Consider the following 55098-nt stretch of genomic DNA (forward strand, 5'->3'; position numbering starts at 1 on the left):
AAAATCGTTAACTGCACTGGCCTTTTTATTTGCCATTCAAAAATTAAATCCTTCTCCGTTCTATGTTTTGGATGAAGTTGATGCCGCTTTAGATGTTAAAAACGTGTCATTAATTGCAGATATGATTAAAAATGCTTCAAAATATAGCCAATTTATTGTTATAAGCCATAGAGAGCAAATGGTTAGCAAAGCAGATGTTGTTTATGGAGTTTACATGGAAAATGGATTAAGTAAAGTTGTTGGAATTAAATTATAAATAAACTATTGAAGATAAGATTAAATAATATTTCTTGTATTTTTATTTAATATTTTTATTTTAATAATTTGTCAACGATCTCTTTTATTTCTGGAACATCAATGTCCATTTCCTCTCCAAGCAATCCACACTTCATTATCTCCTCTCTTTGTGGAATTACTGCAATAACCTTATCTCTGCTAACATTTTTTAATATAAGATCTTTTGTGTTATCATCTGCCTTATTAATTATAAAATAAACTTTTTTTCCTAATTTTTCTCCTATTTCTTCTATTTTTTTAGAGAGGTTAATTGACTCATACGTTGGATCGATAATACCAACAATTACATCACAACCACTCTCAACCCCTCTTCCAAAATGCTCTATTCCTGCTTCGGTATCAACCACAACAACCTCTCCATCATTAAGTTTTAATGCATTTAAAAATTCCCTCAAAAGAGCACCCATTGGGCAGGCACAACCCTCTCCAAAGTCGTGTATCTTTCCAACAGCGAGAAACTTAATGTTTCCCTTCTCAGAGACGTACTCCTTTGGAAGTGAGTTTATACTTATATCCTCATCAAACAATTTAACCTTCCTTCCAAGAGCTTTTTTTCTCACTTTTTCCATAAATTTCTTCCTACCTCCAAGATACTCGATAAAATCCTTTGGTAAATCAACTCCAAGCAATCTGTGTAAACTTAAATTCGATTCATCCCCATCAATTACTAAAACTTTATAACCCCTATTTGCAAGTTCTTTTGATATTAAAGCAGTTATTGAACTTTTACCACATCCTCCTTTACCACATATTGATATTTTCATGCTTTCCCTCTTATGCCATTTTTGAATATTTTTCTATGCTTTTTTCGATTATTTTTTATTTTCATTTTTATTATTTTATCTATTTTTATCGGTTAATTATTAATCTTAGTTTGATAAGATATGCTTTTATTGTGTTCTACTTTATTTTATTTACCATTATTTAAAATTTTGATTATGTGAATATAAGATAATCAAATAAACAAGATAAACATCAGGATTAATGAATATGTGAAAATTTAGATTATATCGACAATAAACTTATCAATTTTCTACAAAATCAAAAACTTTATATAATATGGAATTTTTATCTTTATTTTGTGATTACTATGGAGAAAGTTGCGATGCATATAATAGGAGATATAGTATTGTCTGAAAATACGGGAAAGGCATTAAAAAAATGGCGAAATTTGTTTAATATACAGCAAATCGAACTTGCAAAATATTTAAATGTATCTCCATCCGTTATAAGCGATTATGAAGTTGGAAGACGAAAAAATCCAGGAGTGAACATTGTAAAAAAATATGTTTTAGCATTGATCGAGATAGATAAAGAAAAAGGCGGACAGACAATAAAAGCATTAAAGAGAATTTTAGATAAAAGTCCCTCAATGAAGGCAATTTTATCAATAAAAGAATATGAAAATCCCATATCTTTAGAAAAATTTTTAGACATTATAGATGGAGAAATGGTCGTTGGAGATGTTTCAGAAATGCAAATTTATGGACACACAGTAGTTGATAGCATAAAGGCAATATTGGAAATGACCGGAGATGATTTCTACCATCTATATGGTTGGACAACTGAAAGAGCATTAATATTTACAAACGTTTCCACGGGAAGAAGCCCAATGGTTGCTGTTAGAGTTAGCATAATGAAACCGAGAGTCGTTGTTCTACAAGGAATAACCCCTGGGAAAATAGATAATTTAGCAATAAAATTGGCAAAAATAGACAATATTCCATTAATAACAACAAGATTAGATACAAAAGAGTTAATAAAGCGTTTGAATGGTTAATTAAGTATTAATATTTAATATTTGGTCTTGTTTTTCTTAATTTAATTTTTAATTTAATTTTTTCTGTTGGAAATTAAATCAAATCATAAGTTAAAAAATTATTGCTTACGGTGAAAAAATGGTAGGAATAGTCGGATACGGAGCATATATACCAAAATATAGAATAAAAGTTGAAGAAATAGCAAGGGTTTGGAATAAAGACCCAAATGCAATAAAAAAAGGACTCTTAGTTTATGAAAAAGCAGTTCCAAGTTTAGATGAAGATACTGCAACCATAGCCGTTGAAGCATCAAGAAATGCTTTAAAAAGGGCTGAAATAGATCCGAAAGATATTGGAGCAGTTTATGTAGGTAGTGAAAGTCATCCCTATGCGGTTAAACCAACATCAACCATAGTGGCAGAGGCAATAGATGCAACTCCAGAACTGACTGCGGCAGATTTAGAATTTGCTTGTAAGGCAGGAACTGCTGGGATTCAGATGTGTATGGGATTGGTTGAGAGTGGTTTAATAAAATACGGATTAGCTATTGGAGCAGATACTGCCCAAGGAGCTCCGGGAGATGCATTGGAATATACGGCAGCAGCAGGAGGAGCTGCTTACATAATAGGAAAATCAAACGTTATAGCTGAATTCAACGGCACTTATTCATACACAACAGACACTCCCGACTTTTGGAGAAGAGAGGGAAAGCCATATCCAAGACATGGAGGGAGATTTACAGGAGAGCCAGCATACTTTAAGCATGTAATCAATGCCGCTAAGGGATTAATGGAAAAGATGGGAACAAAGCCAGAGGATTATGATTACTGCGTCTTTCATCAACCAAACGGAAAGTTTTATATTAGAGTAGCCAAGACGCTGGGTTTTAAAGAAGAGCAATACAAATATGGATTACTAACTCCCCAAATAGGAAATACATATTCAGGAGCGGTTCCTTTAGGTTTATCAAATATTTTAGATAATTGTAAAGGAGGAGAGAGAATTTTAGCTGTCTCCTATGGTAGCGGAGCTGGGAGTGATGCTTTTGATATAACAATAACTGAAAGAATAAATAAAATCAAAGATAAAGCACCAAAAACTGCTTATTATTTAGAAAGAAAAGAATATATCGACTATGCGATATATGCTAAATTCAGAAGAAAAATTAAGATGTAAATCTACAAAAATCTAAAAACTACAAATTTAAATTAATTTACTAAATTCTGAATCCTACAAGAAGGTGGAAAAATGAGAGATGTTGCCATTATCGGCTATGGACAAACAAAATTTGGAGAATTATGGGAAAGAAGTTTTAGAAGCTTAATTGTTGAAGCAGGAGTTAAAGCAGTTGAAGCAGCAGGCATAGATGGGAAAGATATAGATGAGATGTATGTAGGAAATATGAGTGCAGGTTTATTTGTTGGACAAGAACATATTGCCTCATTAATAGCTGAGCATGCCGGTTTAAATCCAATCCCATCAACAAGAGTAGAGGCAGCATGTGCATCTGGTAGTTTAGCTCTAAGGCAAGCAGTTTTAAATGTGGCAAGTGGAGCGAGTGATGTTGTCTTAGTTGGTGGAGTTGAAAAGATGACAGATGTTGTTGATGCCACATCTGCAATCTCATCTGCCTCAGATCAAGAATGGGAAGCACTATTTGGGGCTACATTTCCCTCTCTATACGCGATGATGGCTCAAAGATATATGTATGAATATGGTTTAACTTTGGAAGAACTATCAATGTGGAGCGTTATTATGCATGAAAATGCCTCAAAGAATAGATATGCTCAATTTCCATTTAAAATAACGTTAGACCAAGTCCTTAACTCCTCTCCTGTCGCTGAGCCATTGAGATTACTTCACTGCTCACCCGTCTCGGATGGTGCTGCCGCCCTTATAGTGTGTGATGCAGAGAAAGCTAAGGAATTTGTTAATGAGGATGAAATTATATATATAAGAGCAAGTGTCCAAGCATCAGATACTATCGCATTACATAGCAGGGAGAGCATAACCCAACTAAAAGGAGCAAGAGTAGCAAGTGAAAAGGCCTATAAAATGGCAAATATAAGCCCTGATAAGATAGATGTTGCAGAAGTTCACGACTGCTTTGCCATAAATGGATTAATATTAATGGAAGAACTTGGATTTTGCAAAAAGGGAGAGGCAGGAAAGATTGTTTACAATAAAGAGATTGCAATTGATTGTGATAAATATCCTGCAATAAATCCAAGTGGAGGGTTAAAAGCTGCTGGACATGCGTTAGGAGCGACAGGAATTAGGCAAGTTGGAGAGGTTTATTGGCAGTTAAAGCAGGATAAAGAAGTTAAAGATAGACAGGTAGAGATTAAAAACGGGTATGGGATAACTGTGAATGTTGGAGGAACTGGGGGAACTGTATGTGTTCATATCTTATCTAATAAAAAATAATTGGGTTGATATTATGGACAAGATTAAAAAGCAAGTTCTTACTATAGCGATTGGATGCATTGGATTTATGATATTTGACTTTATTGTATGGTATTATTTATTTGACGGATTAACTATATTTCTATGGATTTCTGCAGTAATATTTGCATGTCTGTTTGCAGTTTGGTTTATACTATACAAAAAAGTCAAATTAAATATCCCATATTTACCATTTAATAAAAATAAAAACATGGGAGATTGACAGAGAAATTCTACCCCTTTATAAAAGATATTTGTAAAAAAGATAGGATGTATAATGTGGGTTGGAGGAGAGTGTAGATTGATTATGCTTATTGACATCTATATATCCTCAAAAATCTACGAACTCTATGGATATGAAGATGGAGCATTGGAAGTTGAAGATATAGAAGAGGATAAGGCAAGCTAATTTATGGTGAAAATATGTGCAGTTGCAACCTCTACTTTAATGGAGAGTTAGTTATGGAAGATGTTATGATTGTTGAGAAAAAAGAAGATAAAGTCATAGCCATTGATCTATTTGGCGATAAAAAAGAATTCGTTGGAGATATTAAAAAAATTGATTTAAATGAGAATAAGATATTTATTGAGGGATAAATCGATAATAACCGACTATTTAATTAAATTTTAATTAAATTTAAAGTGAATAGAAATAATAAGAAAGAAATAAATAAAGGGAATAAATAAAAGCAAGATCGAGGGAGATTATGGTAGTAAGAAGTTGGAGACATATAAAAGAGAGATACAACCTAATAGGAGTTAGATGTAAAAATTGTGGAACTGTCTATTTCCCTTCAAGAGAGATATGCCCAAAATGTAGAAGAAAAACGGACTTTGAGGATATTAAATTGAGTGGTAGGGGAAAAGTTTATACTTATTCAGTAGTTCATGTGGCTCCGAAGGATTTTGAGAAGCAAGCCCCTTACGTGATAGCGATTATTGAGTTAGAAGAAGGAGTTAAAATAACTGGTCAAGTGGTTGATTGTAAGCCAGAAGAAGTGTATATCGGCATGCCGGTTGAAGCTGTGTTTAGAAGGATCAAAGAAGATGGAGATGATGGAGTTATAACCTATGGATATAAATTCAAACCTGTTGAAAATTAATTATTAACCAAGAAAAATTAAGAAAACAAATAAATAAAATAAATATAAAATAATAGACCAATTAAAAAATGTTAATAGATTATAAATTATAAAAAGAGATATTTTAATTTTATTCTGCAACAGTTTCTTCAGCTTCTTTTACAAATCCTTCGTTTTCTTCTTTTTTAGCTAAAGATAAAACTTCTGATTTATAAACAATAACGTTTCTGACTGGGAATATCTTTTTACATTCATTCTTTATTCTCTCAGCCATCTCCCCGAATAACATCGCTTGAACATACTGTGGAAATGTTTTCTCCTTAGCCATTGCTTTTATAATTTCAACCATCTTCTTTCTAAGATCGGATTTCTGCTTTGCGTCAGCTCTGTAAGCAGTTAAAACAACGGCCTTAGTTCTTACTTTGTATCCGTCTTGGGTTGTAACATCTAAGATAGCGTCAATTCTACTTCTTCTTCTCCTTATTTGGGATCTCATAAATTCTCTTGTTGTATCATGCCCATAATATTGAGCTATTGCTTTATTTCCAGTAATTCCAAATATTTTGAAATAAACCCTATGCATGTGCTTTGTTGGATCTCCTGTTAAGTCCCTTAAACTTGTTTCTGCAACTCTACCTAAAACCAAACTTGGATCGTTTGCAGGAGTGTAGCCAATAAAGACGCCTCCGAACTCTGGTGTAGCGTAGATCTCATACCATACTTTCTCTTTCCACTTATCTTTTACCTTTCTAACTTTTCTTCTTGACCTTGCAGTTCTTGCAGTAGCCATTCTTTCACCTTAAAAATTTGTTTTAGTGTGATTATTTTATTAATTTTTTATCAAAAATTTTTACATTAATTTTTAATTTTCATCAGTTTTTGGTTTAGTTATTCCTCCTCTCTATAAAACTCAGTCAGATCAATATGATTTCGTAATGGCCTAACAACATCCCCATACAAACGTTTTATGTCTTTGGCTTTTGCTTTTTTTGCAGTTGTTTTATCTGTTTTTATCTTTTTCAATCTAAAAAATCCATCATTTATCCTATATACCTTTCCAATTTCAAATTCGAAATCATTTGGCACATATAAGTATATTCCATAGGTTTTATTTTTATCGTTTATAGATATTCCTATCTTTTTAGGAATAGATAAAGATTTTCCCCATATGACTTTAATATCCTTCCCAATAGATTCTTTTACTGATTTTGGCGTTTCTATTTTGGTTATCTCTATCTCTTCTCCATCAACGTTTATTACATCTCCGACTTTGTATTTCTCATCTTCAGGAATATTTATTATTTTTGATTCAGAGAGATCATATCTACTTGTTATCAACTTTACCTGACTTAACTTTACCTTATCAACAATCTCCCTTACTCTACCACAATTTGGGCATTTAATTAAATAATATGCAGATTTTTCATGAATTTTTTTCTTTAGAACTTCTTGCTCTTCACAACCACAGTTCTCGCATACCATATTTATTTTTTCAGACATTTTCAATAACCTCTTAGATGTTATAATCTACATAACGTTAAAAAATTATTTTTAGGAGTTATCTTCTTCTCCTCCTTCTTCTTCTATTATCTTTTGGTTGGATTATAATTCTATATTTTGGATTTGCTGCTTTTTCTAAAAACTCTTCATATGTGAATGGCAAGTTTGTATCATCAGATATAACTCCTCTATTTTTCAAATACTCTCTTGTTAATAAGTAGTAGATTAAAGCAACTGCTTTTTTACCTTTGTTGTTTGTCGGTATTACTAAGTCAATAAATGATGTCAAGTGCTCTGTATCACATAATCCAACGATAGGAACTCCTATTTCTGTTGCCTCTTTTAATGCCTGCCTGTCAACTCTTGGATCGCTTATAAATACTACTTCCGGCTCTATAAAGCCCTTATAGGATGGGTTTGTTAAGGTTCCAGGCACGAATCTTCCAACTACGGTTCTTATTCCTGTGTATTTTCCAAACTCTTCTAATGGGCCCATTGTATAGATTCTTCTTGAAACAGCCAATATATCTTCTGGTTCATATCTTGCTAAAAATTTAGCAGCTATTCTTAATCTTTCATCTGTCTTTCTAACGTCTAAGACATATAATCCATCACTTCTTACTCTATATATAAATCTCTCCATATCTTTTGTTTTTTGCTGGGTTCCAATATGAATACCTGAAGCTAAGTATGTATCCAACGGAACTAACAGTTCTTTTTCATTACTCATTCTTTCACCTTCTTTGTTGGATTAACGTTAAAAAAGAACTTTTTGTTTTTGTTATAGAATTTTAGGGGAGTTAAAAATTAGTAGTTTTTTCCCCAAATTATCTTTTTTTGGAGTTTAATTAAACTTTGATTTAAGATTTAAAAGATTATATAAATTTTGCTTATATAAATTTTTTGCTTATAACCATAACCAATATTAACTGTTTAATTTACTTACCTCTTCTTCCATGAGCTCTTATACTTGGTCTAACCTTCTCAGCTCCTATTCCCTTGTTTCTTAATCCCCTACCTTTCTTACCAGCGGATGTTAAACCTCTGAACGCTCTGCCTCTATGTTTTCCAGTGCATAACCAGTTAAGTTGAGGATCTGCTTTAATGGCTGGGTGGTATGGATCTACCAATATAACCTCATACCACTTGTGTTTTCCATCCTCGCCTACCCAATAACTGTTCAAGACCTCCATATTTGGATATTTTCTTGCTGCTCTCTCTTCAGCAATTCTTTGGATGGATTTACCCATTGTTATCTTATTAACTCCCAATGTTGCTGGCTTCTTTGAGTTCTTTGGTCTTGGTTTTCTTAAACCTCCTCTTCTAACCCTTACTCTAACAACAATAATTCCCTGTTTTGGTTTATAACCCAAAGATCTTGCTCTATCCAATCTTGTTGGTCTCTCAACTCTTACAACTGCCGGTTCTCTTCTCCATTGCTGTAATCTTTCCCATAATAACTGCCTAACATATGTTTCTTTTGGTCTCTTCCATGCTTCTCTTATATATTTATAAATTCCCATCTTATCCCTCTTTTTTAGGGTTCAGCATTATGCCACATCCCCTTTAATCTATTTTTGCAATATGACATATAGGGTAAATAACTACTCAATACTATTATATTAATTTAACGGTCTTTTTACAAAAACAACAAAAACGAAAAGTATATATACTGCTTACATATAACTTAGTTTTGCTTTTAGAGCGGGGGTGGCCCAGCCTGGTACGGCGCGGGACTGCTAATCCCGTTGGGCATAGCCCAACTCGGGTTCAAATCCCGACCCCCGCGCCATTAAAATAAAAACCAAATAGAGCTTTTTTAATATAGTCCGATAGGAATTTGAAGCTATTTTATATCAAAGCTCAATGGAGAAGTTAAAGGACTATTTTAAGTTTGGTGCTACACTATCGGACTAAAATTTGATACGGTAATATATTAATTAATTTGAAGATAAAAATATAAGTGTAGATAAAAAATAATTAATCAATCTCAGCCAGCCTTTTAATGTCCAAAGGATCCTCAACAACTACTAAATGATACACGTAAAAGCTTAAAACTTGAACTAAAAAAGTATATTCCGCCCCGTTAATTTCATTCTCCTCAAAGCAACTATCATACAACTCATCCAATACACTTTGATAATCTAAAACACCATTTTCATCGGTGTGTTCCCCTATTTTTTTATCTAATGCTTTTAACAGTGCTTTTTTTCTATGTTTTGGAATAACGTTTTCTGGATAATCAACATAGGGTTTTAGTAGTTCAATCATCTCTTTTTTTGGGTTTTCTGTTGCTTTATTTTTACCGAATATTGGCATTTTAACCACCAAGTAATATTTCTATTAGTAGTTTTAAGATTGGGATTAAGCCTTCTGAGATTCCGAGGTAACTACAACCAATGGCAATGGCATATTTAAGAGCTTCCAAAATCAAGATTTTCATCAATAGTTTCTTTTTGTCTTGTCTGGATGTTTTTTGATATTCTTTGACTAATCGGAAGAACTGTTTTAACTCTCTTATGATTATCGAAAGTATCTTTTTTGAATAGTTTAATATTGCCCAAACTAATGCCATGAAAAAGTTGTTCATGGAAGAGTAGTAGTATCAGTAAGAACACTGGGATGCAGATGACTGCTGCTCTATATTCATGGACCAGGAGTAAGATGATTTCTACCATTAGGACTGTTGCGAGGTATTGTTTTTGAGAATCATTCATACTTTCACCTCCACATAGGGCTGGGACATTAGAATTTTTAAATTCTAATGCTGAGGTTGATGGTGGTTGATGAATGGTTGATGAGGTGTTGAGATGAGTAACAATCAAAAAATTACCCCAGAGATGCATGATGACATAATCCTATGGAGGTCTCAAGGGTATTCGTGGAATCAAATTGCGAAAAAAATACATGAGGAATATGAAGTTGAAATTACAGCCCAGGCCGTTCATAAGTATTACAAAAAGCATCTTGAAAAAACTGCTCAGTTAAGATTACAAGAGATTTATGAGAAACATAAAGGCAAGGGGAGCGTTGAGCAAGAGTTGCTTGAAGACATTGGCACATTAAATTTTGCAATAAAAAAGGCGAAATCAGCATTAAATAGTGATGAAGTTAGCAAAAATCCTTACAAACTAAAAGCAGCTATCGAAGCGTTATGTTGTGCAATGAAGACAAAATACAATATTTTAGGAGACTTCAGAAAAGAGGAGGATGAGGACCCATTACTTAAAGCCCTTACTGGTGAAGAGTAATGGCTATGTCTAAAATGAAACTTAAAGAACTTCGCAAAAAATTAAGAACTGATTTTGAATTTTTTGTTAAAACTGTATTAGGTGCTGAATTACACAAAGCTCAGAAAGAAATAGTAAAAGCATTCTTTTCAGGCAAATATAAAACGATAATTGTAGCGGCAGGTAGGAGGTTCGGTAAATCAAAACTTATGTGCTTTCTTTTGATATTTCTGAGTTGCACTCAAAAGGATAAGAAATTTGCCGTTATTGCCCCATACTATGCAAATGCGAGGATAATCTTTAAAGAACTTAGAACATACATTGAGAAAAATAAAACACTGCAAAAACTCGTTAAGAGAATTACAGAATCTCCTTACATGGTTATTGAATTCAAAACTGGATGTATAATAGATTTTAGAAGTGCTGATAACCCTACGTCTATTAGAGGAGAGAGTTATCATCTTGTTATCCTTGATGAGGCTGCATTCATCAAAGATGATGTTGTGAAATATGTAATTAAACCATTGTTGATAGATTATGACGCACCTTTAATTGAAATCTCTACTCCAAATGGGCATAATCATTTTTATGAGTCATTTTTGATGGGAGAAAATAGACAAAATAGACACATTTCATTTAGATTCCCAACGTGGTCAAATCCATTCTTACCTAAAAGTGTAATTGAAGAGATAAAGCGAGAATTTGGAGAAGATTCCTTAGTTTGGAAACAGGAGTTTTGTGCAGAGTTTATTGATGACCAGGATGCTGTGTTCAAGTGGGAGTATATCCAGCAATGCATTGATTCCAATATCGAATTGCTAACTGTCGGGGAGAAGGGGCATAGATATGTTATGGGAGTTGATTTGGCTAAATATCAGGATTATACGGTTATTATAATATTGGATGTTTCTGAAAATCCGTATAAACTCGTGTATTTTGAAAGATTTAAGGATAAACCATATTCCTATGTTGTTGAGAGAATAAAAGAACTTTATATAAAATTTAAGCCCGTAGTTTGCGTTGATAGCACTGGGGTAGGAGACCCTGTTGTAGAGCAACTTGAAGACTGCAATCCAATTCCGTTTAAATTTACGAATCAGTCTAAAATGCAACTAATAACTAAACTTCAAACAGCGTTGGAGAGAAAAGAGGTAATATTCCCATATATTGACACTCTTATTACGGAATTGAAGTATTTTAGGTATGTAAAAAAGAAAACTACGATTTCTTTTGAAGCTAAACCTGGAATGCACGATGATTGTGTATGTTCTCTTGCATTAGCTGTATATGCTGCTGATAAGGCAACGAATAACATAATCGTTGATTACTTCAGCTATTGAGGTGGTTTAAATGTCAGAATCCGAAGGAAAGATTGTTGTTGATTATTTCGGTGAATCTCCAGCTACTAAAACCACAGAGGTGGGAGTTAGTGATAGGACTCCAGCCGATATAGAACTTGGAGAGTTTTCAACAATCCAGATGATTGATATAACAGATGAAGCAAACTTAGAAGGGGCTTTCCTCATTGATGAGAAAGTTAATTTGGCATTGCATTCATTGATTTATGACATAATTTCAAATTGGACATTAAAAGGCGATGAAAAGCAAATTGAAGAAGTTAAAAAGTGGCTATATGAGACGGGTATAATCTTTTCAAAAAATGCCACTGCTACGATTATCGAAATGCTTAGGGATTACTTTATTTATGGAAAGGCGATTTACCAGATTGTTTGGGAAAATGGAAAAATTGTAAGATTGCATAGGTTAGACCCAAAGGCTACTAAAATAATTAGGAATCCCTTCGGAGATGATAGGATTATTATTCATGATGCTACAATTGATGGACAGATAAGAAAAATCGGATTTATTGATTTGGAAAGGAAAGAAGAGGTTTTAAATTTATTTACGGTTAAAAGTGAAATGGTTCAGGTTTGGTTAGACATCAATGACATAATTCTGCTTGAAGGAACTTCATTAATGGCAAGGTGTGTTAATGCGGTTTATCAAAAGCAGAAGTTGTTAAATGAGATTTGTGCGTATGTGAACGAGCATCAAGCCATCCCTCCGGTCCAAATTAAAATTGGGCAGATACTAAGCGATGGCAGAGGCATTGGACTTCCAGATGGAACTAACATTACAGTTGAGAAGTTTAAAGAAATGCTGAAGAATTATGCCAATGACATCACAAAACTAAAATACAAAGGAGCTGTAGCGACACCTTGTTATGTCGATTATAATCAGATTGACATGAAAATCAATTGGGAATACATTAAATTCATTTTAGACAAGTATGATGAGATTATTTTCAATGCATTTTATAGCTCAGAAGGATTATGGAAATCTGGAGTGGCAGATTATAGAAGGAAGGATATGAGAAGGGAAAGGCTGAAGCTAATAAGGTCTATGCAGGCGAAGATTAAGGAATTGATTAATGAGTTAATTAGAATGAACTTTGGAGACATTGATGTTGAATTTACTTTTATAACAGATGACACTGAAGAGCTTTTAGAGAAATCAGAGTATTACAAAAATGTAGCAGATACAATTAAATCCTTAGCAGATATTGGAGCTTCAGAAGATACACTAAAAAGAATTGCTCAGGAGTTTGGCATTGAGTTGGATTTGGCATTGCAGAAGGGACAGGCTGAAATGTTTGCAGAAATGTTTGCAGAGATTGATAAAGAAACAATTGAAGCGATAGCACAAACATTAGTTGATAAAATTATGGAAAAGATAGAAAATGCTACACTTGAAGTTAAAGATAAGGCCATGGAAATCATTCAGGAAAATAAAGGAAAGATAACAGCAACAGCTTATAGAAAAATTAGAGCTTTAATAAATAAAGAATTTCAGGGATTGGATTTTTCAGGAGAAATCCAGCAGGCTTTAAGTGATATTGTTAGAGTAACAGGATTAGAAATTGATATTGATAAAGGAGTCATACAGTTTGTTAAAAATTATACCTTCGACCTGTGCAAAAAATTAACAGAGAATCAGAAGGCGAGATTAAGACATATTTTGTTAGAAGAACTTAGCACAACTGAAGATACAAACATAACGCAAAAAATCATGGACACATTAAAAACAACAAGACATGAGGCAGAAAGAATAGCAAGGACTGAGCTTAGTAGGGCCTATGAATGGTCAAGATATGAATATTATAAAAAGTATGCTGAGAAAAATAAGGTTAAAGTCATGGTAAGATGGTATACGAGAAAGGATGGCAAGGTATGTCCAAAATGTAGAGTTTTGGAGGGGAAAGAATGGGAGATTGATAAAGTTCCAGTTAAACCACCGTTGCATCCAAACTGCAGATGTAGCTTAGGATATAAAATTGTGGATGTGAAAAAATGAAGTTTATGGACATAACAGTTAAAGTGGATAAATCTCTGCTGACAATAGCTGAAGAATTAGAAGACAACCTTAAGGATGCCATTAAGCAGGCGACATTGGAAGTTAAAGAGGAAGTTTTGGACAATATCAGAAGAGGATATGTGAAATTGAATTATCCCCCAATATCTGAAAGTTATAGAAAACAGTTAGAAAGAAAAGGGCTTCTACCTCATGAGGGGCTAATTTCACCGAGAGAAGATAAAAAGAAATTGGAAAAGTCAATAAGCCATTCATTTAGAAGGGGAGGGTTAGAAGGTGTTATAAAAACTTCAAGACCTTACGCAATCTTTGTAGAACAGGGGACAAAGAAAATGCCTGCTCGTCCATTTTTCCAGCCAGCACTAAAGGCAAAAAAAGAGCGTGTTGAAGAGTTAATAAAAAAAGCAATTGAAGATGCGTTAGATTAGCCTTTAATACTTTCTAAAATATCAATTAACAGCTCTTTTTCATATTCTAAACCTAACTTAACCCTTTTATCATTTGGTTTTATGCTAAACTCAACATAATTAACTCTTTTTTGAATAATGTTCCAAAACTTATCATTAGTAAATACTATATCGCCTATTTTTGGTGGGATTAAATCTAAATAAGTTTCAATCTCCCAAACAGGCCTTGGATTTGCATATTGGGCGAGATAATCTCTACCTATTTGTTCAGCTTCTTCAACCGTTTGGAGGGAAGGGATGTAAAGTGTTTCCATCAGTCTTTTTCCATATTTGGCGATAGATTGTTCATCAACGACGATAACAGTTATCGGCTCTAAGGATTCTGCAATATCGAAGTAAGTACTGTCAGTATAGTAATTATACGTTATTTCTACGATATCTGATGCATTCATCGAATCTAAAATGTTTAAATAGCAATCCCCATAAGCGTCGTTAGTTATTGTGTAGTTTGTCGTCTCTGTTCCGTTAATTTTCACACTAATTGGTTCAATCAGTTTATATTTTAACTTAAAAGATGAATTTACACCATCATAAACGAATTGTTCTGTTTGTGGCGTTCTATCGTTAATATTGCTCTTATAGTTGTCTTTTGTTGCTTTTACAACTAAATCATATCTCCCAACAGGTAGGTTACTTATATCCATATATGCCGTGTATTCCCCATTTCCATTGTCAGTGTAGGAATTTCCAAAGTTGTCTGTTATCGTGCATCCTGAAACTCTATTTCCAGCTTTATCTTCAACGATTACTGTAATTTTAGCTGGCTCTGTTGATGCATATAGATATTTGTCTTTATCTGTAAGAACTGAAGCTTTTAAAACATAATTTCCCCATTCTGAAACTCTTAAACTAACGGTTGTTGATGCTGGCTCATATCCACTTTTTTGTGCAGTTATTTCAACTTCTACGGTATCATCTACTTGAGGGAGGGGATAAGTTATTTGATATTGCCCGTTTCCTAAACTTGTAGCTACAGGGCTAATAAGACAGCCATCAACTGGTATTTGATTGTTATCTATGACTTTGATATTTATTATGGCATTTCCATCAACTCGCCAGCTGTATTCTTCTTTATCTGTTTCCACTTCAGCAATTTGAAGAGATGGAGTTGTTGTAAAGTCGAAATTATTCAAATCATTATTATCATCTGGAATATCTGGTAAGTTAGGGTCCAATGGTGGGCTTGAATCTGGAGCATCATCATTCAAGTCAGGGTAATCACGTGCAGAAGGGACATCTGAAGGTATTTCAACATCTACAAAGCGAATGAAAGTTAATTGTCCGAGAGAATATTTAATCATGACTTTATAACTTCCTGGTTCGTCATAAGTGTGTGAGTGTGCAACAAAAATTCCAGCTGTTGTATTGTCAATTACCGCATAACACCATCTTTTATCACTGATTAGATTTCCATTTGAATCTCTATATAGATTAGCTGTTTCTATCGTTCCATCTCCCCAATCAACTGTAACGGTTCCCGAACTAAAGACATCAGGGCTTGGAACAGTATAAGTGTGTGATAATTCTGCCTCTGCAACATTATCTCCAATGTGCACTGTTGGAAAAGTTATTTCAGTTGAATTAGCGATATCTACTGCTGAAACATCAACATGTTTGTCTTCATAGTCAATATCCCAATAAATTGCATAAACTTCACAAAGATATCCATTGTCACCTACAAGACACTCAAATGTCAAACTCCCGTTATTTGGAACTCTAACATCTACTTTATTTCCATTAACGTCTATGTATCTTAGACCTACACCGTTTCCTCCATCCGCACCAGTGTCATCTGCTTCGTAGTTTGTAACTGTAACAGTCCAAATAGAGCCTTTTGAGAATACTGCCAACCCTACGAAATCATTTAAAAAAACTGTTTTTCCGAGTTTTGAAATATCCATACTAACACCTTATCTTTGATTTGTAACTTTAACAACATTTACAATTTTATCATTAATTGTCTGTATCATTCTGCATCTTCTATTCCAGCTGAAAATTAAATGCGTCATAACATCATCGTAGCTCGTTGCTAAATCCCTTAATTCGTTAGTTTGGGAATCGTAGTAAAAACTCGTTTTAGCAAAGTGAAAGGCATCTTTTAAAAGCTGGTATTTGTTAGTTTCATTCTCATATCTGAGATTTACCTTTGCATCAACTGAAACTGCGTTTATTATGTTAATTTCATCACACAATTGATTTAGTAAATCCTGTAAATAACCAGAATAGCCCCCAATAAAAGCTATGTTTTTTAACTTAATCAGAGGGTCATAAGCGGTAAATTTTGAAACTCTACTGTTTGCTGTGCTTTCATGTTCCAACTGCACAATGTAGCCTCTAAAAAGTGTAAATTGTCCTTCTACAATTTCTACAAAATCAAAATATCCAACTGCATCGTTAAAAGGTGTGGTTATGGAAGCAGATGAGATTTTATTCATATATTGCTTAATGCTAATGTCAGTAAATTCCGTTTTCTTGCCGTTAATGTAAAGCTCAGTCATTATTTCACCATAACTATCGTCAAATCAGCAACATAGATGTTATCAAATCCAATAACTTTTCTAATACTGCATTTTTCAAGGGTTCCATAAAATATTTGATTATCATACTGAACCAACAAAGTTCTTGTTTTTCTAAACTCTTCTAACTTCAAATAATCATCAATCGTATTTAGAAGCACACTAACGCTGAAGGATTTTGTAGTGTTCAAATAAGGAACCGCTTTTGTTTCACCATCTTCAATAGCATATTTTCCAACAGCTCTGCCGAAGTCCATACTTCTATCAATAACTTTGAATGCATATCTGTTGATAGCGAAATCAGAAGCTACTTTTTCCTCATAAGAAACCTTTACACTTGTTGCAGGGAAGATATAAGCATCTAAAGAAACTAATGAATCGTTAGCCGTGTCTCTTGCATAGATGTAGAATCTTCTTTTGGAGAGTATGTAAGGAGCTTTAACTTGGAGATGTATGGCTATGATATTCCCATTAGCATCCGTATATGTTTCTAAAACTCTATAAGGCAATACTTGGTTAGTATAATCATCAACAACTGTGATTTGGGAAATATCTTTGATTAGATTATTCACATTAGTAATTATCGCATCGTAAATTGCGTAATATTTGTTAATTGACAAATTCAGTAAGAATTGCTTTGATAAATTAGGTCTTTGCAATGTGGCATCTAAATTGCTGGTATATCTTGGTTGTTGGTCATCGAAGTAAAGATAAAACACATCATTAGCTGAACCCGTTACATTATGCACTACAATGCTCATTTCGTTAGCAGTTTCGGAATAAATATCGAAAGGCAAGACATTACCAGCAGAATCTGTAATTCTTAGTTCCTGCCCTCTATAATCCCAAAATGCTGTAAATTCTGGTGGAATATACAATTCTACATCTTCATTGTTGGCATCTTCACTAAGTAATAATTGAACTCTTTTGTAAAGCTTAATTGTAGCTAATGTTTGAATATTTGTTGTAAAAGTATTTGGAAAATTCGGAATTAATGAAAATGTTGTCATACTATCACTCTATTTTGAACTCTGTTTTTGCATCAAAGTCAGCAGTATCTGCAACTGCATATAATGTAACACCTGTTGGAACTTCAACTGAATAATCTCCTTTTGCATCAATCGTGGCTGTAGCTATTGTATTTCCTGCAGAATCGGTTATATTGACCGTTGCATTTGGAACTATATCGATATAGCCGTAGAAGTAAAGAATTTCGATAGTTGAACCTGATGCTGGAGCTGTTGTGAATGTTATTGTTCCATTGGTATAATCAACTGTGAAATCTGTCCCTTCAACTAATTTCGTTCCATCAACCCAAACACGCACTTTTGGGATTATGGGTTTATTTTGCACTGTAAATGTTGTCGTAGCTCCATCTCCTGTAAAGGTTTCTACAGCTTTTGAAACATTGATTGTTGTTAATGTCGCAATGATTATCGTTGTGTTTGCATATTGTAGTGTTCCTACAGTGGACGATGGTTCTTTCTCAGCGTATTTTCTTACATAAATCCAATCAAACCTAACGTCTATGTCCCAACCTCCTCTTGTAGCATATAAACCAATGTAGTCATTTATCGTAACATTTCCAGTTTCATAATAGTATATTTGCGTTCCAATTATATCATCAGAAACGTAGTTTGTTTTAGGTAATTCAATTAAACTACTGTCAATGTCGATATATGGTATCTCGCCACCATTACCAGCCACGTAATTATATTTCACACCAATAACAACATTTTGTGCAGATATACTCTTTTTGATTCCAATATTGCTATTAGCATCGTCAGGATGTAGTCTTATCCAGCTTGTTTCAGGTATATCTACTGTTGTTGATGATGTTCCATATAATTCCCAGCTGTTTAAATCAAAATCGTCAAATACCTCAAAAACACTGCTCCCATCACTTGCATCAACTGCATCTGGATTTCCACACCATAATAAGATAGTTGTAGAGCCACCTGCTGGAATACTCGGCACTTTTACCCAGATTTTAGCTATTTGATTGGCAGAATCCCACTCTTCTATCCAATGTGATATTAACGTCTCACCATCTGAAAGTGTGAATCTAATATCACTTCCATCATCTTTAGCTTTTGAAAAATCAAAGTTATTAGCATCTAACTGAATAAGCACTTGAAAATCTAATAAATCATAAGAATTTGGATTAGAAATATTTACAGTGGCATAATATGTCCATCCATCCAATGCCATGCCCTCACCATGTTATTGTTAGTTTCCCATTGAGAACTAAGATTGTTTTTACCTTTGTTTCATCTAACCCGGTCATTTTAGCAATGTCTTCAATCGAATAACCATTATTCCAATAATTTAGCACATCAACAGCCTTAGATATTAAATCGGAAATCGCAATCCCATAATCTTTTGAAAATTCTAAGCTAATTGCTCCCATAAGGGCTAAAGCATCAACTGAACCAGTTTGCTCATAAGTTGTTTTATAATTTTGATAATCGTTAATTCTACTTATCTGGTCTTTAATCACGTCAGTATCATCTTTATATTGTACAATCAGCTTTTGTGTTGTCCTATAATACTCAATTTTCTCAACTGAACAAATATTGCCATTATCTAAAGTTACCTTTTTTTGGTATTCAACTGAACCCAATCCGTTAATATCTGACTCTGAAACGTTTTCTATTGTCATGATTTTAGTTTGTGGCTGGACGGCTGCCATTTATATCACCTTTTAAGCTGTGAATGTCCAAACGCCAGATTCAACTGTTGTTGTTGGGATTTGGTAATTTGAAACGTCTATAACAACTTCAACGACTAATCTTTCAGTTTCATCAGCATAGTGCCACATTTACATCACCACATTGTTAATTGCTGTTTCAGAACCTTCTGGACAGCCAGGGCGATGTCTTCAGGGCTCGCATCGGTTTTAGAAACGTGTATATTGACGTTGATATTTGGGCTTGAGTTAGTAATATTCTGTATTGTTGTAACTTGCTGGCTTATGGGAATGCTTTTTGGATTTATCGCCATTGTTGTCGTTATTTTTCCAACTGCAGCTTGAATTCTTGATTTATGCTTTTCAATTCCTTCCGCAATTGTTTCGATGAATCCTGGACCTACTTTATCTAATCTTGATAGAGGTCCCTCTTTTGCTGGTGAGTGAGGTAAATGGTCATCAATCCAGCTGAGTAAATCTAAGATTTTTTGCTTAATTTCATTAATTTTACTGGTGAATCCTCTGATAAATTCAGTAATGAGCCCAACTCCAGCTTGATAAAATCTACTTGGCAGTGATTTTAAGAAATTAATTATCTCATTCATTATATTCTTGAGTTTGTCTCTAATTCCAAATAGATTCTTATCCCATGCTAATTTTATAAGCCCCCACGGTCCAAGCAGGGAGTATTTCAGAGCTTCAAGAATCTGTGTTTTATGAGTCTTAATTTGGTTAATTAACCACTTAATTCCATTAATAAATAGTGTCAGCTTCTGCTTTACTGCACTAATAGCTGAATTTACAATATCTCTTATACCAAACCAATTGTTTTTCCAAGCTAAGTATAGAACTGCCAGCACTGCAACTATTGCCAATATTGGTGCTGTTATAGGTGCGATTGCCGCTATAAATGCACCTATTGCTCCTATGGCTGCTGACACTGCCCCAGCAATTGCTCCAAATGAAATCCCCAAAGCCCCAATGACTGAAACTATTTCCAATGTTGAAGATATCGCCATTGCAAATGCTCCAGCCAGTAATATTATAGGCCCCACAATTGCAGCAACTGCAGCAGCTAATCCTACAAATGCTCCGATTGCATGTTTTATTGGTGTTGGAAGCTTGTTAAAAATATCTAATATAGGTTTTAGAGCCATTAGAATGATTTTACCGACAGTAGCCATTCCTTGTGCAACTGAAACTGCAAATTCTTTTATTGCCGGCATTGCTTTAATCAGCATGTCTAAGAATTCTTTGATATTGCCTTTAGAGTCCTTAAAAATCTCTAATTTTATATTTTCAATTGCTGATTTCAACTGCTGTATCTTATACTCAACAGTGTTCGTCATTTCTCTGTATTTTTGTTCAGCCACTCCTGCAGAATTTTCCAATATCCTAACGTATTCCTTATAAGCATCTCCTCCTTGTTGCATTAATTGTAGTAATGCTGAACCTGCCTCAGTTCCGAATATTTTAAATATCTCAGTTGCTGACAACCCTTTTTTCTTAATATCATCTAAAATATCTCCTAAATTCCTAAGTTTTCCTGATGCATCCATTACTTTAATTCCATACTGCTCTAATGCTTTCTGAACCTTAGTATCTGCCAACTCAGTTAATACTTCTCTCAATCCTGTCCCTGCATCTTCTCCTCTTCTACCTGCCTTATAAAACATCATCAAAGCAGCTACTGTATCTTCCAAACTTAACCCCAATGCCCTTGCTGCTGGTGCCGCATATTTCAAGGAGTATTGTAATTTTTCAACAGTCGCTGGAGAGTTGGCACACGCTTGAACAAAAACATCAACGGCTCTACCGGATTCTTGTGCTGACATTCCAAATGAGTTCAATGTTGAAACTACTAAATCTGTAGCTGTTGATAAGTCGGTTTGTGCTACCGTAGCCAGATGTAGAACATTGGGAATTGCTGCAATTATTTCATTTGTTTTCATCCCAGCACTTGCCATGAGATACATTGCTTCAGCAGCTTCTGAAGCAGTGTATGCCGTCTGTGCCCCCATTTGCATAGCTGTTTGTGTCAATTTCTCAAATTCTTCAGCCGTAGCTCCAGTTATTGCTTTAATCTTATACATCTGCTGTTCAAATTCTATACCTGTTTGAATTGCTGAATACATTCCTGCAACAAATGGAGCTGAAAATGCTGTAACTCCAGCTCCAACCATTGCCATACTCTTTCCTACCCTATCAAAAACATCAGCCATGTTTTTAACTCTATTTTCCAATCTATCAATGTTTTGTTGTATTTTTTGAAATACTGCCGTTGCTTTATCCACCGCTGTAATTATGATTTGCAGATTAGTGTCAGCCATGTTACCAGCCCAACAAACACCCTATTATGGACAATATAAACAATAATCCGATAACTATGAATATCACCAAACAAATAGCTCCAAAAATTAATATTGTTCGTCTTTTCCACCTTTCAGTATCTACTGGCATGTGTATCGCCTTAGGATTTCTTTATACTGTAGTGACAATTCAGATTCTTTAACCACTTCAACCTTACAACCTTTCTTACTTTGCTCTTTTCCAGCCACGTTTAAAGCAACTGCCTGATTGATATTAAAATCAACTATTGAGAGCTTTAGTAAATCAGAAGGTAAGCAATTATATCTTTGAGCTAAGGCATCTAACAATTCACTATTCTCCCTCACGAAAGGATGCCACATTTTCATTTACATTTAGCTGGGATAGAACATAGTTCATAAGGAAATCCTTATCTCTACCGTCTAATTGTTCCCATTTAATACCTTTTGGCTCTACAATGCACTTTTCAACTAACTTAGGTAGAATTTCAACAAAATTTTTTATGAACTCTGGATTTTTAGATATATTCTCTTTAATATTGTCTTTTGACGTTGGATTTTTAAGTAAATCTTGCATTATAGGTATATCTCCCATAACTTCTAAAATATCATAAGCTGATAACGTCTTAACTTTAAATACAAATCCACTTGGCAATTTTACTTCGGGATATGCTTTTTTCAAGTATTCCTCAACGGTTACCATGTAATCACCACTTATTCAGGTAGGTTTTCATAGAATATTATATCTTCATTGGCATTTGAAACGACAAAGCTAATTTCTTCCTTAATGTGTTCTTCTTTACCCCTGATGTAGTCAAACTTAGGTTTGTCTAAAATTGTTACGTTTCTCATTTGCACACCTTGAAGATGTCCATCAGCTCCCTTAACGAATCCAACTAACGTGAATTTTGGAACATTAACGGGTTTTCCACTTTTAACCCCTGCCACTGTGGATATTGTAACGGTTTCAGTAGTCTGCAGGGTTGCAGGTAATATGATGCTATCAATCTGCGAAAATAACAAATTTCCAACGATAGTTTCTGCAGTTGTGTAATTGAACTTCTCTGTTATTGGATTTCCAAAAGCGTCTTTTCCTTGGACTATAATTATATCTGGAGTTACTGTTGCAGTTGTAGATATTGAGACTTTAATGATTGCTGGGATTGTAGGCTGTGCTGTAGGAGTAATTGTTTGTTCCGCCCCTGTTCCAGTAGCAGTGGCTAAAGTTTCTTCCACAGACTCCATCGCATCAATACCCATAAACAAACTCCAGAACTTATGTGTTCCCGCCAATGTTACGAACTTTCCTTTGAAATCTATAAACTGCGATACATCTTTGTAAATACCTTTAGTAGTTTCAGTAGAGAATTCTTTATGTTTCAACTCGCACTCAAATTCCACAACAGCTACTTCCTCGCCGTTAATAAGAAGCGTTCCTCCACCTTTAAACCTCTCGTATTCTGTAGTTGGGTAATATACACTTCCCATTCAAATCACCTATTCGGTTATTGCATAATCCAAAACAGGAATGAATTTTTGGTCTTCAATATCTTTATCATCAATAACATCTTGAATTTTTTTAAGTCTGTAAATAATCGCCTGAACTAACTCTTTAGCCCTTTTTTCATATTGCTCTATCTTGTCTCTCTCATAATTGTCAATTTGCAGTTTTTCCCAATATTGGATTAAGATTCTTGAACCTGCGTAGAACAAACATGCCTCTTTTGCTAATGTCTGAAGTTCAGTATCTGTTGCTGGGAGTTCTGTATTAACTTGGGCATCAATCCACGCAGATGCCACTGTAATAGCAGTAGTTAAACTGTCCTTGATATCCTGAAAAGGGAGTTTTAGATTTAAGAAACTATATAACTCTGTTTCAGTGCAATAAGCCATAATCTCAACCTTATGCAATGTTTAGTTTGATAACCCCTCCCTCATGTAAAATACCGCCTCCAAACTTCTCTTTAACATACCATGCAAATTTTTCGGGCGGGTCAGTGTCAGTATCAACTCTAACAACTGTCGCTGGAAGAGCCACAGGGAATTCAACAACCAATGGATTAGCTTCAAATAAAATACCTGTTCCAGCGTCGATTTCGGTGCATGGGATAATCTTAACGTTTAAATCAGTTTGAAGGACTTTTAATCCACTATTTAAGTAATCGTTGAATCCTAATTGCCCGACATCTTCTGGATTCAATATCAATTTTGGTTTTTGGACAGGAACTTTGTTTTTTCTCATTTGGTTTATAGCTTGGAATATTGAATTTACCTTATCCGTTATGGTTGCAGAGCTCCAAGTAACATTTTTTTCGTTTGGTGTTTGGGACAACACATCAATGACTTTTTTATTCTCTTGCTCTACTAAATCATACAATACTGCTGTATTAATTGCTTTTTCAACAGGGAATCCTGTTTTTTTAGCTGCTAAAATGGTATCTGCATCAATCTCAATAAGTGGTGATTTATAAACTTCAAGCTTAATGTCAATCTCTGTTTTTTCCAATTCAGCCAGCTCAGGTGTTGCAGTTTTAGCTGATTTCTTTGTAGAGTTTTTTAAAGTGTATTTTATCCTTGTAACTAAATCCTTAAACTGCGGAACTGGTGTAACTGGAACTTCTTTTAATAAGGTTGAAATTGGCTCTAAGTCAGTGAGGATTTTATTTTCGATCAATTGAAATTCAGCTTTTGTTAGCAACTGAACCATTCATACCACCTTATAATCCTACTTTGATTTCATAGATTCCATCAGAATCTGATGATTGAGGAACTATGACTTTCAAGACCTTTCCAATGACTGTTTCAAGTGTTGCATTCCCATCATCGATTCTAACTTGTCCAGTTGCAGCATCATAGAATAAAATGTCCCCTTCAGCTGCTGGAGTTGCTACCCATGATGATGTTGTAGCATCATAAGCATAAGTTGTTGCTTTCAATTTTGTGACTCCATCCACAACCACTGGAACCTCATCTCCAACATCATAAGAATCTACATTATCCACATCATCAACAACTCCCAAAACTTTCCCATTTGCAGTAAAAACTGTTTTTGGATAGGTTGTAGCTGTAGCAGTATATGATTTAATGTATTTGTATGCCATTTAGACCACCTCATTCAATGCCATATCTTCTCCATGGGTTGATGTCTTTCCCTGGCTCTGCAAAAGAAGCCCCAACAATTTCAGTTGTCTTTTTTGTGTTAATATCCACCTTAGCAAAGACGTCTAAAACATCTTCAACTATTTTACAGTTAGCAAATACTTCTTTATCAATGCCGAACTTTGAGCATATTTGTTCAATCTTCTTTTCCTTTTCCATTTGTGCAAAAATTTCAGCTTTTGTTTTTTCAACCGCTTCCCTAATTGCTTTATCTTTTTCCTCTGCAAACTGCTCTTTCAACATTTTAGCCTGCTCCTCTAACTTTTCTTTAATCATCTGCTCTACTTCATCTTGCGTATAGACCTTAATACCAAAATCTTCCGCAAATTGTTCTAATGCTTTCTTAACATCGTCTGGATTTTGATTAGTTTGGTTTTGAGCTGTCATAACCATCACACTTTTTCTTTAATGATTCTGGCATGCCTCTGTCAAGTGGATTATTAGGACTATACTTATGCCCTATTCCAAGTTCTAAAGCCCTTTTAACTGCGAAATTCCAGAGATACTGCCATTCTTCACGACTATACATTTTGTTATAAGTTGGATGATTGAATAACTTTGAAATATACACCAAGGCAGCTTTAACTCTCGCAGGAGTATCGCAAGGGAATTTCCAGTTAGCCCTATCAGCAAAGAGCTCATCAGGAACGTCTTTATACTTTGATGGCTTTGTTTTATGCCCATGCTCTTTTGATGAAGGAGGTTTTGCATTTGCCATTGCTATTGGTGCAAAATTTAGAATTTTGGCATCTGTCATTTTGGGAGTGCTGTTAATACAAATTGCCAATCCATAAGGAAACACATCAACAACCTTTCCATTTTGAACTGCTTTTAACCACTCCGCACTAACTCCAACTTGGTTATTTTTCAGATATTCTGCAACTTGAGGGTCAAAAACTGCAAACTTACAATAAGCTTTGCCTTCATCATCGGTCCAGACATCAATAATGTAGCCCTTAAAGGATTGCGGGTCTTGGAATGGTAGAATGTGGTCGATATCAACATGCTTTCCAATTAGGAATTTTGCTCTTTCTTTAACCAAATCTGGCGTAATCCCAGCTTTTCTATACTGCTGGTCGTTTGGGTCGTAAAATAAACACTCAACAATTGCTACTGGGTCGTATGGTTTTCTATCACCCTTTGCAAATTCTATTTTTCCAATTCTGCAAGTGAAAGTGTCCATGTTTCCACCAAGATAAAAAGAAAAAAAAGAAATTAAAGCTTCTGCAACACAATCTTCTCAAGTAGGTCTAACTTACCTCTGAGCTGGGCTACCTCCGATTCCAACGCCCCCAGCTTTGCCTCTTAATGCTCTGATTTCTTCTTTTAATTCATCGATCTCTTTATCTTTCTTAGCCAGTTCTGCTTTTAGTTCTGCAATTTTCTCACTTTGTGATTTTTCATGATAGAATTGTTCCATTTCACTTCTTCTTACCAAAGTATCAACTTTGTCTTTTCTTATTGTTTCTTGTGCTATTTTTTCAACATAATCGCTCTTTTTAGGAACTAAATCATCTATTGCATCAGTATCTTTCTTCCCAAACAATGCCATAACGAACACCTTTTTGTTGTATTGTATTAGAATGTGGGGCCCCACAGCCCCTATGCAAAACCGCACCGTTAGAATTTTTAAATTCTGATTTTATCTGTAAATTTAAATTTATAAATACTCAATTCGAAAAAATAAAAAAGTTCTTCCCTAAGTTCTTCCCTTCAACGGTCTCCCGTCTTTCTTTAATAATACTTGGCCATAAATTCTATACCTCCGATATAATTCCTTACACCACCTGTAACTAATCCCAACTTTTTCGGCTATATCTTTTAGAGTCATTCCCTCTTCAAACATTTTTTCGATTAACTTTAATTCTTTATTTGATAATGAGTATTTCCTTTTATTTCTTTTATTTTCTTTCTCCAGATAACGTAAATCAATTAAAAAATAGATAACCTCCCCATTCAACCCCTTTACCTTTGAGATTATTTTCTTTTTCATCAGCTGTCTTAATCTTTGAGAAATATGTCCCAAACCATTGCCCGCATCTATATTATAAACTTCTCTAATCTCTCTCGTCGATACTGCCCCACCATTATTGATTATTAAGTTTAGAAGCTCTTCCTGAGAAACCATCTTTATCACTTTTTATTTGTATTATTAGTTTATCCCCATAATCTCTAACATCTAAAACATCTAAAAAATATTTTGCAACAGCCCTAACAACATCCAACGCTAACCTTCCTTGCCTAACTCCCATAGAACCACCTAAAAATAAAAAAGATATTTGGAATTATTTTAATAATCAACTCTATTCTCTCAGTTCTACATTTATGCTTTATTGGCATAAAACCACCAAAAAGTTTATTCTAAAATCTCAACTTTAATCTTCTTAATCTTACATTTCTCATAATACTCCTTACTTTTAACTAAAATATCGTAATCCTCATAATCTTCAACTTTATTTCCTTCCAATTTTGCAATTTCTTTTATTTCCTCCAACTCATCGTTTATCCCATCTAAAACAACATCTAAAAACTCTTTAGCATCTTCCTCAGTAGGAAAACTCAAAGTGAAGGTTCTACAACATTCATTACACGTTACCTTAGCTATTTTACCATTTTCATCCACAATAACCCACATCTCCATTTTATCACCAAAAAAGTTTAAAAAAGAATTATTGCCCGTAAGTGATAATCACATACGACTTTCTCTTTTTTGCCTCAGCTATTACCATCTGCAAATACTTTGGCTCAATAATATGTTTTAGTGCGTTCCTTATCGCCTTTGAAGCTAAAACAGTATATTTAAACTCCTCTCCCATTCTACCAGGACTTATCCTTTCAGCAGTCCCCACCATAACAATATTCCTTCTCAAATCCCTAACCCTACATGTTGCTATAATTTTTCCATTAACTTCTTGGAAAGTTGGTGGCTCTACCTCAATATTTCCCTGCATCCTCATTGCTTTAACAATCCCAGCCCATGAGAGGATTATCTTCTCCTTTCCTGTTTTTTTATCTGGATAAGTATATGCCAAAGGTAGATGCTCATTAGCTTCATCCAATAACATCAAATCCTCATCTAACGTGTCCATCTTTTCAATAACATTATCTAATGTCTCTACATTTTCAACAGTTTTCTCTAAGACAACCATTGCATTGTTTGATGCTTTAACTTCAACATTATTTCCATTTGTCTTCATCTTCTCCTCCTCCCTAAGTTTTTTAAATTCATCTTTTAGATTTAAGTTCTCTAACCATTTAACAAACGCAGCTGATTCAGCAATCCAATTATTGTGCTCCTTCATAATCTCCTCTACTTGCTTTCTAATCCCATCTGGTGTTATTTCCGTTCCATACACATTTTTATGTGCCTTTGAAGCTAATTCATACTTGCACATACTTCCAACCTCCTCTTGTGTAAATCCTCATTTTCCTTCCTTTTAATTGCCTTCTTAGCCCTTTTCCACGCTCTAAGACCAACTCGTCTAACACAACAACCGAAACCTTCCAACATTTCTTTCGTTTCTCTAAACTCCTCCTCCGACCCGCAAACCCCATAACTATCAACCTTTCCATCAAATTCAACAACAAAATAGATTTTATTTGATGAACACCGCATCATAACCCTCCCTCCTAATATCAGAGCATAACCTAACTCTTAGTTCCCTAATCAAATCCTCAGCTTCCTCCAACTTCAAAATCGCTCCAACAGTGTCTCCATTATTATAATCACTCTTAGCCCTCTCCAAAACCTCAATAGCTTTATTTATTTGCATATTCCCACCTATACGTTGATTATATATAACCAAAACATTTATGAATAGAAAATTAGAAAAACAAAAAGTGCTTAGGCAGTTATCTCTGCAACTGATACTCCATAAATATCTTCAATCAACGCAGCTAAATAGCCATTATCTTCTATAGCTTCGATTATATCCTCCTTCTTTATGGTCTTCCTTCCTGATTTTTGTGCGTTCATTCTTGCTTTAACTAAAATCTCAATCAAAATCTTTCGCAAATAGTTGTTAAGTTCCTCAACTGCCTCATTAGAAATCCTGAAATCATAACCGCTTTTAGGATAGTTATCCACAATCTCCTTCATCGTCCTTTTTAACGTAGCCTTAGGGATCATACTCTCACCTCAGCTTTTTAATGTCAGAATCCAAATCTTTTAATTTTTTTATCAAATTTTTGACGTTGTTAATCTCTTTAACAACATCAGAAGTATCCTCTCCAAACTTGTATAATTGATACTCCTTTTCTTCCAAAAAACCAAGATATTCCTCTAAATATTCAATTGTTCTTCTCAAAGAAAATTTATCAATTTTTACAAAAATTCGCTCTCCAATCTCTTTAGCCAACTTTTCATCCCAAATAATGTATCTGAAATATTCCTTGTTCTTACCCTTAAATACCCAATACTCTCCTTTATTTTTTAAATCCACCATTATAAACTCATCATTAAACTCCTCTAAAGGATTACACCCACGACCCCACATTCTTAACCATCCCTCTCCCTTTACAAACTCGGATATTCTATATGGAACATCAAACCAGTACTCACATCTTGTTATTGGGATCGCTTTCCCATTTTCTAAAACATATATTCCCCAAAGTAATTCCACTATACCCCGTTCCTTACGGATTATATAACCATCTTCCGTCTCAAACGACTCACCAATCTTCATATTTTCCAAAAACTCTTTCAACTCCTCATCTTTTAACTCAACCCCATTAATCCTCAATCTCCTCATAATTATCGCCTCTAAGTTTTTTATAAACAAAGAAATAATGAGCTTCATCCCGCCCGTCTTTTAAAAAATTTATTTTGCAGTGTGGGGGAGGGTCTCTCAAGGCTTACATCCCACCCAATCAGCAGGCCCATTTCAGGACCTGCCTCATATACTTGGGTGGTCATTATGATATGTCATTATGTTATGACATGTCATATTTCTATGACTTGTTTTATAATTGTGGAGATATAAAAACCTTTCTCTATAAATTTGTTAATAGTAGATATTAAAAAAGTTAATACTAATAATTAAAAATATAAATAAAAAGCACAATATAAAAAATTACATACTTTCTGAGGTAGGACAAAATGAGGCACAAAAATAAAGGATTTAAAATTAAAAGATATAAAAAAATTGGGAAATATAGAAGAAAATACTATATAAGCAGGGAGGAATTTGAAAAAATAGAAGAGATTTTAGATATTTGTTTAGTTAAGGCAATGGAAGAAACAAAAGACGATGAATTATTAACTTACGATGAAATAAAAGGATTATTGGGAGATAAATGAAAGTGTTGTTTGCCAAAACATTTGCTAAGGATTTAAAGAATGTTCCAAGGCATGTAAGAAAAAGGATAAAGTTGATAATTGAAAACTTTCAAAATGCTAAATCGTTAAATGATTTAAACTTAGACATTAAGAAAATAAAGGGTTATCAAAATTATTACAGAATTAGAGTTGGAAATTATAGAGTAGGTATTGAAATTAATGGAGATACAATTATTTTTAGAAGGGTTTTGCATAGGAAAAACATATACGATTATTTTCCATAATTAATTAATCAGAGCCAAATATTTTCTCCCTACCTCCTAATTTAAAATACCAAATCCAAATGCCTATGCCAATAACTGCTATAATTGCAAAAGAAATGAATGAAATAATTAAAAATAACGTCTGCCCTTCTATAACTATCAACTCCTTTTTTATTATCTTTATACTAAATTATATTAATTTACTATTTATTTTATAGGTTTGCCATAGGACCAGATGAATTATTCTACTAAAACACTTATCTCATCTTCCCTTCTACTCCATAAAAACGGCTCAATATCATACTTATATAAAGCGTTAATCATGTCTTCAGAAGGCTTTCTCTCAGTGTCATTAATTATTGCTATTCTCTTAACCTCTTCATCCCTAATTGTATTTTTCACATCCTCAAAGGCAAATATTGTTGAATTGATAATTCTTTTTTCAGGTCTGCTAATTATACCAACTATTTTTTTAGTTTTAATTTCTCCATAATTCAATATTTCCAAAAATCTATGTTTTAAACCACTTCTACCACCGACATCTCTTTTCCTATATGGAATTTTCTTTTTCTCAAAATACATCTCAACATCTTCCCAGAATATTGACCTAACCTTATGTTGAGCCAATAAATGAAACCCATCAACTGCAAGAATTGCTTGAATCATATTATTGAAATATAATGGAAACTCATCCTTATTGGCAATTATAACTATTTCCCTACCTTCAAGATGAGCCCCAAAACCATTTAATACTGTTTTCAATTCATATAATCTTTTTTCAGTATTAATATCAACTCCTGCCACCTCAAGATTATCTAAAGTATTGCCATCATCAGTAAGTATAATCGAATCTCCCACAACCTTCATATAAAATTGAATTAAATCATTAGATTTATCAATAAACGGTGTTGTTATTTCAACCCACTCCCCCCCATTTTCCAATATGATGTTTTCCCTTAGCCAATTAAAGTATTCATCAATAAATTTTTCAATAAGTTTAATAGAATTTGACATAAATCCACACCTCATTTACTGGAAACTTAATATTAGGGGCTTTTACAACTTTACAATAATCAAGGAACTCCTGCGTAATTTGAATAATGTTTTTATCTGAGATATTTAACTTTTCAATCTCCTCAATAGGAACTGCCCATTTATCATCATAGCCCTCTACATAAATATGTAAATGAGGGCCTTTAATAGTCTTTCCAACATAACGACTCAATAAATTTATAAGGGAGTTGTGAGAATCATATAACGGGGGAAGTTTAGGAGGATTTCTATGTGGAGGACCATAATGTAAGTCCAACCTCCTTAAGATATATCGCTTCCTTGCAATGTTTGTATAGGATATTTTAATCTTATTTGATTTACTATACTTTCTATAAATATCTATATAGTAACTTTCAGTCCCATCCTTAGATTTAAGATTTATCCTGGATTTCCCACCGTTATTAGGGAATGGCACATCATTGTCCAATGAAATCTTTGGTATATTAAATAGTTGCTCTGCCATAGTTTGGGTTAGTGAAATTGTCCCACCTCCACGGCTTAATTACTTCTATGAAACAGTGAAAGCAATATAAAGAATAATATAAAGCATAACTGCAACAAGAAAATACTCAAAAACTTTTTTATGCCTTATAATTAGTTTTTTAGCATTTTTATTAATCTTTTTAAGGTTGAATTGTTTGGATTTTGACTTATTAGATTTCTTTTTATCCTTATCTTTTGGTGAGCCAAATTTCTTACAAACATAAATTTCATACTCTTTAATATTTTTATTCCATAATATTGAAACACCTATACCGATACGGTTATATTTGTTGCTGAGTATATGTTTTCTATGGTTAGGATTTCTTAACCACTCCTTAACAATCCTCTTAGCGACAGTTGTATGAGTCTCTCCCTTTACGGCATAATGAACTGTGCAGTTCTTCCTCTTTAATGCTTCCCTATTGGCTGACTTCGTTAGTGACTTACTCAGCTTTAATGGCTTTAACTTCCTACGCTTTCTTTCTTTATTTATCACCTCATGTAATCTTTTTCTTAACCGTTGCGGTTCCATGACCCCCACCAATTTTTGAAATAAAAAACTCAATAGATAAGCTTTATTTTTGTTACTTAACTACAATTTTTATACAACACCCCATAACTGGTTACAAGTTAAGTATGTTAAAATACGGCATTTTTATTTTATTCAAAAATTCATCTTTTTTCCCTATAGAGAGGTATTCAATAAATTTTTCTACTAAATATTCAATATCTTCTTTATCAATATCTATTAATATGATAGGATTTTCTAAAACTACTAATATCATGTCTTCTATATCTTCAATTGTGATAGTACAATACTCTTCTAATTCTATAATTAAAAAATATAAGTTTGTTAAAAACTTATTTCGCTCATTTTTATCATATATCATAGCACCAGTCAAACAACCTTCCACATATCTTGACTCGATATATTCATCAATTTTCTCTTTAATATCATTCATATCCATATTAACCACTTTTCATCTATTCATTCCAAACTCCATTAAATAACTCCGAACAACATCTCTTACTGCTTGATGTATGACATCTTCCCCCCTATACCTTAACATTTCTTCAAACTCACCTCTAATGACTTCACAGATGATTTTTTCTCCAAGCTCAATATCTCTTCCACAGTTATCTTTAACTTTTGTTTTTAAATATTCCAAAACTGCTTCTTTAACACCATCTTTTACTGCCTTATAGTTTTTCCAATTATTCATAGATTATCACCAAAATTATCCAACAATTACCGAAACCTTATCATTTTCGTTTATTGAAAATTTAATGGTTTTATTCCCAATTTTTTCAATGAAATCATCTAATTTATATAAAATCAGTGCATTTTTACCTTTTTGTGTTATTTTATAGCATGATTTTGGCAACATATATTCTGTCTCTTCTGTCCATTTTTCTACAAGACCTTCTTCAATGAGCTCAGATAATAATCTACTTAATGTACCTTGATGTAGTTTAGTCTCTTTTTGAAGCTGACTAAATGTTAATACCCCCTTATTATTAAGTATTTCTAATATTTCTCTAACATATTTTTTTGATAAAGTTTTAATTATCATTCTACTCCCTCCATCTTTAACGTTTTTACGAATTTTTACAACTACTCCTATTTTTATGAGTAGTTATATTAATTCGATGCGAGTAAAAATGTGAGAACTACTATTTTTATGACATCGAAAATTTTATATACTACCACAATTATAAAACAAGTCATAGAAATATGACTCCTCATAAGGGTGATACTATGACTTACGAACACATGGTTAAATCAATTTTAACCTTACTGGCTACATTTGAACGAAAAAATAGAAGAGTTTTGCTACTATATGAGTATGTATTACAGCATAAAAATCTACCTACTGAAGCAATTCCAGTTATTTATTTTATTAAATATAATGATTGGTTTGAAGCATATAAAAATTACTTAAAAAATAATTTAGACCACATTAACGACTTAGAATATAATGCTTTTTTGATATTAATAGGGGATACTCCTCACATAATGAATTTAGAATTATACGAGTTCTTTTTAGAAATTTCCAATTTTTCAGAGGAGCAAAAAATGAGGATAATATATAAAATTACCAAAAAAATTAAAGAGGAGGAAAAGTATGTCAGAAGAAATTCGCAATATCAAAGAACTCCTGAAAAATCCTGTATTTAAAAAATTTTTTGATGAATTAAGAAATAAACATGCAAAGTCAATAAAAGATTTAGTTGAAATTATCCCATCTATAGAAACCCTGAAACTCCATCACGAAATAGTATTATCATCTGAAGAAAATATCGATAAATATTTTAGTGCTTTAAAGTTTTACTTTCCAGAGAGGATAAAGCGATATTTTTTTAACAAATATCAGATATTTATTGATTTTGACAACAGATCTAAATGGCATGATTTCGTAGACATAAACACACTATTAAAAGTATATGAATTGAATTATATACAAAGTATAACAAAAGAAGGAAAAACAATTAAAGATAGTTTTGAGGAATTTTTTACAGAGTCAATAGTATTATTATTAAAAAATACACATACACATGGAATAAGAGAATTAGAAGATACTCCAATAGTTATCAAATTTAAAAATAAATTATATGGAGATGTAAATACCTGGAAAATTATGAAAGTTGAAAGTGAGGATGACTCTTTAACTTACTATGTAAAACTTGATGATAATAATTTAATATATATGAATATTACTGGAACTCAAAAGAAAAAAAACATTGTTACTCCTGTCAACATGGACATTCCAATATTCCAACTACATAAATGTGAAAAAATCTATGACCCTATAGATAATAAAACAGTATTCTATATTTCAGGATGGAAACTACAGGGTAATGAAGAAAAATATGTTGAAATAATAGATATTAATGATATAGGACAATTACTAAGTTCCCCAATCATAAACCTCTGTAAAAAATACAAAGAATTATACATGGAACTAAAAAATGTCCTAAAACAGATAATATCTCAAAAAGCTGAGGACTGTATAAAAACTGAAGGTTTCGCAGTAATTACCCATAATGGACATCTAACTATTCCAAAAAGATACAAAATGCCAGATACAATATTTTGTGAAGATTTAGAGCATTTGGATAGAATATTAACAAAAGATACAGATGAGTTAATTAAAGAGGATTTGATAAAATATCTTGCATTATTTAATAAGGTCCACAACTTGACTACAATAGGTGCATTTATAGCCAGCCATTTAATACATGTAATTAAACCAAAAATTGTTTCTCCTGTATTTATATGGGGAGATAGTGGCGTTGGAAAAACAAGTATTGCAATGTTACTTAGCTATGTAAACCCCGCAAGTTCCCAAACTACAAGCCACCAGTTAATGCAGAAAATTTCTGGGTTCAGATGCGGTATAGTTTATTTTGATGAAAAAATAGAGTATTCATCACAATTAACGCAGGATTTAAAGTATTCTGCCACAAACTGTGGATACATACATAGAATTAGCCATAACAAAAAATATGTTGCCAATGTCATGTTTTTGGCAACATCAAACCCCCAACCAAAATTTAAGACAAGGGGTCTTGAAGATTTAAAAGGGCTTTTGAGAAGAGCAGTATTTTTAAAAGTCATAAAAGAGCTTGATGAAATAAAAGATGAAAAAATTGATGAAGCTTATGAGATATTGGACATATATAGAAATGATTTAATTAAAATACTGCTTGATGAGCTAACATCATTCTCAGAAAAGGAAATTAAAGACATATACAGACAATTTACAGTTAGGGAGAAGTATAAACTACTTCTAACTGGAATTGAACTCTGGAAGGCAATATGTGAAAAATACAATATTAAATTAAATATAAATTATGATGAACTTATTAGGAGATTTGAGGATAGTGAAAAAGAGATATTAGGATTTGGAGATATAAGCTTATTAGAATTAATAAAAGGAAGAATTATAGAAGATGCAATACACACTGCAAGAGTTTTAGATGTAGAAGGTAAAGATATTGTAGTTAGAGTTGCAGATAAAAACGTTGTGAAATCTCTACTTACATCAAAAGGATATGCAATATACTTAAAAGATAAGAAACTTTATGCTATACTTTCTGTTAGAGGGTTTAAAAATCTAAAAGATAAAATTAAGGAACTACCCGATTTAGAAACTAAGAGAGACATTGAAAGTTACCTCGGACAGAATGGCATTGAGTTTGAGTATAAAAATACGAGGGCATATGGAATATCCATAAAAGGATTCTTTATAGAAATTAAAGACATTGAAATTGACATTGAGGATGATGAAGAAAATAACATTTCAAACTCAATACTTAAGAGCAGACAAAAGCAGAAAAACCTTGAGGAGAAAATTATAAAGACAATAGAAGAAGCTGGAGAAATTAGTTTCGATGAATTAAAAGAAAAAATAGGGCTTGATGAAGAAACATTAGAGAAATTAATCAAAAGGTTAATAAAACTTGGAGATATATTGGAGGTAAGACCTAATACTTATAAAATATTAGTATAAAGTTATTTTATTATTTTTTTGAAATCTCAAATTTTCACCATCTTCAAACCCCAAACTCTTTTCATTATCCCTAATGTTGTAGGTATAATTATAGGACTAGAACCTACTCCACGTCAGCGACCATAGCGACCATATCAGCGACCATGAATATTACGGTTTTTTCAGTTAGATTTTTGATAAATTTTCTTATTTTTTTAAAAATAACAATAAAATATTATAGTCGCTGATAGATATAACAATCTGACTTTATCTTATTACAATAAGAACTACAGCGACTTTTTGAAAACCAGCGACCACAGCGACCACTTGGATATAACTATTATGCGGTCAGGGTGTGGAAAAAATTTGAAGTCATTGAGTGGTCGCTCGGTCGCTAAAAATTAAAAAGGATGTTAAGTTGAGTATATTGTATATAATCAATAATATGTTTAGATTGTTAGCGACTCAGTTTTTATGTCATTATTATTCCAAATTTGACAGATGATTTGATTCATTTCTTGAAGATAAGAATATATTCATAGTAGCCGATACGGTTGCTGATAGAAATTTCACAGTTGCTCTTTAGTATAGAAAGCTTTATATATTTCCGCAATTATATTATATGTCATAAAAATATGAGATGTCATTTTGGTGATACAATGGTGAGAGTAAAAAAGAAGGCATGGAGAAAACCAAGAGATGTGGTTATAGGCTTTGTTGCGGTTTGTAAGGCAAACGGTAATACTGTAATTCCTAAACCAACTTTACCTCCTGATTATGTCGGCAAAAAAGTTATAATCATTCCGATTGAAGATGAAGATGAAGAGTTTGATGTGGTTGATGATAATTGAAACTAAGAAAGTTGAAAAATCTAAATATCCAGCTCGAAATGTCGAAAGTTCTTATGGGGTTGTTAGTGTCCCTATTTATGGGGATAGGTACGTTATCCCCGCTTCTAACTTGGAGTTTGGGTGATTCTCATGAGGTATAAGTCAGAGGTTGATGCTTTGGCAGAGCATGTTGAAGAGGTTATTGAGATTTTAATATCTCATATGGATGAAGAGGATTTGATTAATTTGCATGCTATAGGCGTAGGGATATGTCAAAGAGTTGCTGAAGAGTTTAAAGAAAGATTAAAGTTGAGGGAGATTTTATGAGGAGGGCAACATTCTATTTATGTAGGAATATTGATGGTAGGAAACTTAGGTATCTTTTGCATAGGTTGGAAAACGTGGAAAATATAGATATTGAGACATTAAGAAGAGCAATTGAGGCGGAGAAGAAATACAAAAGAGCAATAACGCTCACAGAGGAAGAGGAGGCAATTATACAGAAGTTAGGTAAGAGTGCAAATTTACTTTTGAATTGTGAGTTGGTGAAGTTGGATGAGGGAGAAAGAGCTTAAAAATCTCTTACTTTTAAAACCTAAGAGGGAAGAGATTAAAGAGACGGATGATATTAAAAAATGGCTTGATAAGTTTAAAGAAGAGCGTTTATTTGATGGTAGGAAGGAAAGCACTATAAAAAATGATTTAACACGGTTGAAAGTTTTCTTGGACTTTTGTTATAATAGGTTAGGAAAAAGCCCTGATGAAATGGAGACATCTGATTTCGTTAAGTTCTTTAACTACTTAGAGAAAGAGAGGAAGTTATCTAAAAATACTCAGAAGAGGTATTATGACTTATTGAAAGTGTTTTATAAGTTGATGAGGTTAAAGAACTTTAATGAGTTTGCTGAGGAGAGTAAGGAAAGAAAACGGTTTGCTTGCATAGAAATAAGACATTATGATGCTGTTGATGCTGAGATTTTGAATGAGATTTTGAGGAAGATTGTTGAGAGTAATAGCAGAACAAGGATGAGAGATGCATTGATTGTAAGATTGCTATGGGATACTGGAGCGAGAGTATCTGAAATATTAAATCTAAGATACAAGGATGTTGATTTCAATGAAGGAATAATTAGAATCACTAATACAAAAAATAGGGAAGAGAGAAAGGTGGTCTGTGCATCTGAAACCTTAGAGCTGTTAAGGCATTATTGCCAGTTCAACATAAGGCAAGGACCGGAGGATTACCTATTCCAAAATAATAGGGGAGGGAGGGTTAGAAAGGATTGGATTAGTGAGGTTTTTAGAAAAGCAGTTGATGAGCTTAAAAAGGAGGGTAAGATTCCGCCAAATAAGAGGATTGTTATTCATTCTTTGAGGCATGGTAGGGCTGTTGATTTACTTGAAAAAGGATTACCTCTTGATGTTGTTAAAGAATATCTTGGCCATAGGAGTTTGGAGGTTACTTTGTTTTATTCTCATTCTAAGGAGAGAACTGAGAAGTTATTAAAAATTATTAGGAAGTTGTAGTCCTGTTTGGTGGTAATCTGTAAGGTCTTTGGTGTTGTGTCGGATTATTACGGTAGGGTAGTGAGGTGTTGATGGAACATTTTTGAGGTGTTGATGGTAAAATTTATATATGTGTTGTCGCATAGTATATTAAAAAAGTTTGGTGGGGTGGTGTGGAACTGCTAATCCCGTTGGGCATAGCCCAACTCGGGTTCAAATCCCGACCCCCGCGTCATCTATTTTAGGTTTTTATTTATTTTTATTATTTTTTAATTTTTATTATTTTAGGTATTAAGTTTTGAAGGGATTTATTTTGCTATTTTTATAGATGAGCTAAAATCTTTGCACTTCTATCTTCATTGCAAACCAAAAACTTTTTTTATTAAAAAGGGATATTAATTATCTACAATAAAATTAACATTATGGTGAGTTCATCATGGAGATGCCAAAGGACTATAATATAGAAGTCGAAAAACAGATACAGAAAAAATGGGAAGAAAGTAAAATCTATAAGTTTGATGAAGAGAGTAATAAACCACCTTATATTATAGATACCCCACCACCATATCCAACTGGGAGATTACACTTAGGACATGCGTTAAATTGGACTTATATAGATATAATAGCAAGATACAAGAGAATGAAGGGTTTTAACGTTTTATTTCCACAGGGCTGGGATTGTCATGGATTGCCAACAGAGGTTAAAGTTGAAGAGATACACGGCATAACAAAATCAGATGTTGATAGGCATAAATTTAGAGAGTTGTGTATTGAATTAACAAAGGAAAACATCGAAAAAATGAGAAGACAGATGAAATCCTTGGGAATTTCTATTGATTGGGATAGAGAGTATATAACAATGACTCCTGACTATATTAAAAAATCCCAAACTGCCTTTGTTAGAATGTATAAAGATGGATTAATTTATAGAGGTAAGTTTCCAGTAAATTGGTGTCCAAGATGTCAGACAGCAATTGCCTTTGCAGAAGTTGAGTATAAAGAAAGAGAAAGCAAATTAAACTATATAAAATTTCCAGCAGTTGATGGAAACGGATATTTATTGATAGCTACAACAAGACCTGAACTTATGGCGGCATGTGTTGCTATATTAGTTCATCCAGAGGATGAGAGATATAAGCATTTAATCGAAAAAGAGTTTATAGTTCCATTGTTTGGGCATAAGGTTAAGTTGTTAGCTGATGAGGATGTAGAGAAGGAGTTTGGAACTGGAGCGGTTATGGTTTGTACATTTGGGGATAAGACAGACGTTTTATGGGTTAATAGGCATAAATTGGAGATTAAGAAGGCAATTGATGAGAAAGGAAAATTAACAGAAATAGCTGGAAAATATAAAGGGCTAAAAACAGAGGAAGCAAGAAAGAAGATTATTGATGACTTAAAGAAAGAGGGTTATTTAGTTAAGCAAGAACCAATAAAACAGAATGTTGGTGTTTGTTGGAGATGTAAAACACCAATTGAAATTATTGTTACTGAGCAGTGGTTCGTTAATGTTAGAAAGCTAATTCCAAAGGTTAGAGAGGTAGCTGATGAAATTAAATGGGTTCCAGAGCACATGAAAATTAGATTGCTGAATTGGATTAAAGATATGGATTGGGATTGGGTTATAAGTAGGCAGAGAATCTTTGCTACACCAATTCCAGTTTGGTACTGTAAAAAATGTGGAAATGTAGTTGTTGCTAAGGAAGAGGATCTACCAGTGGATCCAACAAAAACAAGTTATGTTTGTGATAAGTGTGGCAGTAAGGACTTAATCCCAGAAACAGATGTTTTGGATACATGGATGGACTCTTCAATAACACCGATGGTTATAACAAAGTGGTTGGATGATGATAAATTCTTTGAAAAGCATTATCCAGTCCAATTAAGACCACAAGGGCATGACATAATTAGAACTTGGGCATTCTATACAATAATTAAATCAGTAGCTTTAACCAATAAAAAGCCATGGGAAGAGATCGTTATAAACGGAATGGTGTTTGGAGAAGATGGGCATAAGATGAGTAAGAGTAGGGGAAATGTTGTAGAGCCAGATGAAATTATATCTAAGTATGGAGCAGATGCTTTACGACTGTGGGCAAGCAACAGCGTTGTTGGGGATGACGTCCAATTCTTATGGAAGGAAATTGATTATGCTTACAGATTTTTGAGAAAGTTCTGGAATGCTTGTAGATTTGCTAAGATGCACATAAGTGATGACATTATTGATGAATTAAAAAAACCAGTTGAAATTAAAAATCCAGTTGATTTATGGATTTTGAGTAAATTGCAGAGATTAATTGAGAGAGTTGATAAGGACTTAGAGAATTATAGGTTTAATACAATAGTTGAGATTTATAAGTTTGTTTGGCATGAGTTCTGTGATAACTACATAGAAATGGTTAAATATCGATTGTATGGAGATGATGAAGAGGCAAAGAAAGAAGCAAGATGGACATTATACTATGTAATTGATAAGATCGTTAGATTGCTGTCTCCATTTGCCCCACACTTCTCTGACTATATGGCTGATATTTATAAAATAGACAATCTCCACTTCTCATTCCCAGAGGTTGATGAGAGATTTATAAATGAAGAAGCAGAGAAATTTGGGGAAATAGCTAAAAATACAGTTATTTCAATTAGAAGATTTAAGGCAAATTCAGGAATGGCTTTAAACGCCCCATTAAAATACGTTGAGATTTATACAGAGGATGAAGAGACATATTTGGCTTTAAATAAAACAGCTGAAGATATTAAAGGAACATTGAAGATTGAAGAGCTTAAAATAATTAAAGGAAAACCAGCCCTTGAATCTAAGATTGTTGAAATAATCCCAGACAAATCAAAGATAGGGCCAGAGTTTAAGAAGAATGCAAAGGCAGTTATGGATTTAATTAAAGAGGCAGATGAAGAGACACTTGAAAAGATAATTAATGAGGGCTTAGAAACGGAATATGGGGTTATTAGGAAAGAGCATATTAAAGATGTCAAAAGAGCTTTATTCTGTGAAGGAGAGGAAGTTGATTCAGTAGATATTGAAGGAGTTTTAGCAATAGCAATAATTAGGAAATAAAAAATATAATATAAATAAATATAACGAAAAAAAATGGGAAAATATATCAAAGACAAAAAACATTAAAATAAAATAATTTTTTACTTTCTTTTTTATTTTTTATTCATCATAGACCTTTATTCCCCATTTTGTTCTTATCTCTTTAAATTTCTCTTTTAATTTTTTGGTTATTTCTCCAACTTGTTTATTATTTATCACTCTACCATCTATTTCAAAGACAGGCACTATCTCAGCAGCTGTTCCTGTTATAAAGAGCTCATCAGCAGTGTATAAGTCATGTAAAGTTAATGGCTCTTCAACAACCTCTATTCCTTCTTCTTTAGCTAATTTTATAACAACATCCCTTGTAATTCCTTTTAAAATACTTTGATAGACAGGAGGGGTTTTTAAAACTCCATTTTTAACTATAAATATGTTATCTCCAGTTCCTTCAACAACAAAGCCCTTATCATCCAATAAAAATGCCTCATTAACTCCTGCATAATTTGCTTGGATCTTTGCTAAAACACTGTTTAAGTAGTTGAGGGACTTAACTGCTGGATTTAAAACATCTACTGGCAATCTTCTAACTGAAACGGTTATGACTCTAATTCCCTCCTCTCCCAACAAAGGAGGCATAGGAATTGCTATACAGAAAATCGTTGGCTTTCCACACTTTCTTGGGTCTAATCCTAAATCACCGACTCCTCTTGTTATAACCAATCTTATATAAGCATCTTTTAGATTATTAACTCTCAATGTCTCTAAGACAACATCAATCATCTCCTCTTTTGTTAATGGAATATCTATGCAGAGGGACTTTGCTGAATCATACAGACGATCTATATGCTCTTTCAACATAAAAACAACGCCATCATAAGACCTAATTCCTTCAAAAATTCCATCTCCATACAACAGACCATGATCAAATACGGAAATTTTTGCATCTTCTTCTTCAACAAATTTTCCGTTTAAATAGATCTTCATAACCTCACCTTTGTTAAATTGTCAAAATAAAAATAAAAGAGGGACGTGGTATATAAATTTAAGTATAGGGTGAGTAATATGTTTATAGAGAGTAAATGGGTTTTTCCTAAATTTGATATAATTTAAGGTAATTTTTTAGCATATCCCCAAGAGCTTTTTTAATAACTACGAAAAAAATAAAACTGTGTGGATTTTTTAATATTGATATAAATGCTTTCTTAAATAAGTCATTTTCATCCTCAAAATTCATGTTATCATCCTCTCAGCAATATTTCCAATTATTGGGAGTTTAAATTTTTCTCCACCAGATGCTTTGTAAGCTCCGACAATGCACAATATAACATATACAATAAGCCAAACTATTAAAAAGCAATAAAATGCATTATCAAGCAGTGGTGGCGTGGAATACATGAGATATAATCCAAAGTAAAGATATATTGTGGCAATTCCGGTTCCAACCAGTAAATAGATTACAACCAATAATAAGGCCTGTAAAGAATGAAATTTAATGAATCCATTTTTATTAAATATAATTAAAAACAACAACGGCACTACAAACAATAAAATAAACGTTGAGAGGTAAGATAATGAAGCAACAATATTTTCTGTTTTAATATTCATAATTTCACCTTATTTATTTAATGAAATCATTATTTTTTCAATAATTTTTCTTATTAATGGGATTTTGAACTCATAACCTACAATCACTGCATTAAATCCTACAATAAATGGAATTATCACAACGAACAATGAAAATAATCCAATACTTCCTATGATACTTTCAATTAACTTTGAAGAACTATGGGAATTTAAAAAATAATCAATGTAATAATAAAACAATAACCAATAAACTACTGTCCCAAATATAAAAACTACTAAAATTATTAAAAATAAAAATAATGCCTGTAATGAGTGAAATACAATAAATCTATTTTTTCTAAACGATATAAGGAAGATTATCGGAACTATTAAAGGAAATATTGGAACAAGAATATGAGAAACAATTATCTGAATTATCAAAGACAACAAAATTAGGAGATAAATCGATGAAGCGATAATATTTTCTTTTATTTCCATAATTCCACCTCAAAAATAAAAAATTAAATATTATCCAGTAACATCTTCTTGATTTATGAATAGTATTTTCTTTTCGTGATATAGTTCATTAATATATTGTTTTGATAGTTTTGCATCGATTATTGCAATGGCTTTTCCTGTTGAGTAAAAGGTTATTTCTCCAGATGTATTTTTGGAGATAATTTCATAATATGCGTTATTTGTATAATATCCATAATATTTTGGATAGTATCCTAAAAAGTCCTTTGAATATATTAAATGCCCTTTTGCCTTTTGCTCTATACTGTAATTTTTTGGAGTTTCAACACCTGTATATTTTGTTAAAGATTTAAGTAATTCATCGACTTCATCTTCAAAAATAAACAGTTCATATTTCTTTCTAATTTTATCAAACTCTTCAGAAATGTTCTTTTTATAATTTATGACCTTTCTTTTATATTCTTCACTGTATCCTATTTTTTGTGGGATCAAAATTCTAACATAGTCCAAAGTTCCGTTAAACTCTATCTTATACTTCAATTTGTATATGTTGTTTCCAGTTTTTGTAATATTTGCTTCTATAAACTTTCCATAAGGATATACAGGAGGATTCTTAAATATACAATACATTGGAAGAATTGTGTAGGTTTTTGAACTTAAAGAGATATTTTTAACCTCAATTATATTGTTATTAAAATTAATCATATCCCTACTCCAATTAACTTTTACAAATTTATACCCTTTCGGAGCATAGTCCTTAACATTCGGAGATAAAAATCTATAATCAACGATTATGATTTCAGTGTTGTTTATAATCTCTTTAGGAATTTCCTCTACTATTGGAGCAGTTCTATTAACCTCATAAGGATTGTATATGATGTATGCGATTAAACACCCATAGTTATCTAAATACTGATACACTACATCAAAGTGAGTTGCTGAAATTGTAGGAACTCCTCTATCAACTGGAACCGTTAGATAATAACCAATAAACACTGCTATTGAAAAAATAAAAAGAAAAAGAAATAGGTTTTTATTCTTCATGATTCCACCAATAATAGTTTGACGATCCTCTCAGCAATATTTCCAATTATTGGAAATTTGAACCATTTTCCTCCAGATGCTTTATAAGCTCCAAATAAGAGAGATATAAAAAATCCATAAACATAAATAGCACATAAAATCATTAATAAATCGAAATTTCCATTGTTTATTAAATAATTTAGAATGTATTCTTTATTCGTTAAAAGTTCCATTGCAATAATATAAAATATCAGTTGAATAAAAAATGCTTGGATTGAATGGAATAAGATAAATTTGCTCTTTCTAAAAACAATTATAAAGATTAATGGGGCAAAGACAGGAAACACAAAGAATGAGAGATAAGATAAAGCTGATAAAATATGTTCTGTATTTAGGTTTTTCATTTTTTATCACCATTTTAAATCTAAAATCATTTTTTAAAATTTATACACAATACTGTTGTATATGATAATAATATCAAAAATATGGCAGTTATTTTTATGAAAAACACAAGTAGTGGATTACTTTTTCCAATTAGATAATCACCAATTACTAAAAGAGCGGTAGATAATGACATGACAACAATTGGGATCATTACAAACAACCACGCCATTATTAAAAAATTTACAACCTCTTTTTTTCTTTCTTTATTTTTAAAATAAGTTCCAATACTTATAAGCAAAAATAGTATAAACCATCCAATTAATATACCAACAGCTTCATACAGTATGGAATAAACTCCCTTAGAAAAATAAGAAGAACCATAACCACAGGCGTAATATATAACTCCAATAAATGAAATGGTGCTTCCAATAAATTTTAAAGTTGATTTTATGCATTTTAAGTGTTGTTTTATTTCATTTAACATTAATTCCACCATTAGATAATTTAGAAATTAATAAAAATTATCATTTTCAATGTTCGGCAGATTTTTGCTCATTTTTACCACTCTTGCTAAGATGGCATTATTATTACGAAATTTAATTGAATGCTTAGTTTTTAAAGTATTTCTTACTAAGTTTGATTATTATAAGTGCTAAACTAACAATTATCATTGAAATAATGAGGATTTGTAAAATTATTATTAACATAAGTTGAATGACAGGCAGGACATCGTTGAGCATACATTATCACTATATCTAATTATTTTGGTTCATGAAAACCCCCTGCCTCAAACATAGTTGGCATTTGATTTAACAAACTCCACTGCCATAAGTCCATATACGCCTAATAACCGAAACAAAAATAATGAAGAAAGATACTTGTAATATGTAACTCCTGAATGCAAATCTAATCCATTATGAATCTCAAATAACAATATTAATATTGACCCAATCACAAATGCTATGTCGGCTCTAAAAAGGGTTTTAAGTTGTTTATTATTAGACACTATCAAAAATCCAGCTAAGATAGTGGTTGGAAGTATAATCTGGGTAATTTGCTCAATGAAAAAATGCAATAAACCATTGGAAATTACAAAGGAACTTAATATTGATAATATCATTGTAGATACACATAAAAATATTGCCAACAATACTCCAATAAACAATTTTTTTGACATGTTTTCACCTTGTCACCAAAAATAAAAAATTAAGTATGAAATATATTAAGGATGGGGTTCTCCGATTCCTCCTATGTCTTTAATTACATAAGGTCCGATTCTTTCATAAGAATACCAAAAACCAAGTCCCCATACATACCAAATACATCCGTTTTCGTCTTCAATAGCGGACATTCCATGGTTCATTATAATATCAGTCACTGCACTTGAAATTCCACCATACACCACAGCGGCAGACCCCTCCGTAGCTAGACCGACTAAAATCCCCACTATTGCCCCAATAACAGCTGGAGCATCATTTGAATATACTTGTGCAAGATGTATATGGTAAAGTCTGTTTCCGTGAATAACCTTAGTATTCCATGGTTCTATACCATAATAATCGTAGTCAGGGTGTGCATATTTAATACCTCTACCCTCTACATAATAAACTCCATCCCACCAGTAGTGTGTTGTAGTGTATGACATTGGTAATATATTTCCTATTTTTGCATTTACTTTCATATCCTTGAGTTTCTTTTTATTTATCTCCATTGCCTTTTTTAGTGTCATTCCTTTTTCAATAGGGTTGTAGAAGGTTTTTATTGTTTTGAATTTTTTACCATTCATATACATTTCAGTTAAATAAGTATCCTTTACTTTTTTAGTTATGAATTTGTAGTTTATTGTTTTTCCTGTTTTCTTATCTTTTATTTGAAGAGTAGCAACTTTCCCATCTGTATGGTATTTTATTATTACTCCATTAACTTCAACTATCTGCTCTGTTGGCGTCTTTTTTAGTATTTTAATATCTACCTTCTCCACACCAACTGGCTTTTTACTTACCTCTGACAAGCTCGTTGATGTAGCAAAAACGCTCCCTACAACGCATAGCATAGCCACTAAGGCAAAAATTTTAAATATTCCTTTGCTCCATAGTTTCATAATACCCCTCTTTATTTGGTAGTTGGGCTTTATTTGGCTCCGCCTCTATACAGAGGCATCATCGCCAGCTATTTTTTACTTTACCTTTGTAAAGTTATATTTATCAATCCTTTGATAGTTTTATCTTAACTTTTTAATATTTAAACCTTACTAAGTAGTGTTGTTTTAATCTGAAACAACTAAAAACAACTTAGTAAAGTACAAAAAGAGAGATATTAAAGTTCTCAATAAGATAAAAAACCTAAAAAATTAATTTTTAAAAAAATCAAAACTAAAATAGATAGTTTATTTATTTACAAATTTCTTTAAGTTTATTTTCTAAAAGTAGGGATATGTTTTTATCTACATCGTCTCCTTCCGCTTTATATATTACTCCTTTTTTACTAAATTTTTTGTAATTCTTTTCATTTATTTTTTTACAGATTATTGCATCGATTTTTTGTTTTATTTTTTCTCCGCAGTTATCATTAAATACTGTTTTAACGGAATCTATCTCTCCGTCTTTTATTTCAAGAATTAGAAAGTATTCGCAATTTTCAAACTCATCACTTATTTTATCTAAACGCATAGGAATTATTATTTTCATTACAATCCTCTCCATTTTTCAGATAAATTTTTAGAATCTTTATTTAATATCTTTATTTAGTATACATTATAACATTCTATTTCTATTATTATCGTATTTAAGATTTTTTAATTGTAATTAAAGTATATAAAAAATTATAAAAAATTTTATAAAATAACCGTCTAAAAATAAAAAATTAAAAAATTAACTTGAAAGGTAAACGAATCTTAGTGCAAATAAAACTGCTAATAAATAAACAAGCCAGTGAACTTCTCTCCATCTTCCAGTGAAGACCTTTAATATTGGATAGGTTATGAAACCAAGTGCAAGACCTGTGGCTATACTGTAAGTTAATGGGATAGTTAGCAGAGTTATAAACGCAGGAATTGCCTCAGTATAGTCATCAAAATCAATAAATTTAACGGATCTCATCATCAACGCCCCTACTATAACAAGTGCTGATGCGGTAGCGTAGGCAGGAATTGCTTTAACAACAGGATAGAAGAATAGTGCAAGTAAAAACAGAACTGCGACAACTACTGAAACAAAACCTGTTCTTCCTCCGATCGCAATTCCACTTGCGGATTCAATGTAGGTTGTTACTGTTGATGTTCCGAGTAGCGATCCAACTACTGTTCCGGTAGCATCTGCCATCAATGCTTTTTCTACTCTTGGTAGTTTTCCTTCTTCATCCAAATAACCTGCCTGAGATGCTAATGCACTTAGAGTTCCTAAGGTATCGAACATATCAACAAAGAAGAAGGCCAATACAATTGTTAGCAATCCTAAGTTTAAAGCTCCCATTACATCAAGTTGTAAGAAGGTTGGGGCTATTGATGGAGGCATTGAAAATATGCCATCTGGAAATGGAGAAATGCCTAAGATCATTCCTAAAAGTGATGTTATTATAATTCCTAACAGTATAGCACCAATAACGTTTCTACTTACCAATATTGAGGTTAGAAATATCCCAAACATTGCTAAGAGTGCTGATGGATTCATTATATTTCCTAAGGTAACGAGGGTTGCTTTACTTTCAACAATTATCCCTGCATTTTTTAACCCAATAAACGCAATAAACAATCCAATACCGACAGCAGTTCCGTATTTTATAGCATTAGGGATGACATTAAATATCCACGTCCTTATTTTAGTTAATGTTAAGATTACAAACAAAACACCTGAGATGAACACTGCCCCCAATGCAACTCTCCAGTCAATTCCCATTCCCAAACAAACTCCATATGTGAAATAGGCGTTTAATCCCATTCCTGGAGCTAATGCAAACGGATACCTTGCATATAGGCCCATTATTAGTGTAGCTATTGCTGAGGAGATACATGTTGCAACCATAACTGCCCCAAAATCCATTCCCGTTGTGCTCAAAATTTGAGGATTTACGAATATTATATAAGCCATGGTCATGAATGTGGTTATTCCTGCAAGAACTTCAATTTTTAAGTTGGTGTTGTATTTATCAAATTCGAAATACTCTTCTATAAACCCCATTCCATCACCTCAAAAAGTTTTTAACAGCACACAAAATAGAAAATTTGTGTTGATTAAATAATTTATGGAAATATTGAATATAAAATACTTTACACATAAATTTTGTTATATGGGGTATATCGATATTTTATTACGCTTTAAAAATTATTTTTAATACTTTTTTTAGGTTCATATTTTCTTCATATAAAAGAACTCCTATTTTAAACAATTTTATTGATAGGAGGAAGGATATAATTATGCTAATGATCATTATTGTAGTTGATAATGCAATATCTGTGGTTGGAATATTCGTAGAACTTGCTCTTAGAACAACAGTGTAGGGAGCGGTAAAAGGAATATAGGATAATATTTTCGCAAGGTAGTGATTTGGGTTAACCATGATGGTGTTCATGAACATTATTGGGAGTAGTTGTATGAGGATTATTGGAGACATCAATTGGGAAGCGTCTTTTGGATGAGAGAAGAGGGATGATAATCCACAAAGTAGGGAGGAGTAGAATAAATACCCCATTATAAAATATGCCATTGCGAGGGTTATTGTGTATAAAGAGATTTTCACAGCATAGGTTAAAAGCAGAGGAATTCCTACCATTACCCAAATTCCAATTTGAACCAATCCTACAATTGATATTCCCAATATCTTTCCAAACATTAAATTTTCAGCAGAGGAGTAGCATAGTAAAAGTTCCATTATTCTATTTTGCTTTTCCTCTATCACCGAAGATACGATAATTCCAGATAGGGACGATATAGCCATATACAATAAAAATACAAATCCAACAGGTAGTAGTTGAGATAGAAAGTTCTCTTTTTCGAATCCTTTTTTTGATAGGGAATAGATGGTTAAATTCATAGGATTTATAACTCTTTCATATGTTTTGTTATCTACCTTTCCTTTTAAGAGTTTCTTTATTAATAGTTTATTTAGTGTTTCAGTAATAAGGGGATTTGGGGACTTAGTTGTGGAGTAGATTATGATCTTTCCTGTATCTAAATAATTCTTTGGAATTATAATTAGAGCGTTTATTTTTTCATTTATCACATCCTCTTTTCCTTTTTCTATATTTTCATATTTTAGGAAATATATTGTAGTATTCTTCCCAAGATTGTTTTCAATTACTTTATTTGGAATTTCTACTCCAAATTCATCAACATAACCGACTTTTATCTCCTTAATATCAAACATCATCATACTTCCTATTACAGAAAAGGCAATAATTACTATTGGAACAATAATTGTGGCTATTAAAAACTGTTTTCGTTTTATATTGCTCATCACTTCTCTTTTTCCAATAGTAAGAATTTTTTTTATGCTGAGTTTCATTCTTCCACCAAAAATAACTCTTCCAACGAATATCTGACTTCAAATTTTACTACATGTTCCAAATTCTCCTTCAAAATGTTTAATGCATCTTTATATGGGAGCTCTTTTTTTACAATTTTTCCATTCTCTAAATATTCAATATAAGCCATTTTTCTACAAATATTTTCAATTGTTCCGTAATGGATTGCCTTTCCTTTTTTTAGAATCAATATTCTATCACACAGTTTTTCTATCTTTTCCAATTGATGGGTTGAGAGGATTATTGTTTTTCCTTTTTCTTTTAGTTCCAGTATTATATTTTTTAAAAGGTTCACATTAGCAACATCTAAGCCAGAAAACGGCTCGTCCAATATCAGAATGTCGGGATCGTGTATAACTGCTACAATAAATTGAACTTTTTGCTGATTTCCTTTAGAGAGTTCTTTCACTTTAAAATTTTTATACTGTTGGATTTTTAACTTATTTAGCCAATAATTAATACTATCAACAAGTTTATCGCCCTCAACACCAGCCAATTTTCCAAAAAACTTTAACACATCAAAAACCTTTTCATCCCTATAAAGTCCTCTTTCCTCAGGTAGATAACCAATTTTTCCATCTGTTTCAACCGATCCATCGTAATTTTCAATTATTCCAGCAATTATTCTTAAAGTTGTAGTTTTTCCAGCCCCATTATGTCCCAATAATCCAAAAATCTCCCCCTCATAAACCTCAAAGGATATATTGTCTAAAACTTTTTTATCTCCGAAGTATTTGGTTAGGTTTTTTACAACAATTTTAGGTTTTCTCATGCTTCTCCTCTCTAAGGTTCCATTTTCATTTTATCCCAAATTTTTATGAATGATTATATAAATATTATGAACTCTCATCCTTAACTAATTTTTACTCAAATAATTGATGATTTTAATCTTTAAATAATTTGGAAGTTTTATTATAAATTTATTATTTATAAATCTTCGCTATAAACATAACGCATATAACTAATTCAATAACAAACCAATAATAAACATGATAACAACAATAAATATAGATACAATGAAGTGATAAAATGCTTGAACCAATTGCCTATGATATTGGAAGATTGTGCAAAGAGAAAGATAAAGAACTAACTCCAAAACTGATAAATATTGAACTAAATACTGATGAAGTAAAAATGCCCTTTGATACATTTAAAGAACTAACTCCGTTATTTAAAAAATCTTTTACTGGAAAAACAACTTATAAAGGAGAGGAGATAACTTATCAAATACTAAACTTTGGTAAGCATATTGATCTAATTGATCTTGAAGAAGTAGATCTGTATGTCATCGCTGATGGTAGACGATTAATAGAACGAAAAGAATTACAAATAATTCCAAAAATAAGAGAAAAAATCTCTCCGAACTCATCAATTTATTTTCCATCAGTTTTTCCATGGGAAATTCCTCTGTTGGCTTATATGGGAGTGGATTACTTCGATGATTCTATGGGAAGATTGGCTTCTTCCATGGGTTATAAATTAACCAAAAACAGAATGATAAAAACAAACAATAAGATAAACAATAATATTGATGGTAATAATATTGACGATATTTATAAAGATAACATTCATATTTACAACGAGATAATAGAAGAAGTTAGAGTAGCCATAAAAAACGGGTTTTTGAGGAATGTAGTTGAGGAAACGGCAGTATCTCATCCCTACCTCTGGGCAAACTATATTAGGTATGAGCCAGATATTAGAAATATTCCTCTATCAAAAGGTAGAAAAATCATAATAACTTCAAACATTAACACTCCAGAAGTAAAAAAATATTTAATTAGATTGGATAAGTATGAGCCCTACTCAAATGTTATAGTTTTACTTCCCTGCTCTTCAAAAAAGCCCTACTCACTTTCTCAATCGCATCAGAAATTTATAAAGGCAATAAGATCGTCAAAAGTGATCGTGGAAGAGGTCGTGTTAACATCTCCTTATGGATTAGTGCCGAGGGCTCTTGAAAATTTAGTAAATTATGATATTCCGGTTGTAGGTGAATGGAGTTTTGAGGAAAAAGAGCTAATAAATAACTGCTTAAAAAACTTTTTAAAGAAGGTTGAGGAAAAATTTAACAATTATGTTATTATAGCACATCTTCCGGAACACTACCTCGATATTTTGGACTTAGACGAGGTTGTCATAACTTCAAAAGAAAATCCAATATCTGAGGATGCGTTAAAGTGTTTAACTGAAACTCTTAAAAATTATAAAGAGATGACAAAAGATTTAAAACTAAGTAGAAAAGGCCAAAGAATACATAATATCCAACAACTTGCGAAATTTCAGTTTGGAGTGAACTTTCTACCAGACGAAATATTTATAAATCACAAGGGACAAATATTTACAGAAATTAAAAACAAACGACAACAGATCGCTTCAATAAATTTAAAGAATGGGTTGCTTGTATTAACCTTAAAAGGAGGAGAATTACTGTGGAACTGTGGGGGAAGGGAGATAAACTATGTTGAGGTTAGTTATCAAATTAAAAAGGGTTCACTATTTCCTCCGGGATTTGTAGATTGTAATGAAAATATCTCCTATAACGATGAACTTGTTTTAATAAAAGATGATGAATTTTTGGGAGTAGGGAGAGCATTAATGAGTGGCCTTGAAATGAAAAAAGCAAGACATGGGGCATTAGTAAATATAAGAAATGTTATAGGGTGAGGGATTTGGATATAGAAAGAGTAGCTGAGTTAGTATTACTCAAAGATGTAAACTTTAAAGATAAAGAAAAAGTAAGGGACTTATTGAGGGAGTATATAAAAATAAAAGATGAGATAAGCTATTTAGATAGTATACTTGAGGACTTTGAAAATTTGGATGCAAATTTAAAACATTTAAAAAGAGATGCAGACATAATAAAATCTACACTTCCAAGATTAAGCAAATTTACAAATATTCCATTTTTTATGGGTCTCGTTAAAATGCTTGATACCGTTGAAAAAATAAATATTGAAGATTTAGAGTCAGTAAGATGGAGCATTAACAAAGAAATTGAAGAACTAAGCGAAAAATTGAAAAAAATAGAAAATGAACTTAGGGCTATAATTATCAACGAATCGATGAATAAATTAGGAACTGCAAACTTGGAAGAGTTTTTAAAATACTTAGAAAACATTAATTTTGAAGAAAAAGAGCCCACGGCTTAACTATAATCAAAAATATCATAAGAAATTTGGTAAAGGGAAAAGAAAGTTTTTTATATTATTATCAGCTTTCTATTTTAATAGGTAATATCAAAATAATCATCAGGGTGAGATTAATGGAATTACCTCCTCAAATTCAGGCACAATTGATGCAGTTGCAACAATTACAGCAACAGTTGCAGATGATTTTAATGCAGAAGCAGAGTGTTGAAACAGAACTAAAAGAGTGTAAAAAGGCATTAGAAGAATTAGAAAAATCGACAAGTGATGAGGTCTACAAATTGGTAGGCGGTCTTTTCATTAAAAGAAAAAAAGAGGAAGTTAAAAAAGAACTCGAAGAAAAGGTAGAAACATTAGAGTTAAGAATAAAAACATTAGAAAAACAGGAAGAAAAATTACAGGCAAGATTAAAAGAGTTGCAAGAAAAAATTCAAAAAATGATACCAACTGCACAGTAAATTAAATCTAATTTCTTATCAGTAATTATTTATTATTTTTAGATTTTTTAACCTAACTATTTTATTAATGAAATTTATATTTTTTCATCATCCTTTCTATTCTAACATCCCTTCTAACAAGTTCTTTAATCCATTAAAAAGTTAAAAAGTTTTAGGAGAATTATTTAAAGAAAAAAAGAAACATCATAACACTAAATATTTTAATAATTTTAAATAATACTTTAATTCATAATGCTGACCTCCTCTCCGAGCTGAAGTTCGGAGCTTCCTTAGCGACAACTAATGGTGAAGATTATGGCCTCATCTGAAAAACTGATAGAATACTTAAAGAGAGATGAGATTCTCTTTTTATGCCACCACAATGCAGATCCCGATGCAATTGGAAGCTGTGTGGCTTTGAAATATCTTGCCTCATATTTAAACCCCCAGGGAACATTTAAAATTTCCGCAGATTCGGTTAGCAAAATTTCAAGAAATATATTAAACGAGATTGGAGAACATATAGATGTAGAGATATATCCAAAATTACCGAAAACTGTTTTTATTGTTGATACTTCTTCAATTAATCAGCTTAAAGTTAACTTTGAAGAGTTAAAGAAAAGAGACGTTATAATAATAGACCACCATAAAAAAACAGATCTGGCAGAGGTTTCTAAATTTCATATAATTGAAGAGAACCGCCCCTCAACATCAGAAATTATTGCTGAAATATTTAAAGAAC

73 protein-coding genes and 1 tRNA gene (2 of these 74 running past the window's edge) are annotated in these 55098 nt (G+C 32.5%); 27 read left to right on the top strand and 47 right to left on the bottom strand.

What is annotated here, in order from left to right; genetic code table 11:
* On the top strand, positions 1–256 hold the 3' end of the coding sequence (gene smc, locus METVU_RS02690) for a chromosome segregation protein SMC (protein WP_015732626.1). The gene continues 3263 nt to the left of window position 1, outside the view; the window shows 256 of its 3519 coding nt (coding positions 3264–3519); its start codon lies off the left edge, out of view; the stop codon is at positions 254–256.
* Positions 257–311: 55 nt separating this feature from the next.
* On the opposite strand, the gene METVU_RS02695 is transcribed toward smc, so the two are convergent.
* Positions 312–1061, bottom strand: a complete 750-nt coding sequence (locus METVU_RS02695; RefSeq protein WP_015732627.1) for an ATP-binding protein — start codon at positions 1059–1061, stop codon at positions 312–314.
* A 326-nt stretch (positions 1062–1387) separates the two neighbouring features.
* On the opposite strand from METVU_RS02695, the gene METVU_RS02700 reads away from it, so the two are divergent.
* The 7 genes from METVU_RS02700 to METVU_RS02720 all read left to right on the top strand — a co-directional run bounded on the left by METVU_RS02700 (position 1388) and on the right by METVU_RS02720 (position 5605).
* Positions 1388–2077, top strand: a complete 690-nt coding sequence (locus tag METVU_RS02700) for a helix-turn-helix domain-containing protein (RefSeq protein WP_048196739.1) — start codon at positions 1388–1390, stop codon at positions 2075–2077.
* Positions 2078–2195: 118 nt separating this feature from the next.
* The gene (locus tag METVU_RS02705) at positions 2196–3233 is read left to right on the top strand and encodes a hydroxymethylglutaryl-CoA synthase (protein WP_015732629.1); all 1038 of its coding nucleotides are present in this window, start codon (positions 2196–2198) and stop codon (positions 3231–3233) included.
* Positions 3234–3305: 72 nt separating this feature from the next.
* Entirely contained in the window at positions 3306–4484 is a 1179-nt protein-coding gene (locus METVU_RS02710; RefSeq protein ID WP_015732630.1) for a thiolase domain-containing protein, read from the top strand.
* A gap of 13 nt (positions 4485–4497) precedes the next feature.
* Positions 4498–4725: a hypothetical protein gene (locus tag METVU_RS02715; protein ID WP_015732631.1), complete on the top strand. Its 228-nt coding sequence runs from the start codon at positions 4498–4500 to the stop codon at positions 4723–4725.
* Between the two features lie 54 nt (positions 4726–4779).
* On the top strand, positions 4780–4911 hold the full coding sequence (locus METVU_RS09170; protein ID WP_015732632.1) for a hypothetical protein: 132 nt from the start codon (positions 4780–4782) through the stop codon (positions 4909–4911).
* A gap of 14 nt (positions 4912–4925) precedes the next feature.
* Complete coding sequence (locus tag METVU_RS08870) at positions 4926–5099, top strand: CooT family nickel-binding protein (protein WP_083771291.1); 174 nt, start codon at positions 4926–4928, stop codon at positions 5097–5099.
* A gap of 110 nt (positions 5100–5209) precedes the next feature.
* Positions 5210–5605, top strand: a complete 396-nt coding sequence (locus tag METVU_RS02720) for a Zn-ribbon domain-containing OB-fold protein (protein WP_015732634.1) — start codon at positions 5210–5212, stop codon at positions 5603–5605.
* A 109-nt stretch (positions 5606–5714) separates the two neighbouring features.
* Here METVU_RS02720 and METVU_RS02725 read toward each other — a convergent pair whose 3' ends face one another.
* The 4 genes from METVU_RS02725 to METVU_RS02740 form a co-directional block, all read right to left on the bottom strand.
* Complete coding sequence (locus METVU_RS02725) at positions 5715–6374, bottom strand: 30S ribosomal protein S3ae (RefSeq protein WP_015732635.1); 660 nt, start codon at positions 6372–6374, stop codon at positions 5715–5717.
* Positions 6375–6472: 98 nt separating this feature from the next.
* Complete coding sequence (locus METVU_RS02730; protein WP_015732636.1) at positions 6473–7084, bottom strand: HVO_0476 family zinc finger protein; 612 nt, start codon at positions 7082–7084, stop codon at positions 6473–6475.
* A 58-nt stretch (positions 7085–7142) separates the two neighbouring features.
* Positions 7143–7814, bottom strand: coding sequence for a 30S ribosomal protein S2 (gene rpsB / locus METVU_RS02735; protein WP_015732637.1), 672 nt, complete (start codon positions 7812–7814; stop codon positions 7143–7145).
* Between the two features lie 208 nt (positions 7815–8022).
* A complete protein-coding gene (locus tag METVU_RS02740; protein WP_015732638.1) occupies positions 8023–8607 on the bottom strand; it encodes a 50S ribosomal protein L15e in 585 nt (194 codons plus the stop codon).
* A gap of 181 nt (positions 8608–8788) precedes the next feature.
* On the opposite strand from METVU_RS02740, the gene METVU_RS02745 reads away from it, so the two are divergent.
* Positions 8789–8876: transfer RNA gene (locus METVU_RS02745), tRNA-Ser, on the top strand.
* Between the two features lie 188 nt (positions 8877–9064).
* Here the strand turns inward: METVU_RS02745 and METVU_RS02750 are convergent.
* Positions 9065–9403 (bottom strand): hypothetical protein, encoded by a 339-nt coding sequence (locus METVU_RS02750; RefSeq protein WP_015732639.1) that lies wholly within the window; start codon positions 9401–9403, stop codon positions 9065–9067.
* Between the two features lie 95 nt (positions 9404–9498).
* Positions 9499–9930 carry a hypothetical protein gene (locus METVU_RS09045; protein WP_169302077.1) on the bottom strand — a complete coding sequence of 144 codons (432 nt, stop codon included), beginning with the start codon at positions 9928–9930 and terminating at the stop codon, positions 9499–9501.
* On the opposite strand from METVU_RS09045, the gene METVU_RS02760 reads away from it, so the two are divergent.
* The 4 genes from METVU_RS02760 to METVU_RS02775 are packed head-to-tail and all read left to right on the top strand — an operon-like array spanning position 9895 to position 14114.
* On the top strand, positions 9895–10335 hold the full coding sequence (locus METVU_RS02760; RefSeq protein WP_015732641.1) for a hypothetical protein: 441 nt from the start codon (positions 9895–9897) through the stop codon (positions 10333–10335). The genes METVU_RS09045 and METVU_RS02760 overlap by 36 nt on opposite strands.
* A 14-nt stretch (positions 10336–10349) precedes the next feature.
* Entirely contained in the window at positions 10350–11654 is a 1305-nt protein-coding gene (locus METVU_RS02765; RefSeq protein ID WP_281033863.1) for a phage terminase large subunit, read from the top strand.
* 10 nt (positions 11655–11664) lie between these two features.
* Positions 11665–13668 (top strand): phage minor head protein, encoded by a 2004-nt coding sequence (locus METVU_RS02770; RefSeq protein WP_015732643.1) that lies wholly within the window; start codon positions 11665–11667, stop codon positions 13666–13668.
* Positions 13665–14114 (top strand): HK97-gp10 family putative phage morphogenesis protein, encoded by a 450-nt coding sequence (locus tag METVU_RS02775; protein ID WP_015732644.1) that lies wholly within the window; start codon positions 13665–13667, stop codon positions 14112–14114. The genes METVU_RS02770 and METVU_RS02775 overlap by 4 nt, the downstream gene beginning before the upstream one ends.
* On the opposite strand, the gene METVU_RS02780 is transcribed toward METVU_RS02775, so the two are convergent.
* The 22 genes from METVU_RS02780 to METVU_RS02880 all read right to left on the bottom strand — a co-directional run bounded on the left by METVU_RS02780 (position 14111) and on the right by METVU_RS02880 (position 29595).
* On the bottom strand, positions 14111–16054 hold the full coding sequence (locus METVU_RS02780; protein ID WP_015732645.1) for a carboxypeptidase-like regulatory domain-containing protein: 1944 nt from the start codon (positions 16052–16054) through the stop codon (positions 14111–14113). The genes METVU_RS02775 and METVU_RS02780 overlap by 4 nt on opposite strands.
* Before the next feature lie 9 nt (positions 16055–16063).
* Positions 16064–16651: a hypothetical protein gene (locus tag METVU_RS02785; RefSeq protein WP_015732646.1), complete on the bottom strand. Its 588-nt coding sequence runs from the start codon at positions 16649–16651 to the stop codon at positions 16064–16066.
* Positions 16651–17679: a hypothetical protein gene (locus METVU_RS02790; RefSeq protein ID WP_015732647.1), complete on the bottom strand. Its 1029-nt coding sequence runs from the start codon at positions 17677–17679 to the stop codon at positions 16651–16653. The genes METVU_RS02785 and METVU_RS02790 overlap by 1 nt, the downstream gene beginning before the upstream one ends.
* Positions 17680–17683: 4 nt before the next feature.
* Positions 17684–18880, bottom strand: a complete 1197-nt coding sequence (locus METVU_RS02795) for a DUF2341 domain-containing protein (protein WP_015732648.1) — start codon at positions 18878–18880, stop codon at positions 17684–17686.
* A 4-nt stretch (positions 18881–18884) separates the two neighbouring features.
* Complete coding sequence (locus METVU_RS02800; protein ID WP_015732649.1) at positions 18885–19361, bottom strand: hypothetical protein; 477 nt, start codon at positions 19359–19361, stop codon at positions 18885–18887.
* 134 nt (positions 19362–19495) lie between these two features.
* On the bottom strand, positions 19496–21688 hold the full coding sequence (locus METVU_RS02805; protein WP_015732651.1) for a phage tail tape measure protein: 2193 nt from the start codon (positions 21686–21688) through the stop codon (positions 19496–19498).
* A 331-nt stretch (positions 21689–22019) separates the two neighbouring features.
* Entirely contained in the window at positions 22020–22388 is a 369-nt protein-coding gene (locus METVU_RS02815) for a hypothetical protein (RefSeq protein ID WP_015732653.1), read from the bottom strand.
* A gap of 11 nt (positions 22389–22399) precedes the next feature.
* Positions 22400–23173, bottom strand: coding sequence for a hypothetical protein (locus METVU_RS02820; protein ID WP_015732654.1), 774 nt, complete (start codon positions 23171–23173; stop codon positions 22400–22402).
* Positions 23174–23182: 9 nt separating this feature from the next.
* Positions 23183–23578 carry a hypothetical protein gene (locus tag METVU_RS02825; protein ID WP_015732655.1) on the bottom strand — a complete coding sequence of 132 codons (396 nt, stop codon included), beginning with the start codon at positions 23576–23578 and terminating at the stop codon, positions 23183–23185.
* 10 nt (positions 23579–23588) lie between these two features.
* Positions 23589–24392, bottom strand: coding sequence for a hypothetical protein (locus METVU_RS02830; RefSeq protein WP_015732656.1), 804 nt, complete (start codon positions 24390–24392; stop codon positions 23589–23591).
* 10 nt (positions 24393–24402) lie between these two features.
* Entirely contained in the window at positions 24403–24786 is a 384-nt protein-coding gene (locus METVU_RS02835) for a hypothetical protein (RefSeq protein ID WP_015732657.1), read from the bottom strand.
* Between the two features lie 10 nt (positions 24787–24796).
* Entirely contained in the window at positions 24797–25231 is a 435-nt protein-coding gene (locus tag METVU_RS02840; RefSeq protein ID WP_048196748.1) for a hypothetical protein, read from the bottom strand.
* Complete coding sequence (locus METVU_RS02845; RefSeq protein ID WP_015732659.1) at positions 25209–26027, bottom strand: hypothetical protein; 819 nt, start codon at positions 26025–26027, stop codon at positions 25209–25211. Before METVU_RS02845 ends, METVU_RS02840 begins: the two co-directional genes overlap by 23 nt.
* Before the next feature lie 72 nt (positions 26028–26099).
* Positions 26100–26396: a hypothetical protein gene (locus METVU_RS02850; protein ID WP_015732660.1), complete on the bottom strand. Its 297-nt coding sequence runs from the start codon at positions 26394–26396 to the stop codon at positions 26100–26102.
* Between the two features lie 147 nt (positions 26397–26543).
* Positions 26544–26972, bottom strand: a complete 429-nt coding sequence (locus tag METVU_RS02855) for a helix-turn-helix domain-containing protein (protein WP_015732661.1) — start codon at positions 26970–26972, stop codon at positions 26544–26546.
* A complete protein-coding gene (locus METVU_RS09050) occupies positions 26932–27096 on the bottom strand; it encodes a hypothetical protein (RefSeq protein ID WP_015732662.1) in 165 nt (54 codons plus the stop codon). Before METVU_RS09050 ends, METVU_RS02855 begins: the two co-directional genes overlap by 41 nt.
* Positions 27097–27200: 104 nt before the next feature.
* A complete protein-coding gene (locus METVU_RS02860; protein ID WP_015732663.1) occupies positions 27201–27485 on the bottom strand; it encodes a hypothetical protein in 285 nt (94 codons plus the stop codon).
* 28 nt (positions 27486–27513) lie between these two features.
* Positions 27514–28239: a hypothetical protein gene (locus tag METVU_RS02865; RefSeq protein WP_015732664.1), complete on the bottom strand. Its 726-nt coding sequence runs from the start codon at positions 28237–28239 to the stop codon at positions 27514–27516.
* Entirely contained in the window at positions 28221–28463 is a 243-nt protein-coding gene (locus tag METVU_RS02870) for a hypothetical protein (RefSeq protein ID WP_015732665.1), read from the bottom strand. Before METVU_RS02870 ends, METVU_RS02865 begins: the two co-directional genes overlap by 19 nt.
* Positions 28441–28617, bottom strand: coding sequence for a hypothetical protein (locus tag METVU_RS09055; RefSeq protein WP_015732666.1), 177 nt, complete (start codon positions 28615–28617; stop codon positions 28441–28443). The genes METVU_RS02870 and METVU_RS09055 overlap by 23 nt, the downstream gene beginning before the upstream one ends.
* Before the next feature lie 71 nt (positions 28618–28688).
* On the bottom strand, positions 28689–28973 hold the full coding sequence (locus METVU_RS02875) for a histone-like protein (protein ID WP_015732667.1): 285 nt from the start codon (positions 28971–28973) through the stop codon (positions 28689–28691).
* 4 nt (positions 28974–28977) lie between these two features.
* Entirely contained in the window at positions 28978–29595 is a 618-nt protein-coding gene (locus tag METVU_RS02880) for a hypothetical protein (protein ID WP_015732668.1), read from the bottom strand.
* Positions 29596–29942: 347 nt separating this feature from the next.
* Here METVU_RS02880 and METVU_RS02885 point away from each other — a divergent pair, with 347 nt between their 5' ends.
* Positions 29943–30143 (top strand): hypothetical protein, encoded by a 201-nt coding sequence (locus METVU_RS02885; RefSeq protein ID WP_015732669.1) that lies wholly within the window; start codon positions 29943–29945, stop codon positions 30141–30143.
* Positions 30140–30406, top strand: coding sequence for a type II toxin-antitoxin system RelE family toxin (locus METVU_RS02890; protein WP_015732670.1), 267 nt, complete (start codon positions 30140–30142; stop codon positions 30404–30406). Before METVU_RS02885 ends, METVU_RS02890 begins: the two co-directional genes overlap by 4 nt.
* Positions 30407–30625: 219 nt before the next feature.
* Here METVU_RS02890 and METVU_RS02895 read toward each other — a convergent pair whose 3' ends face one another.
* The 6 genes from METVU_RS02895 to METVU_RS02920 form a co-directional block, all read right to left on the bottom strand.
* Positions 30626–31399, bottom strand: coding sequence for a DUF1828 domain-containing protein (locus tag METVU_RS02895; protein WP_015732671.1), 774 nt, complete (start codon positions 31397–31399; stop codon positions 30626–30628).
* Positions 31383–31901 carry a DUF6978 family protein gene (locus METVU_RS02900; RefSeq protein ID WP_015732672.1) on the bottom strand — a complete coding sequence of 173 codons (519 nt, stop codon included), beginning with the start codon at positions 31899–31901 and terminating at the stop codon, positions 31383–31385. The genes METVU_RS02895 and METVU_RS02900 overlap by 17 nt, the downstream gene beginning before the upstream one ends.
* A gap of 45 nt (positions 31902–31946) precedes the next feature.
* A complete protein-coding gene (locus METVU_RS02905) occupies positions 31947–32453 on the bottom strand; it encodes a CAP domain-containing protein (RefSeq protein WP_015732673.1) in 507 nt (168 codons plus the stop codon).
* 91 nt (positions 32454–32544) lie between these two features.
* A complete protein-coding gene (locus METVU_RS02910) occupies positions 32545–32889 on the bottom strand; it encodes a hypothetical protein (RefSeq protein WP_015732674.1) in 345 nt (114 codons plus the stop codon).
* Positions 32890–32901: 12 nt separating this feature from the next.
* Positions 32902–33144, bottom strand: coding sequence for a hypothetical protein (locus METVU_RS02915; protein ID WP_015732675.1), 243 nt, complete (start codon positions 33142–33144; stop codon positions 32902–32904).
* 15 nt (positions 33145–33159) lie between these two features.
* Positions 33160–33495, bottom strand: coding sequence for an ArsR family transcriptional regulator (locus tag METVU_RS02920; RefSeq protein WP_015732676.1), 336 nt, complete (start codon positions 33493–33495; stop codon positions 33160–33162).
* A 185-nt stretch (positions 33496–33680) separates the two neighbouring features.
* Here METVU_RS02920 and METVU_RS02925 point away from each other — a divergent pair, with 185 nt between their 5' ends.
* From METVU_RS02925 to valS, 8 genes are all read left to right on the top strand, one after another.
* Positions 33681–34100 carry a hypothetical protein gene (locus tag METVU_RS02925; RefSeq protein ID WP_015732677.1) on the top strand — a complete coding sequence of 140 codons (420 nt, stop codon included), beginning with the start codon at positions 33681–33683 and terminating at the stop codon, positions 34098–34100.
* Positions 34048–36435 carry a P-loop NTPase family protein gene (locus METVU_RS02930; protein WP_015732678.1) on the top strand — a complete coding sequence of 796 codons (2388 nt, stop codon included), beginning with the start codon at positions 34048–34050 and terminating at the stop codon, positions 36433–36435. Before METVU_RS02925 ends, METVU_RS02930 begins: the two co-directional genes overlap by 53 nt.
* A 638-nt stretch (positions 36436–37073) precedes the next feature.
* Positions 37074–37265, top strand: coding sequence for a DUF2080 family transposase-associated protein (locus METVU_RS02935; RefSeq protein ID WP_048196751.1), 192 nt, complete (start codon positions 37074–37076; stop codon positions 37263–37265).
* Entirely contained in the window at positions 37255–37389 is a 135-nt protein-coding gene (locus METVU_RS09175; protein ID WP_281033861.1) for a hypothetical protein, read from the top strand. Before METVU_RS02935 ends, METVU_RS09175 begins: the two co-directional genes overlap by 11 nt.
* Before the next feature lie 5 nt (positions 37390–37394).
* Positions 37395–37571, top strand: a complete 177-nt coding sequence (locus METVU_RS08950) for a hypothetical protein (protein WP_153232522.1) — start codon at positions 37395–37397, stop codon at positions 37569–37571.
* Positions 37568–37819, top strand: coding sequence for a DUF2540 domain-containing protein (locus tag METVU_RS02940; RefSeq protein WP_015732682.1), 252 nt, complete (start codon positions 37568–37570; stop codon positions 37817–37819). Before METVU_RS08950 ends, METVU_RS02940 begins: the two co-directional genes overlap by 4 nt.
* A complete protein-coding gene (locus tag METVU_RS02945) occupies positions 37800–38771 on the top strand; it encodes a tyrosine-type recombinase/integrase (protein ID WP_015732683.1) in 972 nt (323 codons plus the stop codon). Before METVU_RS02940 ends, METVU_RS02945 begins: the two co-directional genes overlap by 20 nt.
* Before the next feature lie 415 nt (positions 38772–39186).
* A complete protein-coding gene (gene valS, locus METVU_RS02950) occupies positions 39187–41823 on the top strand; it encodes a valine--tRNA ligase (protein ID WP_015732684.1) in 2637 nt (878 codons plus the stop codon).
* A gap of 99 nt (positions 41824–41922) precedes the next feature.
* Here valS and ilvE read toward each other — a convergent pair whose 3' ends face one another.
* The 12 genes from ilvE to METVU_RS03010 all read right to left on the bottom strand — a co-directional run bounded on the left by ilvE (position 41923) and on the right by METVU_RS03010 (position 51542).
* Complete coding sequence (ilvE, locus tag METVU_RS02955) at positions 41923–42789, bottom strand: branched-chain-amino-acid transaminase (RefSeq protein ID WP_015732685.1); 867 nt, start codon at positions 42787–42789, stop codon at positions 41923–41925.
* A 246-nt stretch (positions 42790–43035) separates the two neighbouring features.
* Positions 43036–43410, bottom strand: coding sequence for a DUF4870 domain-containing protein (locus tag METVU_RS02960; RefSeq protein WP_015732687.1), 375 nt, complete (start codon positions 43408–43410; stop codon positions 43036–43038).
* Positions 43411–43419: 9 nt separating this feature from the next.
* Positions 43420–43866, bottom strand: coding sequence for a hypothetical protein (locus METVU_RS02965; protein WP_015732688.1), 447 nt, complete (start codon positions 43864–43866; stop codon positions 43420–43422).
* 30 nt (positions 43867–43896) lie between these two features.
* Positions 43897–44889 (bottom strand): hypothetical protein, encoded by a 993-nt coding sequence (locus METVU_RS02970; protein WP_015732689.1) that lies wholly within the window; start codon positions 44887–44889, stop codon positions 43897–43899.
* Complete coding sequence (locus tag METVU_RS02975) at positions 44886–45272, bottom strand: hypothetical protein (protein WP_015732690.1); 387 nt, start codon at positions 45270–45272, stop codon at positions 44886–44888. Before METVU_RS02975 ends, METVU_RS02970 begins: the two co-directional genes overlap by 4 nt.
* Before the next feature lie 26 nt (positions 45273–45298).
* The gene (locus tag METVU_RS02980) at positions 45299–45736 is read right to left on the bottom strand and encodes a hypothetical protein (RefSeq protein WP_015732691.1); all 438 of its coding nucleotides are present in this window, start codon (positions 45734–45736) and stop codon (positions 45299–45301) included.
* Positions 45737–46039: 303 nt separating this feature from the next.
* Positions 46040–46429, bottom strand: a complete 390-nt coding sequence (locus METVU_RS02985) for a hypothetical protein (protein WP_015732692.1) — start codon at positions 46427–46429, stop codon at positions 46040–46042.
* A gap of 45 nt (positions 46430–46474) precedes the next feature.
* Positions 46475–47353, bottom strand: coding sequence for a hypothetical protein (locus METVU_RS02990; RefSeq protein ID WP_015732693.1), 879 nt, complete (start codon positions 47351–47353; stop codon positions 46475–46477).
* Between the two features lie 289 nt (positions 47354–47642).
* Positions 47643–47939: a NifB/NifX family molybdenum-iron cluster-binding protein gene (locus METVU_RS02995; protein ID WP_015732694.1), complete on the bottom strand. Its 297-nt coding sequence runs from the start codon at positions 47937–47939 to the stop codon at positions 47643–47645.
* A gap of 183 nt (positions 47940–48122) precedes the next feature.
* Positions 48123–49427: an NCS2 family permease gene (locus METVU_RS03000; RefSeq protein ID WP_015732695.1), complete on the bottom strand. Its 1305-nt coding sequence runs from the start codon at positions 49425–49427 to the stop codon at positions 48123–48125.
* 130 nt (positions 49428–49557) lie between these two features.
* Positions 49558–50751: an ABC transporter permease gene (locus METVU_RS03005; RefSeq protein ID WP_015732696.1), complete on the bottom strand. Its 1194-nt coding sequence runs from the start codon at positions 50749–50751 to the stop codon at positions 49558–49560.
* On the bottom strand, positions 50748–51542 hold the full coding sequence (locus tag METVU_RS03010) for an ABC transporter ATP-binding protein (RefSeq protein ID WP_015732697.1): 795 nt from the start codon (positions 51540–51542) through the stop codon (positions 50748–50750). Before METVU_RS03010 ends, METVU_RS03005 begins: the two co-directional genes overlap by 4 nt.
* A gap of 257 nt (positions 51543–51799) precedes the next feature.
* Here METVU_RS03010 and METVU_RS03015 point away from each other — a divergent pair, with 257 nt between their 5' ends.
* The 4 genes from METVU_RS03015 to METVU_RS03030 all read left to right on the top strand — a co-directional run.
* Complete coding sequence (locus METVU_RS03015; RefSeq protein ID WP_015732698.1) at positions 51800–53437, top strand: DUF5591 domain-containing protein; 1638 nt, start codon at positions 51800–51802, stop codon at positions 53435–53437.
* Positions 53434–53922: a hypothetical protein gene (locus METVU_RS03020; protein ID WP_015732699.1), complete on the top strand. Its 489-nt coding sequence runs from the start codon at positions 53434–53436 to the stop codon at positions 53920–53922. The genes METVU_RS03015 and METVU_RS03020 overlap by 4 nt, the downstream gene beginning before the upstream one ends.
* A gap of 113 nt (positions 53923–54035) precedes the next feature.
* Positions 54036–54377: a prefoldin subunit beta gene (locus METVU_RS03025; protein ID WP_015732700.1), complete on the top strand. Its 342-nt coding sequence runs from the start codon at positions 54036–54038 to the stop codon at positions 54375–54377.
* A 294-nt stretch (positions 54378–54671) separates the two neighbouring features.
* Positions 54672–55098 carry the 5' portion of a DHH family phosphoesterase gene (locus tag METVU_RS03030; RefSeq protein ID WP_048196753.1) on the top strand. 599 nt of this gene lie beyond the right edge of the window, so the window shows 427 of its 1026 coding nt (coding positions 1–427); the start codon lies at positions 54672–54674; its stop codon lies off the right edge, out of view.

This window comes from Methanocaldococcus vulcanius M7 (genome assembly GCF_000024625.1).
In the GTDB taxonomy this organism is placed as follows: Archaea; AGJL01; Methanococci; order Methanococcales; family Methanocaldococcaceae; genus Methanocaldococcus; species Methanocaldococcus vulcanius.

Bases quoted from the DNA above. Each gene is read 5' to 3' on its own strand.
- METVU_RS02695 (WP_015732627.1), bottom strand. From the start codon at position 1,061: ATGAAAATATCAATATGTGGTAAAGGAGGATGTGGTAAAAGTTCAATA.
- METVU_RS02700 (WP_048196739.1), top strand. From the start codon at position 1,388: ATGGAGAAAGTTGCGATGCATATAATAGGAGATATAGTATTGTCTGAA.
- METVU_RS02705 (WP_015732629.1), top strand. From the start codon at position 2,196: ATGGTAGGAATAGTCGGATACGGAGCATATATACCAAAATATAGAATA.
- METVU_RS02710 (WP_015732630.1), top strand. From the start codon at position 3,306: ATGAGAGATGTTGCCATTATCGGCTATGGACAAACAAAATTTGGAGAA.
- METVU_RS02715 (WP_015732631.1), top strand. From the start codon at position 4,498: ATGGACAAGATTAAAAAGCAAGTTCTTACTATAGCGATTGGATGCATT.
- METVU_RS09170 (WP_015732632.1), top strand. From the start codon at position 4,780: ATGTGGGTTGGAGGAGAGTGTAGATTGATTATGCTTATTGACATCTAT.
- METVU_RS08870 (WP_083771291.1), top strand. From the start codon at position 4,926: ATGTGCAGTTGCAACCTCTACTTTAATGGAGAGTTAGTTATGGAAGAT.
- METVU_RS02720 (WP_015732634.1), top strand. From the start codon at position 5,210: ATGGTAGTAAGAAGTTGGAGACATATAAAAGAGAGATACAACCTAATA.
- METVU_RS02725 (WP_015732635.1), bottom strand. From the start codon at position 6,374: ATGGCTACTGCAAGAACTGCAAGGTCAAGAAGAAAAGTTAGAAAGGTA.
- METVU_RS02730 (WP_015732636.1), bottom strand. From the start codon at position 7,084: ATGTCTGAAAAAATAAATATGGTATGCGAGAACTGTGGTTGTGAAGAG.
- rpsB (WP_015732637.1), bottom strand. From the start codon at position 7,814: ATGAGTAATGAAAAAGAACTGTTAGTTCCGTTGGATACATACTTAGCT.
- METVU_RS02740 (WP_015732638.1), bottom strand. From the start codon at position 8,607: ATGGGAATTTATAAATATATAAGAGAAGCATGGAAGAGACCAAAAGAA.
- METVU_RS02750 (WP_015732639.1), bottom strand. From the start codon at position 9,403: ATGCCAATATTCGGTAAAAATAAAGCAACAGAAAACCCAAAAAAAGAG.
- METVU_RS02760 (WP_015732641.1), top strand. From the start codon at position 9,895: ATGAGTAACAATCAAAAAATTACCCCAGAGATGCATGATGACATAATC.
- METVU_RS09045 (WP_169302077.1), bottom strand. From the start codon at position 9,930: ATGCATCTCTGGGGTAATTTTTTGATTGTTACTCATCTCAACACCTCA.
- METVU_RS02765 (WP_281033863.1), top strand. From the start codon at position 10,350: ATGAAACTTAAAGAACTTCGCAAAAAATTAAGAACTGATTTTGAATTT.
- METVU_RS02770 (WP_015732643.1), top strand. From the start codon at position 11,665: ATGTCAGAATCCGAAGGAAAGATTGTTGTTGATTATTTCGGTGAATCT.
- METVU_RS02775 (WP_015732644.1), top strand. From the start codon at position 13,665: ATGAAGTTTATGGACATAACAGTTAAAGTGGATAAATCTCTGCTGACA.
- METVU_RS02780 (WP_015732645.1), bottom strand. From the start codon at position 16,054: ATGGATATTTCAAAACTCGGAAAAACAGTTTTTTTAAATGATTTCGTA.
- METVU_RS02785 (WP_015732646.1), bottom strand. From the start codon at position 16,651: ATGACTGAGCTTTACATTAACGGCAAGAAAACGGAATTTACTGACATT.
- METVU_RS02790 (WP_015732647.1), bottom strand. From the start codon at position 17,679: ATGACAACATTTTCATTAATTCCGAATTTTCCAAATACTTTTACAACA.
- METVU_RS02795 (WP_015732648.1), bottom strand. From the start codon at position 18,880: ATGGCATTGGATGGATGGACATATTATGCCACTGTAAATATTTCTAAT.
- METVU_RS02800 (WP_015732649.1), bottom strand. From the start codon at position 19,361: ATGGCAGCCGTCCAGCCACAAACTAAAATCATGACAATAGAAAACGTT.
- METVU_RS02805 (WP_015732651.1), bottom strand. From the start codon at position 21,688: ATGGCTGACACTAATCTGCAAATCATAATTACAGCGGTGGATAAAGCA.
- METVU_RS02815 (WP_015732653.1), bottom strand. From the start codon at position 22,388: ATGGTAACCGTTGAGGAATACTTGAAAAAAGCATATCCCGAAGTAAAA.
- METVU_RS02820 (WP_015732654.1), bottom strand. From the start codon at position 23,173: ATGGGAAGTGTATATTACCCAACTACAGAATACGAGAGGTTTAAAGGT.
- METVU_RS02825 (WP_015732655.1), bottom strand. From the start codon at position 23,578: ATGGCTTATTGCACTGAAACAGAGTTATATAGTTTCTTAAATCTAAAA.
- METVU_RS02830 (WP_015732656.1), bottom strand. From the start codon at position 24,392: ATGGTTCAGTTGCTAACAAAAGCTGAATTTCAATTGATCGAAAATAAA.
- METVU_RS02835 (WP_015732657.1), bottom strand. From the start codon at position 24,786: ATGGCATACAAATACATTAAATCATATACTGCTACAGCTACAACCTAT.
- METVU_RS02840 (WP_048196748.1), bottom strand. From the start codon at position 25,231: ATGACAGCTCAAAACCAAACTAATCAAAATCCAGACGATGTTAAGAAA.
- METVU_RS02845 (WP_015732659.1), bottom strand. From the start codon at position 26,027: ATGGACACTTTCACTTGCAGAATTGGAAAAATAGAATTTGCAAAGGGT.
- METVU_RS02850 (WP_015732660.1), bottom strand. From the start codon at position 26,396: ATGGCATTGTTTGGGAAGAAAGATACTGATGCAATAGATGATTTAGTT.
- METVU_RS02855 (WP_015732661.1), bottom strand. From the start codon at position 26,972: ATGGTTTCTCAGGAAGAGCTTCTAAACTTAATAATCAATAATGGTGGG.
- METVU_RS09050 (WP_015732662.1), bottom strand. From the start codon at position 27,096: ATGGGAGTTAGGCAAGGAAGGTTAGCGTTGGATGTTGTTAGGGCTGTT.
- METVU_RS02860 (WP_015732663.1), bottom strand. From the start codon at position 27,485: ATGGAGATGTGGGTTATTGTGGATGAAAATGGTAAAATAGCTAAGGTA.
- METVU_RS02865 (WP_015732664.1), bottom strand. From the start codon at position 28,239: ATGTGCAAGTATGAATTAGCTTCAAAGGCACATAAAAATGTGTATGGA.
- METVU_RS02870 (WP_015732665.1), bottom strand. From the start codon at position 28,463: ATGATGCGGTGTTCATCAAATAAAATCTATTTTGTTGTTGAATTTGAT.
- METVU_RS09055 (WP_015732666.1), bottom strand. From the start codon at position 28,617: ATGCAAATAAATAAAGCTATTGAGGTTTTGGAGAGGGCTAAGAGTGAT.
- METVU_RS02875 (WP_015732667.1), bottom strand. From the start codon at position 28,973: ATGATCCCTAAGGCTACGTTAAAAAGGACGATGAAGGAGATTGTGGAT.
- METVU_RS02880 (WP_015732668.1), bottom strand. From the start codon at position 29,595: ATGAGGAGATTGAGGATTAATGGGGTTGAGTTAAAAGATGAGGAGTTG.
- METVU_RS02885 (WP_015732669.1), top strand. From the start codon at position 29,943: ATGAGGCACAAAAATAAAGGATTTAAAATTAAAAGATATAAAAAAATT.
- METVU_RS02890 (WP_015732670.1), top strand. From the start codon at position 30,140: ATGAAAGTGTTGTTTGCCAAAACATTTGCTAAGGATTTAAAGAATGTT.
- METVU_RS02895 (WP_015732671.1), bottom strand. From the start codon at position 31,399: ATGTCAAATTCTATTAAACTTATTGAAAAATTTATTGATGAATACTTT.
- METVU_RS02900 (WP_015732672.1), bottom strand. From the start codon at position 31,901: ATGGCAGAGCAACTATTTAATATACCAAAGATTTCATTGGACAATGAT.
- METVU_RS02905 (WP_015732673.1), bottom strand. From the start codon at position 32,453: ATGGAACCGCAACGGTTAAGAAAAAGATTACATGAGGTGATAAATAAA.
- METVU_RS02910 (WP_015732674.1), bottom strand. From the start codon at position 32,889: ATGGATATGAATGATATTAAAGAGAAAATTGATGAATATATCGAGTCA.
- METVU_RS02915 (WP_015732675.1), bottom strand. From the start codon at position 33,144: ATGAATAATTGGAAAAACTATAAGGCAGTAAAAGATGGTGTTAAAGAA.
- METVU_RS02920 (WP_015732676.1), bottom strand. From the start codon at position 33,495: ATGATAATTAAAACTTTATCAAAAAAATATGTTAGAGAAATATTAGAA.
- METVU_RS02925 (WP_015732677.1), top strand. From the start codon at position 33,681: ATGACTTACGAACACATGGTTAAATCAATTTTAACCTTACTGGCTACA.
- METVU_RS02930 (WP_015732678.1), top strand. From the start codon at position 34,048: ATGTCAGAAGAAATTCGCAATATCAAAGAACTCCTGAAAAATCCTGTA.
- METVU_RS02935 (WP_048196751.1), top strand. From the start codon at position 37,074: ATGGTGAGAGTAAAAAAGAAGGCATGGAGAAAACCAAGAGATGTGGTT.
- METVU_RS09175 (WP_281033861.1), top strand. From the start codon at position 37,255: ATGATAATTGAAACTAAGAAAGTTGAAAAATCTAAATATCCAGCTCGA.
- METVU_RS08950 (WP_153232522.1), top strand. From the start codon at position 37,395: ATGAGGTATAAGTCAGAGGTTGATGCTTTGGCAGAGCATGTTGAAGAG.
- METVU_RS02940 (WP_015732682.1), top strand. From the start codon at position 37,568: ATGAGGAGGGCAACATTCTATTTATGTAGGAATATTGATGGTAGGAAA.
- METVU_RS02945 (WP_015732683.1), top strand. From the start codon at position 37,800: ATGAGGGAGAAAGAGCTTAAAAATCTCTTACTTTTAAAACCTAAGAGG.
- valS (WP_015732684.1), top strand. From the start codon at position 39,187: ATGGAGATGCCAAAGGACTATAATATAGAAGTCGAAAAACAGATACAG.
- ilvE (WP_015732685.1), bottom strand. From the start codon at position 42,789: ATGAAGATCTATTTAAACGGAAAATTTGTTGAAGAAGAAGATGCAAAA.
- METVU_RS02960 (WP_015732687.1), bottom strand. From the start codon at position 43,410: ATGAATATTAAAACAGAAAATATTGTTGCTTCATTATCTTACCTCTCA.
- METVU_RS02965 (WP_015732688.1), bottom strand. From the start codon at position 43,866: ATGGAAATAAAAGAAAATATTATCGCTTCATCGATTTATCTCCTAATT.
- METVU_RS02970 (WP_015732689.1), bottom strand. From the start codon at position 44,889: ATGAAGAATAAAAACCTATTTCTTTTTCTTTTTATTTTTTCAATAGCA.
- METVU_RS02975 (WP_015732690.1), bottom strand. From the start codon at position 45,272: ATGAAAAACCTAAATACAGAACATATTTTATCAGCTTTATCTTATCTC.
- METVU_RS02980 (WP_015732691.1), bottom strand. From the start codon at position 45,736: ATGTTAAATGAAATAAAACAACACTTAAAATGCATAAAATCAACTTTA.
- METVU_RS02985 (WP_015732692.1), bottom strand. From the start codon at position 46,429: ATGTCAAAAAAATTGTTTATTGGAGTATTGTTGGCAATATTTTTATGT.
- METVU_RS02990 (WP_015732693.1), bottom strand. From the start codon at position 47,353: ATGAAACTATGGAGCAAAGGAATATTTAAAATTTTTGCCTTAGTGGCT.
- METVU_RS02995 (WP_015732694.1), bottom strand. From the start codon at position 47,939: ATGAAAATAATAATTCCTATGCGTTTAGATAAAATAAGTGATGAGTTT.
- METVU_RS03000 (WP_015732695.1), bottom strand. From the start codon at position 49,427: ATGGGGTTTATAGAAGAGTATTTCGAATTTGATAAATACAACACCAAC.
- METVU_RS03005 (WP_015732696.1), bottom strand. From the start codon at position 50,751: ATGAAACTCAGCATAAAAAAAATTCTTACTATTGGAAAAAGAGAAGTG.
- METVU_RS03010 (WP_015732697.1), bottom strand. From the start codon at position 51,542: ATGAGAAAACCTAAAATTGTTGTAAAAAACCTAACCAAATACTTCGGA.
- METVU_RS03015 (WP_015732698.1), top strand. From the start codon at position 51,800: ATGCTTGAACCAATTGCCTATGATATTGGAAGATTGTGCAAAGAGAAA.
- METVU_RS03025 (WP_015732700.1), top strand. From the start codon at position 54,036: ATGGAATTACCTCCTCAAATTCAGGCACAATTGATGCAGTTGCAACAA.